General features: G+C 57.5%; 44 protein-coding genes and 4 pseudogenes (2 of these 48 running past the window's edge). 21 read left to right on the forward strand and 27 right to left on the reverse strand.

All coding sequences use genetic code 11. The features are described 5' to 3' along the window. Positions 1–263, forward strand: partial view of a hypothetical protein gene (locus ACVWZM_RS09245; protein ID WP_456852794.1) — the 3' portion only. 82 nt of this gene lie to the left of the window's left edge; the window shows 263 of its 345 coding nt (coding positions 83–345); its start codon lies off the left edge, out of view; its stop codon occupies positions 261–263. A gap of 151 nt (positions 264–414) precedes the next feature. On the opposite strand, the pseudogene ACVWZM_RS09250 reads toward ACVWZM_RS09245, so the two are convergent. Further along, positions 415–570: pseudogene (locus ACVWZM_RS09250) on the reverse strand (IS1595 family transposase); the annotation flags it as partial. 20 nt (positions 571–590) lie between these two features. Between ACVWZM_RS09250 and ACVWZM_RS09255 the strand changes: the two are divergent. Beyond that, entirely contained in the window at positions 591–782 is a 192-nt protein-coding gene (locus ACVWZM_RS09255) for a type II toxin-antitoxin system HigB family toxin (protein ID WP_456852796.1), read from the forward strand. A 10-nt stretch (positions 783–792) separates the two neighbouring features. Then, positions 793–1173, forward strand: coding sequence for a helix-turn-helix domain-containing protein (locus ACVWZM_RS09260; RefSeq protein ID WP_456852798.1), 381 nt, complete (start codon positions 793–795; stop codon positions 1171–1173). A gap of 1070 nt (positions 1174–2243) precedes the next feature. Here ACVWZM_RS09260 and ACVWZM_RS09265 read toward each other — a convergent pair. The 3 genes from ACVWZM_RS09265 to ACVWZM_RS09275 all read right to left on the reverse strand — a co-directional run bounded on the left by ACVWZM_RS09265 (position 2244) and on the right by ACVWZM_RS09275 (position 6365). After that, a complete protein-coding gene (locus ACVWZM_RS09265) occupies positions 2244–3194 on the reverse strand; it encodes a sensor histidine kinase (RefSeq protein WP_456852800.1) in 951 nt (316 codons plus the stop codon). A 1903-nt stretch (positions 3195–5097) separates the two neighbouring features. Beyond that, positions 5098–5343, reverse strand: a complete 246-nt coding sequence (locus ACVWZM_RS09270) for a hypothetical protein (protein WP_456852802.1) — start codon at positions 5341–5343, stop codon at positions 5098–5100. A 386-nt stretch (positions 5344–5729) separates the two neighbouring features. After that, complete coding sequence (locus ACVWZM_RS09275; RefSeq protein WP_456852804.1) at positions 5730–6365, reverse strand: dethiobiotin synthase; 636 nt, start codon at positions 6363–6365, stop codon at positions 5730–5732. Positions 6366–7345: 980 nt separating this feature from the next. Here ACVWZM_RS09275 and ACVWZM_RS09280 point away from each other — a divergent pair. Genes ACVWZM_RS09280 through ACVWZM_RS09290 form a run of 3 tightly spaced genes read left to right on the forward strand, consistent with a single transcriptional unit; the run spans position 7346 to position 9736 of the window. After that, positions 7346–7705 carry a Dabb family protein gene (locus ACVWZM_RS09280; RefSeq protein ID WP_456852806.1) on the forward strand — a complete coding sequence of 120 codons (360 nt, stop codon included), beginning with the start codon at positions 7346–7348 and terminating at the stop codon, positions 7703–7705. Positions 7706–7760: 55 nt separating this feature from the next. Beyond that, positions 7761–9155, forward strand: coding sequence for an aminodeoxychorismate synthase component I (pabB, locus tag ACVWZM_RS09285; protein WP_456856662.1), 1395 nt, complete (start codon positions 7761–7763; stop codon positions 9153–9155). Beyond that, entirely contained in the window at positions 9152–9736 is a 585-nt protein-coding gene (locus tag ACVWZM_RS09290) for an anthranilate synthase component II (protein ID WP_456852808.1), read from the forward strand. Before pabB ends, ACVWZM_RS09290 begins: the two co-directional genes overlap by 4 nt. Positions 9737–10153: 417 nt before the next feature. Here ACVWZM_RS09290 and ACVWZM_RS09295 read toward each other — a convergent pair whose 3' ends face one another. Further along, complete coding sequence (locus tag ACVWZM_RS09295) at positions 10154–10507, reverse strand: hypothetical protein (RefSeq protein WP_456852810.1); 354 nt, start codon at positions 10505–10507, stop codon at positions 10154–10156. A gap of 222 nt (positions 10508–10729) precedes the next feature. Here ACVWZM_RS09295 and ACVWZM_RS09300 point away from each other — a divergent pair, with 222 nt between their 5' ends. The 3 genes from ACVWZM_RS09300 to ACVWZM_RS09310 all read left to right on the forward strand — a co-directional run bounded on the left by ACVWZM_RS09300 (position 10730) and on the right by ACVWZM_RS09310 (position 13055). Then, entirely contained in the window at positions 10730–11677 is a 948-nt protein-coding gene (locus tag ACVWZM_RS09300; RefSeq protein WP_456852811.1) for a S1/P1 nuclease, read from the forward strand. Positions 11678–11894: 217 nt separating this feature from the next. Further along, the gene (locus tag ACVWZM_RS09305; protein ID WP_253624636.1) at positions 11895–12179 is read left to right on the forward strand and encodes a hypothetical protein; all 285 of its coding nucleotides are present in this window, start codon (positions 11895–11897) and stop codon (positions 12177–12179) included. A 309-nt stretch (positions 12180–12488) separates the two neighbouring features. Further along, on the forward strand, positions 12489–13055 hold the full coding sequence (locus ACVWZM_RS09310; RefSeq protein WP_456852813.1) for a hypothetical protein: 567 nt from the start codon (positions 12489–12491) through the stop codon (positions 13053–13055). Positions 13056–13250: 195 nt separating this feature from the next. Here the strand turns inward: ACVWZM_RS09310 and ACVWZM_RS09315 are convergent. From ACVWZM_RS09315 to ACVWZM_RS09355, 9 genes and pseudogenes are all read right to left on the reverse strand, one after another. Continuing rightward, a pseudogene (locus ACVWZM_RS09315) lies at positions 13251–13996 on the reverse strand (IS3 family transposase); the annotation flags it as partial. A gap of 373 nt (positions 13997–14369) precedes the next feature. Then, positions 14370–14861, reverse strand: coding sequence for an Lrp/AsnC family transcriptional regulator (locus ACVWZM_RS09320; RefSeq protein ID WP_253624639.1), 492 nt, complete (start codon positions 14859–14861; stop codon positions 14370–14372). Between the two features lie 589 nt (positions 14862–15450). Further along, positions 15451–16803 carry an amidohydrolase family protein gene (locus tag ACVWZM_RS09325; RefSeq protein ID WP_456852815.1) on the reverse strand — a complete coding sequence of 451 codons (1353 nt, stop codon included), beginning with the start codon at positions 16801–16803 and terminating at the stop codon, positions 15451–15453. Between the two features lie 125 nt (positions 16804–16928). Next, positions 16929–17822, reverse strand: a complete 894-nt coding sequence (locus ACVWZM_RS09330; RefSeq protein ID WP_456852817.1) for an amino acid ABC transporter substrate-binding protein — start codon at positions 17820–17822, stop codon at positions 16929–16931. A 1108-nt stretch (positions 17823–18930) separates the two neighbouring features. Continuing rightward, positions 18931–20355 carry an aspartate ammonia-lyase gene (locus tag ACVWZM_RS09335; RefSeq protein WP_456852819.1) on the reverse strand — a complete coding sequence of 475 codons (1425 nt, stop codon included), beginning with the start codon at positions 20353–20355 and terminating at the stop codon, positions 18931–18933. A 56-nt stretch (positions 20356–20411) separates the two neighbouring features. Next, entirely contained in the window at positions 20412–21179 is a 768-nt protein-coding gene (locus ACVWZM_RS09340) for an amino acid ABC transporter ATP-binding protein (RefSeq protein WP_305884409.1), read from the reverse strand. A 54-nt stretch (positions 21180–21233) separates the two neighbouring features. Continuing rightward, entirely contained in the window at positions 21234–21929 is a 696-nt protein-coding gene (locus tag ACVWZM_RS09345; RefSeq protein WP_456852821.1) for an amino acid ABC transporter permease, read from the reverse strand. Beyond that, the gene (locus tag ACVWZM_RS09350; RefSeq protein WP_456852823.1) at positions 21926–22717 is read right to left on the reverse strand and encodes an amino acid ABC transporter permease; all 792 of its coding nucleotides are present in this window, start codon (positions 22715–22717) and stop codon (positions 21926–21928) included. The genes ACVWZM_RS09345 and ACVWZM_RS09350 overlap by 4 nt, the downstream gene beginning before the upstream one ends. 211 nt (positions 22718–22928) lie before the next feature. Beyond that, positions 22929–24089, reverse strand: coding sequence for an aminotransferase class V-fold PLP-dependent enzyme (locus tag ACVWZM_RS09355; RefSeq protein WP_456852825.1), 1161 nt, complete (start codon positions 24087–24089; stop codon positions 22929–22931). A gap of 208 nt (positions 24090–24297) precedes the next feature. Here ACVWZM_RS09355 and ACVWZM_RS09360 point away from each other — a divergent pair, with 208 nt between their 5' ends. Together ACVWZM_RS09360 and ACVWZM_RS09365 are read left to right on the forward strand one after the other, a co-directional pair. After that, the gene (locus tag ACVWZM_RS09360; protein WP_456828234.1) at positions 24298–25095 is read left to right on the forward strand and encodes an IclR family transcriptional regulator; all 798 of its coding nucleotides are present in this window, start codon (positions 24298–24300) and stop codon (positions 25093–25095) included. Positions 25096–25622: 527 nt separating this feature from the next. Then, positions 25623–26591 (forward strand): DMT family transporter, encoded by a 969-nt coding sequence (locus tag ACVWZM_RS09365; protein WP_456852827.1) that lies wholly within the window; start codon positions 25623–25625, stop codon positions 26589–26591. A gap of 105 nt (positions 26592–26696) precedes the next feature. Here ACVWZM_RS09365 and ACVWZM_RS09370 read toward each other — a convergent pair whose 3' ends face one another. From ACVWZM_RS09370 to ACVWZM_RS09380, 3 genes are read right to left on the reverse strand one after another with little or no spacing between them, the layout of a single operon-like run. Beyond that, positions 26697–28022, reverse strand: coding sequence for a serine hydroxymethyltransferase (locus tag ACVWZM_RS09370; RefSeq protein WP_456852829.1), 1326 nt, complete (start codon positions 28020–28022; stop codon positions 26697–26699). Continuing rightward, positions 27988–29331: a preATP grasp domain-containing protein gene (locus ACVWZM_RS09375; protein WP_456852831.1), complete on the reverse strand. Its 1344-nt coding sequence runs from the start codon at positions 29329–29331 to the stop codon at positions 27988–27990. Before ACVWZM_RS09375 ends, ACVWZM_RS09370 begins: the two co-directional genes overlap by 35 nt. Beyond that, positions 29328–30116, reverse strand: a complete 789-nt coding sequence (locus tag ACVWZM_RS09380) for an aspartate/glutamate racemase family protein (RefSeq protein WP_456852833.1) — start codon at positions 30114–30116, stop codon at positions 29328–29330. Before ACVWZM_RS09380 ends, ACVWZM_RS09375 begins: the two co-directional genes overlap by 4 nt. A gap of 509 nt (positions 30117–30625) precedes the next feature. Between ACVWZM_RS09380 and ACVWZM_RS09385 the strand changes: the two genes are divergently transcribed. The 4 genes from ACVWZM_RS09385 to ACVWZM_RS09400 all read left to right on the forward strand — a co-directional run bounded on the left by ACVWZM_RS09385 (position 30626) and on the right by ACVWZM_RS09400 (position 36159). Continuing rightward, the gene (locus ACVWZM_RS09385; protein WP_456852835.1) at positions 30626–32071 is read left to right on the forward strand and encodes a M20/M25/M40 family metallo-hydrolase; all 1446 of its coding nucleotides are present in this window, start codon (positions 30626–30628) and stop codon (positions 32069–32071) included. A 309-nt stretch (positions 32072–32380) separates the two neighbouring features. Beyond that, the gene (gene nodU, locus ACVWZM_RS09390) at positions 32381–34039 is read left to right on the forward strand and encodes a nodulation protein NodU (protein ID WP_456852837.1); all 1659 of its coding nucleotides are present in this window, start codon (positions 32381–32383) and stop codon (positions 34037–34039) included. A 545-nt stretch (positions 34040–34584) separates the two neighbouring features. Next, on the forward strand, positions 34585–35811 hold the full coding sequence (locus ACVWZM_RS09395; protein ID WP_456852839.1) for a Fic family protein: 1227 nt from the start codon (positions 34585–34587) through the stop codon (positions 35809–35811). A 186-nt stretch (positions 35812–35997) separates the two neighbouring features. Then, positions 35998–36159 carry a DUF2934 domain-containing protein gene (locus tag ACVWZM_RS09400; RefSeq protein ID WP_456828227.1) on the forward strand — a complete coding sequence of 54 codons (162 nt, stop codon included), beginning with the start codon at positions 35998–36000 and terminating at the stop codon, positions 36157–36159. A 95-nt stretch (positions 36160–36254) separates the two neighbouring features. On the opposite strand, the gene ACVWZM_RS09405 is transcribed toward ACVWZM_RS09400, so the two are convergent. Together ACVWZM_RS09405 and ACVWZM_RS09410 are read right to left on the reverse strand one after the other, a co-directional pair. Further along, positions 36255–36437 carry a hypothetical protein gene (locus tag ACVWZM_RS09405; protein ID WP_456852841.1) on the reverse strand — a complete coding sequence of 61 codons (183 nt, stop codon included), beginning with the start codon at positions 36435–36437 and terminating at the stop codon, positions 36255–36257. A gap of 467 nt (positions 36438–36904) precedes the next feature. Next, complete coding sequence (locus tag ACVWZM_RS09410; RefSeq protein WP_456852843.1) at positions 36905–37978, reverse strand: hypothetical protein; 1074 nt, start codon at positions 37976–37978, stop codon at positions 36905–36907. Between the two features lie 1193 nt (positions 37979–39171). Here ACVWZM_RS09410 and ACVWZM_RS09415 point away from each other — a divergent pair. The 4 genes and pseudogenes from ACVWZM_RS09415 (at position 39172) to ACVWZM_RS09430 (ending at position 43436) form a co-directional block, all read left to right on the forward strand. Next, positions 39172–40551 carry a hypothetical protein gene (locus ACVWZM_RS09415; RefSeq protein WP_456852845.1) on the forward strand — a complete coding sequence of 460 codons (1380 nt, stop codon included), beginning with the start codon at positions 39172–39174 and terminating at the stop codon, positions 40549–40551. A 915-nt stretch (positions 40552–41466) separates the two neighbouring features. Continuing rightward, positions 41467–41901, forward strand: a complete 435-nt coding sequence (locus tag ACVWZM_RS09420) for an SET domain-containing protein (RefSeq protein WP_456852847.1) — start codon at positions 41467–41469, stop codon at positions 41899–41901. A gap of 366 nt (positions 41902–42267) precedes the next feature. Then, positions 42268–42677 (forward strand): annotated as a pseudogene (locus tag ACVWZM_RS09425) (transposase); the annotation flags it as partial. A gap of 519 nt (positions 42678–43196) precedes the next feature. Beyond that, on the forward strand, positions 43197–43436 hold the full coding sequence (locus ACVWZM_RS09430) for a hypothetical protein (protein WP_456852849.1): 240 nt from the start codon (positions 43197–43199) through the stop codon (positions 43434–43436). A gap of 1257 nt (positions 43437–44693) precedes the next feature. Here the strand turns inward: ACVWZM_RS09430 and ACVWZM_RS09435 are convergent. Beyond that, a complete protein-coding gene (locus ACVWZM_RS09435) occupies positions 44694–44969 on the reverse strand; it encodes a hypothetical protein (protein ID WP_253624663.1) in 276 nt (91 codons plus the stop codon). Positions 44970–45307: 338 nt separating this feature from the next. Here ACVWZM_RS09435 and ACVWZM_RS09440 point away from each other — a divergent pair, with 338 nt between their 5' ends. Together ACVWZM_RS09440 and ACVWZM_RS09445 are read left to right on the forward strand one after the other, a co-directional pair. Next, a complete protein-coding gene (locus ACVWZM_RS09440; RefSeq protein WP_253624664.1) occupies positions 45308–45532 on the forward strand; it encodes a hypothetical protein in 225 nt (74 codons plus the stop codon). 279 nt (positions 45533–45811) lie between these two features. Next, a complete protein-coding gene (locus tag ACVWZM_RS09445; RefSeq protein WP_456852851.1) occupies positions 45812–46387 on the forward strand; it encodes a hypothetical protein in 576 nt (191 codons plus the stop codon). Between the two features lie 164 nt (positions 46388–46551). Here the strand turns inward: ACVWZM_RS09445 and ACVWZM_RS09450 are convergent. The 7 genes and pseudogenes from ACVWZM_RS09450 to ACVWZM_RS09480 form a co-directional block, all read right to left on the reverse strand. After that, positions 46552–47161, reverse strand: a pseudogene (locus ACVWZM_RS09450) (type IV toxin-antitoxin system AbiEi family antitoxin domain-containing protein). Between the two features lie 285 nt (positions 47162–47446). Further along, positions 47447–47968 carry a hypothetical protein gene (locus ACVWZM_RS09455; protein ID WP_456852853.1) on the reverse strand — a complete coding sequence of 174 codons (522 nt, stop codon included), beginning with the start codon at positions 47966–47968 and terminating at the stop codon, positions 47447–47449. Between the two features lie 1168 nt (positions 47969–49136). Beyond that, the gene (locus tag ACVWZM_RS09460) at positions 49137–52382 is read right to left on the reverse strand and encodes an autotransporter outer membrane beta-barrel domain-containing protein (protein ID WP_456852855.1); all 3246 of its coding nucleotides are present in this window, start codon (positions 52380–52382) and stop codon (positions 49137–49139) included. Positions 52383–53858: 1476 nt separating this feature from the next. Continuing rightward, on the reverse strand, positions 53859–55166 hold the full coding sequence (locus ACVWZM_RS09465; RefSeq protein WP_456852857.1) for a type II toxin-antitoxin system HipA family toxin: 1308 nt from the start codon (positions 55164–55166) through the stop codon (positions 53859–53861). Next, on the reverse strand, positions 55166–55420 hold the full coding sequence (locus tag ACVWZM_RS09470; protein WP_050399954.1) for a helix-turn-helix domain-containing protein: 255 nt from the start codon (positions 55418–55420) through the stop codon (positions 55166–55168). Before ACVWZM_RS09470 ends, ACVWZM_RS09465 begins: the two co-directional genes overlap by 1 nt. Positions 55421–55648: 228 nt before the next feature. Further along, positions 55649–55849 carry a ParB N-terminal domain-containing protein gene (locus tag ACVWZM_RS09475; RefSeq protein WP_253624669.1) on the reverse strand — a complete coding sequence of 67 codons (201 nt, stop codon included), beginning with the start codon at positions 55847–55849 and terminating at the stop codon, positions 55649–55651. A 1000-nt stretch (positions 55850–56849) separates the two neighbouring features. Next, positions 56850–57671, reverse strand: partial view of an autotransporter domain-containing protein gene (locus ACVWZM_RS09480; RefSeq protein ID WP_456852859.1) — the 3' portion only. Its footprint extends 2526 nt past the window's final position; only the last 822 of its 3348 coding nucleotides appear in the window; its start codon lies off the right edge, out of view; the stop codon is at positions 56850–56852.

The following is a 57671-nucleotide window of genomic DNA, read 5'->3' on the forward strand; positions in this document are numbered from 1 at the left end:
TCGATCTTGTCGGAGAGGCGCATCTCACCTTCGGCGGCAAGTCCGATGGCGAGATCGCCTTTGGGGCTCTGAAGGGCTTCCTGGACGTGCGCTACGGCAGCCGCGACGGATCGGCCTGCGCCGAGTTCTCGTGGGAGGGGCACGACGAGAATGATCCGTCCTGTGGTCGCGGATGGGCCATGATCGGCACCGCGGGCAGGCTCGTTGGCCACTTCTACATCCACAATGGCGACGACTCAGCCTTCGTTTGCGAACGCGGCTGAGTTCTTCAACAGCCTGCTAGATATTTGCGCTCAGCTTGCGCCAAGGCAGAGAGAAGCTTGCGGAGCTTATCCACGAGGGCATGTGCGAGCACGTTCCCCCTTTGACCAGGATGGCCCTCCATGTGTAGCGTTAGGTCTTTGTGGGGCATCTTTATTCGCCTTCCACGACCGAAGACGAGTCCCGGTAGGTCAACCTCTTTCCAACAATACCACAAAGCACCTTGGTTGTGCGAGCCTCGTCGGACACGCCCAGAGCCATCCTTTTATACCTAAAATCGAACTCAGCCAGATAGCGCTTCAAATGCTGTCAAGTATATAATTCCCGCGATGGATGAGGTCCGGCAGGCTGCGCCCCATGCGGTGATCTTGAATGCTCAGCGTGCAAGGTTTGAGATCGCGGGCGGTAACTATCGGCTGATCGTGATGATCCATTTCCGAAGACAAATCGCCTACGTGAATTTCATCGGGACCCATGCCGAATACGACAAAATCGACGCTTTGACGGTTTCGATGTTTTAGAGGACGCAACATGGAAATTCGCCTGATCAAGAACGATGAGGACCATGCCGCAGCGCTCGCGGAGATCGCGAAGCTTTGGAATGCTGTCGAAGGTTCGGAGGATGACGACAAGCTCGATCTTCTCGCGACACTGGTCAGCCGCTACGAGGCGACACGCTGGCCGATCGATAGTAACATGGATCCCATCGAGCTTATCCAATTTGCCATCGATGAACTCGGACGCACCCAAGCCGAACTCGCGGAGCTGCTCGGATCGCGATCGCGTGCATCAGAGGTTTTGAATCGGAAGCGCGCTCTCTCGATCGATATGATCCGGAGGATCAACGAAGCTTGGAAGCTTCCTCTTGAGCTTCTGATCAAGCCGTACTCATTGCAGCCGGCCGCCGCCTGAGCGACGACGCGCTCGCACGGCCTGGATGGGCGCGCTTGTGCCTTGTCCAATCGCTATCTGGAACTGCCCCCGTCGTGAAGAACTGCCCCTAGCAACAGTTGAGTCGTCGGATTTTATGGACCGACTGCTGCGCTTCCGGCACAGGATCGCTCGTTTCGGACAAAGCGGCCCGTTGAAATAATCGGCGCGGTTCGCATCGCTCGCGGATCCAGTGACGGGCGCGACGCGCCCTGACGCCAGAAGCCGCATCATAGATGCTGCTGCAGCCATTTTCTCGCGGCGCTGCCGGCGTATTGTAACCAATCCTGATTCGTACTTCTCCGGCGATGGATCAGTCGGGGTCATTTCGATCGGCGTCATTCGAGCGGTACCGATAAAGCGCCGGAGACGACCTCCTGTCGTGCTCACAGACCGTCCGGCCCTTGAGCGGCAGGCTCGGAGCAGGGCCAACCGCGACCACATCAGTCCGCTCATGAATTCGGCCAAATTCGCGACCGCGGACCACCAAATAGCGGAAGACCACAAAGGCGAGCGCTACTACGATGAGGATTCGGCGTGTTCGAGGCGGTAGCTGCTCCTAAGCTGCCCAGGCGCGCGGAACCGTTCTGGCTCTGGCGCCGTGGCCTTTCCGCGGACCGGAGACTCCGCCCAAAGGCAGATTCGGTGCACACCAAGCTGATCCGGAAGCTCGCGGAGCTGCCGGACGATTTCAGCGCATCCGGAGGTCAATCGTCCTCTCCACGCAGGACGTTCGCGGCGCTCGAACTCACAGAGTGGCCGCTTCGTGTAGGGAGAAGCCGATGCGCGTAACGAGGTCGTCGCAGCCGCGCGCCTTTCGTTGGCGGATGATTGACGACTCTATGACTCTGGTCGAACTACTCGTCCTTCGGGAAGTCGTCGGCATCGAAAAGCGTCAGCGCTGTCTGAGCGCCTGATTTCGCGCAACGAGCTTTGCGACCGTCGACATCTGGGTTTCCGCTGTGCACGGCAAACAGTTTTCGCTATGCATCCGAGTACGCCGACGACCGGATTGCTTCAGGTGACCATTTGCCAACAACCAACAACAAAGACTACCGAGGATGGGCTCGCACCCGAACGAGCAAACCCGGATTCAGCTGTTCGTATGTGATTTCGCCTTCGAGCTGCTCGGTGAGCAGAAGCACGATTCGGGAGCCCAGCCCGCCCGACTGCGCTCCCTCTCGGAGGCCGACGCCATTGTCTGAGGTCGACAACTCGATGCCGTCCCCTTTAGATAACGAGACCACGATATGGCCCGGACTGTCGGCGGGAAAGGCGTATTTCAGTGAGTTCGTGACGAGCTCGTTCGTAATCATGCCTATCGCGAGCGCGTGATTGTTCGGCAGGTCGATATCGTCGCAAACCACCTGGAAGGCGACCGGCCCGGACGGAGCCAAGGAATGGAAGACCTTTTCGACAACGTCATTCAGGAAGTCGCGCATGTTCACCGAGCGCGAGTCCTCCTTCAGCAAGAGATGATCGTAGACCTCGGCCATCACTTGCACTCTGCGCGCTGTGGCCTCTAGCGCAGCTGCGACCTCCGGCCCGCCGTGCCTTGCCTCAAGCCGGATCATGCCGCCGAGAATAGCAAGATTGTTTTTCGTCCGGTGCGCCATCTCCTGCAGCAGCACAGTCTTCGTCTTGTCCGCCAGCATGACCCGCCGGAGTTCGGCTCGCTGGAATTCGGCTATGGTGGCTGTCCCGGCGGCCGTGATAACAAAGAGCGCATTCGGTGCAAGGAAATCAATGGCGAAGTGGCCCGCGTAGGTGACGTAGGCGCCCACGGCGATCGCGATGATCGCCGCGAATATTCCGGACCCGCGATCAAAAATTAGGCCCGACAAAAACACGCCGGGGAGTAGCAGGAAGTATCCCGGCGCCCCGGTCTCCATCTGAAGCGCGATCTGCAGGACCGCGCACACCACCATAATGCACGCCGAGATACAGTACCGAACCAGGCTCGGAAGCCGGTGCTCCAGAACTAGCGGGTAGAGCCTGTTCATGGAATTCAAGCCGCGCGATTAAAATTCAGTAGCCATTAATTTGCCCACCCGCCCCACAACATGGCAAGGGCAATCGGAGCCTCACCCATGCGAGGACTTCGTCCTACCACTTTGTAACTCAACAGCGCTCGTCGGAGCGCAGGAGCATGCGCCGGCCGCGCGCTCGATTGCGGATCCGGAGCCTGGTCCCATATGGCTGAGTGAGCTCCTCCTCATCGCCCGGAGCTCGGTTCAGGACGAGCGGCGCTTTTCGCAAATCGCGGTCCCGAGCTAGCCCGCTTACTTTCTCGTTGGCAGCTCGGGCGGTCGACCGAGTTCGCCGACGTCCGTCAGCATCAGAGCCGCGCACGCAGCACGACGATAAGCCCGGTTCCGCGGCTCCCTTTCCATAGTATCCTGCGGCCTTTAGTCGTCCGCGGATAGGCAATCGTGCCGCCGGCACGCTGTATTTGAGCCCGAAGACGTGCCTTCTTGACGGTTGATTGGCGCAGGTCGCTTCGACGGCTTCATTCGAGAGGTACGGAAAGTACCCAAGGCGACTTCTTGCCGTGCTCGCAAGCCGTTTGTCGGTTGAGCGGTAGGATCGGAGTTGAGGTAGCCGCCGCGACCTCGGTCTGGTTGATGAATTCCGTCAGATTAGTGTTCGAGGACCACTCCAAATAACGAACGAGCGCAAAGACAAGCGCTACGACAATGAGAACGCCGAGCCCCGACGCTATGGCTGTTCCCGACCAGCTTTCGCCACTGAATAATGACATCATGGTGTCCGAGACCGGAGCTGCTAGGTCCATCTAGGTCATCTCTCGATCATCACGTGTGAACGGCCTCACATCTCACGCGCACTTGATGTCGATACAAGTCATACCAAGGCTCGCTGACGCCAACGGGCAAGGCGTTTCAAACCTCCTGCCGATCTAAGTTGAGGATCGGAGCGATAATCCTCGCCTAGCTGATCGTGCAAACCTTCCGTGCCGATCCGGTCAACACCGGGCCGCCTCTGTCGACCTAGCATAGCGACGGCGACCGGAGTTGGGCTGGCTGGAATCGGACGAGGTGATCAATTTTGCGAGTGTTTGCATGCCCACCGCATCGATTCGGATGCCACGGACGCGCTTTCGAAAGATGACTCGGCCACTGGCACGGGCCGTGCAGTACGTTCGTTGCGGGGAATTTCAGTGTCCCGGTTCTGGAATAAAGCGCGGATCGTGTTTTCTTGACACGAGTATCGTTTTTCCCTGGAACAGAGATTTGCAGGTGGCAGGCCAATAAAGGAGGAAGTATTGAACCGGGAATTACCACCGCAACAGCCCAGGTTCCTCGTTCGAATGGGGACCGCTGGCTGGATGGTTTACGATCGAGAACGCAAGGGGCCGGCTCTTTTAAAGGATCATAGCTTGGCCGAGAAGCTGTCCAAGGAACGGGCCGAACAAATAAGGCAGGCATTGATCGATGGTTCGATCAAGTGTCGACTCTGAGCCCTTGGGGTTGAGCGTTCGATTGAGGGGAATGAACGACGCGATAGGCCCGCGCACCAGCCGTGCAATGTTCTTCAGCTGAGCAGCCGAAGGACGAGCCCCCACTTGACTGGTTTCCTTGTTCCTTGCCGTTCTCGATGTCGACGATAAACCGCACGCCGACGTTCGCCGCGAGCGCTAGGTCCTGTTGCCGTAGCCCAAGCGATCTGCGTCGGTTCCTAATGGCTTCGCCCAGTTCCGATGCTGTTGTGATAGCCATATCAATTTCCAAGCGGGAATATCTCGCAAGCAAGCCAAGCTTTTCAATGCGTATTTCCCGAGCGGGAAAATCTAAGTGGGAACCAGTTGGCCAGGGCCAAAATTTTACTGAGCGGTAAATCCATCCACCATCAGGACTGGTCACGGGGCTTATTTTCCCGATCGGGAATCTATAAATGCGCTGAGCATTGCCGGTACAAATCGCGCCGCACGCACGAGACCGAGTGACGTCGCCCGCAGCGGCCGACGGCCTCATGATTGCGGACCTTCACGGCACCGATCTCGCTGATGCTGTCGCCGTTCGACCAGGCGCCGGTTGTCTCGATGCCAATCACGAAGCAACCCTGCTCGGGGTCGAAGTGGTAGCGCAAGCGCAACAATCCGCCACCACGTGAGTGGACGTCGACCAGGGTCAAGCTGCCTTCTGCAAAGCCGCCTGCGAGCTTCGAGCGGGCCGCCTCCCGCGGGGAGGGCAACCTCTGGGAAGCGAGCGCGTCAAACGCGGCAAGACCGCCGGGATCTTCGCATCCGTTCAATAGAGCTTTGAGAGCCCTTAACCGTCTCTCCCTGGCGGAGTGCTCGGAGCGATGGAAGTCGCAAAGGCACGATTGGATAAAGTCCGGGAGATCGCCAAAACCCTTCACGGCTTCAACCGAAAGCCGACCCGATGCTAGCCGTCAGCGTGACCTTAGACATTCGGCTCGAGACCTATACCTGATGCATTAGGTCACGTGCCCCTAGCAAGATGTGTCTCGATTCCGACCTTTGCCTGATCACCCCCTTAACGCCTTCTTCTTTAGCGTCATGGCTTGAAATCATCCGGCCAAAAGGATGCTTTGAATGCGGCTTGCAGCGTGTCTGCCGACAGAGGCGCAATCCAGGGCAATCGCCCTAACCACCGCACCCGTCCGATTTCGCAAATTGCTCTCACAGCATCCGAATTCTTTTCGCCAACGAAAGCGATTCCAAGAATGTCGATCTGGCGTCGCCGGAGCGCGTCTATGGACAGCAGTGAACAATTGATCGCGCCCAAAGTTGTGCTCGCGCAGAGCACGACAGGAAGGCGCCATTTCTCCAAGACATCAATATAGAGCGAGCCGCAATTGAGCGGCTCCATGAGCCCGCCGGTCCCCTCGATCACGAGCGGCTGTCCTCCAGTGTCGGGCACATCAAGCGAGTCCGCGCTGATGTGAACCTCGTCAGTCTCCACGGAACAGTGGGGCCAAGCGGCCGTCTGCAGTCGGTAACGCTCAGGCACGATGCGATCCGACGCAAGATTGGCAAGCCGAGCGACGCGCTCGGTGTCCGTTTCTCCTTCAAGGCCAGCTTGAATTGGTTTCCAGTATTTCGCCCCGAGGAGACCGACGAGTCCTGCGCAGAACACCGTTTTTCCGACGCCGGCGCCTGTACCTGTCACCACTACCTGCTGCTGGCTCATCAAGCTTGTCCTCTTGCCCAGCATTGTACGCACCAACCTCCATTATATGCAGTAACGGCGCAAAACCGGCTCCAGCCGACGGAACCGCCTTGCTCTTGCGAGAATGATTGACGCTCAGTGCCCTCGCCTCCCGGTTCGAGGCAAACGCTGCTCAGCAATTCAAACGGGCCGTGTATCCACAATTCATGCCAGATAGCTGCACAATTCATGCAAGATACCTGTCGCGATCACGGCTCATCGCTCCAAACTTAAAACGGCTACGGGATGCCAATGTTGTGTTGAATGCTAGAAGGTCGCCGCGGATGACTGCCGCTTCCCAGAGTTGCGCTTTGTGCCTTGTGACAGGTTAAGATTGCTATCGGCGCACAAATACGGTCCGGATCGGACAGCCGCGTTCAGCTGCGGCAGGATGTATCCTAATCGATACAGAACGGTACGCTTCGAACGGAAGCTGTACGATTGGTGACTGACTTCGCTTGATTCTTCGCATTGAAATAGCACGCTAAATCGCCTTGCCGGAAAGTAGCCTCGACGCTTATCAGCTGCGATCAGGGCAATCTTCGCGTTTGGACTTGCGCGCGGGGAGTGTCTACCGAGGTACGAACCGGTGGGCCGATTTCGCTTCATCGATCACTGTGATCGCCAAATAACACGCCGACTTCAGTCGTCTGGCAAGCATTGCCCCCAATCGAAGAAGACAAGCCCGGTAAGATCCCGAATTTTTTGTCGTAGGCAGGGCTTTTAAAAGCGATCAGAGCACGCCACGTCGATCACGCCTTAACCTTTTGTGCGCCACATTCGGACCATCGGGAAACGGACAACTCTCACATCCGCTCAAGCAAATTGTACGAATTCGTACTGCAACGTCGCGGCATCGTGCAATTTCGGGCCGCTCGGATGGCGGGACTGTCCAGCATTGCGTCGAGCTACATCCCGATATAAGAACGCGGCCAAGTTGCGGCGTCACGTTTACGGTCACCATGATCCGTCACATCGTCTTCTTCACAGCGAAGGATAGAGCCGATATGGACCAAATCATCGAAGGTCTCTCGGTTCTCACCTCGATTCCATGTGCACGCCGGCTCGAGATTGCCCGCAACCGCAAGAGCGATCAACTTGGCAACGACATCGATGTCGTGGTGTATGGTGAATTCGACAGTGAGGCGGACCTCGCTGCGTACAAAACGCACAATCTTTATCGAGAAGCGATCCAGCGCGTCAGGCCACTCCGGGAGCTAAGGTTTGCAGCTGACTACGAGCTGTCAACAGATGTGCATTTCGCTGGAACAAGGGGGCTAAGGCAGGTCGCTCGGAGCCATGGACCAGTTGGCCGCGAGTAGCTTAATGATCAGCTGCAGGCGCGGGCAACTGCCGGTCGCCAGTAGCGGAAAGCCTATGCACGTCCGCGAGCTGCCGTGGATCGAGCCTGTCACGGCCTTGCGATGCGTTGCGCAGCAGCCGCAGCTTACCTTTCTCGATAGCGCGGCAGAGCATGAGTTGCTTGGACGTTACTCATATTTGACCTGCGAGCCGTTCGGCACCTATTTGGTCGCCGACGGACAGGCAAGTTGGAATGGAAAGGCTCTCATAGGCGCCCCCTGGCAAGCCCTCCGCGACCTCCTTGCCAGATACAAACAAGACCATTGCTCCGATCTACCCCCATTCCAGGGCGGCGCAGCAGGCTTCCTTGCTTACGATCTCAACCGCACACTGGAGCGGCTGCCATCGCCGTCGGATCTTGGTCTCGGAGTGCCCCAGTCAATACTGCATTTTTACGATGTGGTGGTCAGCTTCGATCATCGAAACCATAGGTGCTGGATTGTCTCGACCGGATGGCCGGAGCAGGACTCCACGCGACGAGCCGAACACGCGCGTCGTCGCGCCGACGAGTTTGCAGCACTGCTTGCCAGGCCAAGGCCAGCGCGGATCATAATCCCTGGCACCGCGGGGCGATGGCATTCGAACTTTAGCCGTGAAGGCTTCATGGCGGCGGTCCAGCGGGTCATCGATTTGATCCTGGCTGGAGATATATTCCAGGCGAACATCGCGCAACGGTTCGGTGCCAAATTGTCGCCCCTGTTCGATCCGCTCACCTTTTATTGCCAGCTCCGTTCATTAAACCCAGCCCCGTTTGCAGCCCTCCTGCGTTATGACAGGCTGACGATCGCCTCGAGCTCTCCTGAGCGATTTCTGAGACTTGACGGACGCCAGGTCGAAACACGCCCGATCAAGGGCACAATCGCGCGCTCAGCTGATTGTTCGGAAGATGTGCGCCGCGCTGAACTCCTCCTTGCCTCCGAAAAGAATCGCGCCGAGAACATTATGGTCGTCGACCTGCTGCGCAACGATCTGTCACGCGTTTGTACAGACAATTCGGTCGACGTTTCAGCCCTATGCAATCTCGAGACCTACGCCTCAGTGCACCATCTCGTGTCGGCAGTCAGCGGCGCACTTGCCGCAGATCAAGATGCCGTCAGTCTACTTCGCGCCTGCTTTCCCGGCGGTTCCGTCACTGGCGTTCCAAAGGTGCGAGCAATGCAGATCATTGCGGACATCGAAAAAGTGACGCGAGAGATCTATTGCGGGGCCATCGGCTTCATCGGATTCAATGGACACATGGACACGAACATTGCGATCCGCACCGTCGTGATCGAGGGTGATCTGGCTGTATTTCACGCAGGCGGCGGAATAACAGCGATGTCGAATCCTGAAGCCGAGTATGAGGAGACACTTACCAAGGCAAAACGGCTGTTTGAGGCCTTTGGGTCCGATCCATCTGGTGCATCTTGATTGTCATCATCGATAATTACGATTCCTTCGTGTTTAACATTGCGCGCTATTTCCGCAAGATTGGTGCAGAGACGAAAGTCGTTCGCAATGACGCGATCGGCGTGACCGATCTTGTTGGGCTGCAGCCGCGTGCAATCGTCATATCTCCCGGACCCTGCACGCCGATGGAGGCTGGTATATCCACTGCCGTTGTCCGCGAGCTTTCGGGTCGCATCCCGATTCTTGGCATCTGTCTTGGGCACCAGTGTATCGGAAGCGTTTTCGGCGGGCGCGTGGTGCGTGCACGTCGCCCCATGCACGGCCGCGCATCACGCATAACGCATGACGGTCGTGGGTTGTTTTTGGCACTTCCGTCACCACTTTGGGTCGGGCGCTACCATTCTCTTGCGGTCGAACTCGATCTGTCAGATGCACCTGATCTCATGGCGACGGCCCATTCAGATGAAGGCGAGATCATGGCCTTGACACATCGGCATCAACCTACCTACGGCGTACAATTTCACCCGGAGTCGGTCCTTACTGAGCAAGGTCACTCGCTCCTTATGAACTTCTTGCGATTGGCGGAGAGTTTCCAATCGTGAAGCTGAGACGTCCTCGCGCTCCTGGCAATCTTGTCCGCAGACGGAAATGACAAGCTGCGGCGCGACTCCAGCTCAGCGCAACGTGGTGCGCGAGAGCTCCGGCCTGATCAAGATTGTAACAGACAGCAGGAAACAGCTCGCTTTGTACGCTGCGTACTCAATTTTTTCTTTTAGTGCCGCCTCCATTGAATTACTTCAAGCCCGCAACGCGTAGTTCTCTTCGCATCAGCTGCATTGGGTCAATAGGCGGAAAACACCCTCTGGCCTAAACGCAAAGATGCTTTCTTGAGATCCGCCAAGAGCTTGGCGGTGCCTTGCGGTAGTCTCGCTACCGCTGCCCTTACGGGCGTTTCCTCCCTTGACTTGGCCGCCGGTCCCATCAGGATCGGCGGCTCTCTTACAGGTGGGTCAGCGTCATTATGCTCGAGGAATCAAGATCAATCTGCACCCGGGCCGACGCGGTAACGAACTGGCGCAAACGGCGGTGATGAGGCTGAAAGAACGATGCAACACAGAGGCGTGCAGTTCAGCATTCGAGAAGCGTCGGCAGGCGAATGGCGCTACAGTTTCGAGATGGGCGGCAAGACGATCAGCGGCAAAACCCGAACGCGATTGCAGCTTCTTGCAATCCGTCGGGCCAAGGATCGCATTAATCGTGAACTGAATCGCAGTGCGGAAAATCAGAGTTGATATCGGCATGAATGCTTCTGCGGGCTGTGCTAGCTCAATCTTTGCCGCCTTGGAACGCAGCGGGGCGAAGTTGGCTCGCATATCGCACTTCCTGTGCACGCTCCACACTGGGCGCGATTCGCCATTGGACATCGCCCACCTGACAACGAGCGGTACCTCTGCGTCCCGCCCGGCGTCGACATTACGGAGCCTTCTTCACCAGGTCCCTATCCATAGGTACGCATCCATCGGCGCGTCACAGAGCACTGGTAAACTTACCCGAGTTGGTGCAACCTCAGGTAACAACGAGCTGGAGACCCACCTATGCGCCGCATGGTTTTGAACAGCGTTCTGGCCTTGGCTCTCGGCGTCGCGGCATCCCCGGCCCGCGCGTGGTGGGACGAAGGGCACATGCAGATCGCTTATTTGGCGTATAAGCGCCTCTCCGATCCTGTCCGCGACAAGGCCGACGCCTTGCTGAAGCTCAACAAGGATTATGCGAAGTGGACCTCCGGCACCGCCGACGATAAAACGGCGAAGATGTACGCTTTCATCCATGCCGCGACTTGGGCTGACGACATCAAGACCAAGGAGTACGGCTATACGCGCGATGCGGTCACCAGCCCAACGGCCGGCCAGAACATCGGCTACTCGGATCACAACCAACATGCCTATTGGCATTTCAAGGACATCGACTTCACACCCGACGGCACGCCATTGGCCGCCGCGGCCCCAGTCGATTTCGTCACCCAGCTCAAGCTGATGATCGCTGCGCTGCCGGCGTCCTCGGGCGCACCCGACGATGTGCGCTCATATGACCTTGTCTGGATCCTTCATCTCGTCGGCGATGCCCATCAGCCGTTGCACGCGAGCGCCCGCTACACGCATGAGATCCCCGACGGAGATTCCGGCGGCAATGCGGAATCTGTGATACCGGCGAGTGGATCCAGCATGGCGCTGCACGCCTACTGGGACGCGATCTTCGGCGGTTACTCCTCGCCCCATGGCGCCATTTTCGACGCCGACGATAAGGACGGGCTATCGAGCGTCGGTGTCAACCAGGTTGAGGCGCAGATTGACGATCCCGCCGTCTGGGCTCAGGAAAGCGCGGACCTCGCCAAGCAATACGCCTACGCTCCGCCGATCAGCACTGGAAAGAATCCTGTCCTTCTGACACGCGACTATGAGACGAGCGCCAAAAACCTGGCCCGCGCGAGGGCTGCACTTGCCGCGGCCCGACTAGCCAACCTGATCGAAACGGCGCTCAAGTAGATTTTTTGCCAAATTGCTGCAGACGATAATTTGGAGGAGGAGATCAGCCCAGATTTTTCGCGTCCGCAGCCTTTTCCTTGCCTCTGCATGACCCGCAGGCCTTGGCAGGGCGGCCGGATCGAAGGCCAAGCTCTGAATACCGCTTTCCAGCACCCCTTACCTTAGTAGTGGCGCGGCGCCCCCGTAATAACCCCCAGTTGCATCACAGGACCCTGTCATGCTCTATGGCGGCGTCAATAAAATCCAGGGACTCAAAATGAAGCAGATCGTACTTGCCACGGCCTTGCTGCTGGCAACCACAGCCGCCCAAGCGCAGTACCTCGGCGGCACCGGTTCAAATCCAAACAGCCATGGTGTGTCGGGCTATACGCGCAGCAATGGCACGTACGTGCAGCCCTACCAAGCGACGAACCCCAACGGCACCCAGCGCGACAACTACGGCACCAGCGGCAACGTCAACCCCTACACCGGCGCCACTGGCCATCGCACGCCGCGCTATTGAGCCCGTGTCACCTCCTGCTTAGGCAATGAAGCGCGGGCACATCTGCATCCCACGAGATTCAGTAAGCAGAAGTCTACTTGCTATTTGCGATGATCATTTTTGTCTCACCAGCTGAGCGTTCGGGATAGAGAAAGGGCTAGTGGAATGAACAAAGAAAACGAAGGCACCAGGCACCAGGGAGTTGCGCCAGCTCCAAGCAGGCCATCTCCTTCCCCATCGCGGCCAAGTCCTGACGTTCATGCGCCGGTTCGCCCTGCTCCGTCCGTGCCTTCGCCAAGCCCGCCGCCAAAGCGGGATTGAGCCGCGAGCATGGTCGAGGAAATCAGTGCCCCGAAATTTGATGCGCTACGGAACTCGATCTACCACGCTTCGCGTCGCGAATATTATGACACTCTCAATCGCATACTGAACTTTCTAGTCATCGTCTTCGGAGCCGGCGTCGCAGGAAAAGTCTCGGAGCTCTTTCATTTCAGGGAGCTTTGGCTTGAATTCGGCGTTTTGGTTTTCGCCACCTCGCAGCTTACGTTCGATTTCGGCTCGAAAGCACGAACCCACGAGTTTCTGCGGCGCAAGTATCAAGAGATTCTTGCAGAAATTGAGCTTGAACCTACGCCAGAGGCGGCGAGATGGAGGTCTAAGCTTCAGACGATCGCTGGCGAAGAGCCTATGCCTATGCGAGCGTTAGACGCTCTCGCCTATAATGCTGCGCTGGATGCCACTTATAGCGATCCTGAAATTCGGAATGGAAACAGACTTTACGTGCCGTTCTGCCACCGCTTGCTCAGACACCTGATCGCGCGCGAGGGCTATGAATATCGACTTGAAAGTGAGCCACGTAGTTGGTGGCAAAGGTCTTTGAGCTGCTTCAAATCTTAATCAGGAGTTGGCATTGGCGAAGAAAGCCAAGAAAGCAAAGAAGGCCAAAAAGTCGGCAATAAAGAAGACCGCCAAAAAGACCAGGAACATTGCAAAGCATCATGGTGTTCGCCCTCCTCCGAAATGAGGAAAGCCCCACGCAACCCCAACGCAGGACCTTGGCGCCGCGCTATGATTGACCTGCCCCTGAATTTTTCATCCAGCGGCAGTTAGAGTCTCGGGGGGTTGTACGCCTTGCGGCGCGGTGGAAGCAACGGGCGATCGGCGGAGCTGGTCGGGGTTGCGCAGCGAGCGCCCGTTGCGGTGAGAGAGGCGGCGTAGGCCGCGGGCGTGAGGTATTGCAGCGAGGAATGGGGGCGTTCGCCATTGTAGTCGGCGACCCATGCCGCGAGTTTGGCCCTGGCATCGTCGAGACCGAAGAACAGCGTCTCGTTCAGGAGCTCGTCGCGCATCCGGCCGTTAAAGCTCTCGACGAAGCCGTTCTGCATTGGTTTGCCCGGTGCGATGAAGTGCCAGTCGATGCCGGTTTCCTTGCACCAGGCCAGCATGGCGTTACAGGTGAGTTCGGTGATCGGAGACGATCAGGCCGGGTTTGCCGCGCCGCGCGACAACCGTCGTCAGTTCCCGCGCCACACGCCGGCCCGAGATCGATGTGTCAGGAATGGCGCCCAGACATTCCTTGGTGACATCGTCGACGATGTTGAGGATGCGGAAGCGAGCCCGTCGGCGAACTGGTCGTGGACGAAGTCCAGCGACCAGCGCGCATTCGGCTTCGCCTCCACCAGGATCGGCGCCCGGCACCCCAAGGCCTTGCGGCGAGCCCGCCGCTTGCGGACTGTCAGTCCTTCTTCCCGATAGATCCGGTGAATGCGGTTGAGCCCTGATGGCTCGCCCTCTCGTCGCAGCAGAATGAACAGCCGACGGTAGCCGAACCGCCGGCGAGGTGACGGAGGAGGCGGAGCCGACCGGATGATCATCAGCGGCGGGCTCCCGATGAGGCTGTTCTTTGGTTTGGCGCAGAGCCGGTCGCTGTCGCCGCGGACAATCAGCGCGTAGCCGTGGTGCAACAGCTGCTTCAGGATCACCCGAATGCAAATGACGACCTCGGATCAGTGGACATGGTGCCGGATTCGTCAACGCTGCGGTTCACGCGATCAGCATTGCGCCGGTTTCATGACGCCGGCTGACCAGCTGGAACAACAGATGCGCCTGCGTCAGGCTCCGGCTTCACTCAAGTATAAGTCAGTTGACTAGAGAATGGCCGGCGCACTTCAGTGCGCAGCACCTAGTGGATCTGCTGGTCGAGATACCAGATCAACGATTGGTTAGTGTATCACAGGGAGGCACCTCAACGGGAACAGCGAAGCCAGCCTTTACCCGATCCAAGACGACCAGCGTCTTGAAGCATTTGATGTCCGGCATCTCGTAAAAGAACCGTCTGGTGAATTGCTCGTAGTCCTCCATGGTACGTGCGGTAACGTATAGGATAAAGTCAGCATCACCGGTGACGTAGAAGCCATTGACGACTTCGACTGAAGACTTGATGGCCTTCTTGAACCTGTCAATGATATCAGAACGCTCCCGCTCCATAGTCACCAGTACAAGCATTTGGATGGGTCTACCAATGGCCTTCGGCGAAACGATCGAGATATCCGCCTCAATGATGCCTTCCGAGCGCAGCCTCTTCAAGCGGCGTTGGCACGCTGTAGCAGAAAGCCCCGCTATTTCGCCGATCACCTCGGAGGTCAGGCGATTGTTCTTCTGCACGAGTTCGAGGATGCGAGCGTCTATCCGATCATATCGCATTGCATACCAGCTCCAAGCCTAAGATGAAATTCTCCGACAGATCCACGCGCGGGCGACGAGAAGCGCCCAAAGGCATGAGGATATAGAAGATGTTCAGCGCTCCCTTGATCGATCAAGCTCGGGAAACTACCGGCTTTCGGCGGGCACTCGTCAAAACACGCCCGCGTTTCGATCGTCTCGGCTATTCGAGCCCCATTTCCGCTCGAGCTCGAACTGATTTCTATGCACATGCAGGACTTCCCCGATGCCGTTCGCACGGTGCACTGCGACTCCTTTCGGGCACTGCTGCACCCACTTCGCCAGAAATGAGCCAGGCCAAGTTCGCGGTTGACGGATTCGCCATCGATTAACGATCGCCGGGTCGTGGCACTTTGAAGTCGAGCGGCAGCGCTTCAATTGGTCGCCGCGCATGATCGATGAGTGTCGGCTCCGCCCTCTTTACTCGCCCAATTAGCCGCGCATTGACACGCCAATCACGAGAGAGTGGCACAGGCCAGTTGATCATGCTCGATATCCGGGTGCACCAATCACCTTCGATCATTGACGTTCATGCACGTCGACAAGCTTTTTCAAAGCGGTTGGCCGCCGCTCACCGCTGCGTGGTATCCTCCCGATGCGCATTCTGAAAGAACTGAAGCGCGTTGCCGCGCATGATCCGGTCAATGAGGCCACGGGTGTCCTCGAGCGCGATCCAGCCTTCGGCGACCAATTGCGAGATGGCTTGTGCGATTCCACGGCGCGCAACGCACGCATGGCCATAAATTGGCTCGACAGCGACATAGTCGCCGCCGAAGGTGAAGATCTTGTTGGACGGAACCGCCATCAAGAACTCCTTCAAGAAACGAACGCCCGCCACCGGATTGATGATCCATGCCCAGCACATGTCGATCGCCGCATTAGGATAATGTTTGGCCAGCGCGATAAACTCGTGCTCGTATGGGTAGCCAATATGCATGAGCACGAATCGGGTTTCAGGAAAATCCTGCAGCAGACGGCAGACATCTGCGGCATTGCTGCGAGTACGGGCGAGTTGCATCACGCCGTAGCCAGCCAAAACGCCGGTGTGGAGTTTGACAGGCAAGCCGTACTCGCCAGCCTTGCCGACGCAATAGCGGAATAGATAGTCTTGCAGCGCCTTGAGGTCCTCAGGACCCAGAGCGTGCAAAGCGCCTACCCTGTCGGCATGGTGGGGGAATAGTCTTGCGGCATGCGCCTTGGTGACCGGCTCGAAATCGAGGGCGCGCGAATAGGCGATTTGCGATTTTACGGCCACGGCTTTGGCGCCGTATGTTGCAAAATAAAAGTCAATAACATCGAGCCATTCATCGAGCGTGGTCGGGCGCCTGCCCGTTTCGGCTTCCACCCACGCAAAATCAGCAGCACTACATCGGCACATTTGAAGAATGCTTATGTCGTGGTCGAGCAGTCCTGGCTGCTCGGTCTCCATAAAGATACGCTGGAGCGAATTGACGTGACAGCCTTTGATGTTTGCCAGCTCCAGAATCCGTGCGTAGAAACCCGGCTGTACGGTTTGATGGTATTTCTCGGCGATGCGGGGGAGGCTTTCATCCGTCAGGTCCTCTTCACCGTAAACGCCACGAAACGTATGGCGCAGCGCCTGGGCGTAGCCGGTGTGGCGGATCCTTTCCCAATAGGGCGCGATCAATCGATATTTTTCTTCGCTCGTAAGGTCCGGCCCGAGAAACCCTCGAAGGTCGCTCGCTGGCAGGCCTGCAACTACCAGATCCTCGGCAGCATAGGATCTGAACAGATAGGCCCAGTCGTTGCATGGCAATGTTCGTTGATGGATCGCTCCGGAAAGGCGCTGACTTTCCTCGATCAGGTGTTCATGGGTGTCGACAAATGGCGTCTGCTCGACCCATTGTGCGATTTGTCGATCCACGTCTGTCATCGACTTCCAGTCAGCCGCTCCGCTTGTCATTTCGCGCTCCCTTTAGGTGACGACAGTTGCTTGCGTTCGCATTCGACAACCAGCATTGGACCATGCTGATAGGTCTGACGTTGACGTCCTATCGCCGCGGCGGCTTCGGCTCGCCGCGGTCAAGCTCAGTAATTGACCACATCACTGGGGTGTGCGACGCGCTCCTTGAGCGCATCGGTCATTGGGAAGTTCAGATTGATGTTTTTCGGCGGAATCGCAGCCACGAACCATTTGTCGTAGATTTTGGTGAACTCGCCGGAAGCCATGAGTTTGGAGAGAACGTCGTCGACTAACTTTTTGAAGTCGGGATCATCCTTCGAGAACATCAGGCCATAATAATAAATGGTACCATAGTTAGCATTTAGAAAGATGAGGTCGGCCGGTTTCGCATAATCCGCCTTCATGCCGGCCAAGAGAATGTCAGCTTCCACCCACGCTGCCACACGACCGGTCGTGAGTAGCAACAATGATTCCGCATGGTCTTTGGCTTGCGCGATGGTCAGGTTGAGATCGTCCTGCTGCGAAATGCCTTTGGCAATGCCGAGAGCATCGGAACCCTGAGTTACGACAACGGTCTTCCCTTTCAGATCTTTCGGCGTCTTGAGCCCGCTCGACACCTTTGCGAGCCAGGCCGTTTGACTGGCGAAGGTGGCAACACTGAATGAGACCTGTTCTAGACGCTGCTTACTGCTGGCGGTGCCGCCGCACTCGATGTCGATCGTGCCGTTCTGGATAAGTGGAATCCGGTTGGACGAGTTGACGGGCGTCAGCTTTGTCTGAATGTCCGGAGTACCAAGATCAACTTTCAGACGATCGACGACGTGCGCGCACAGGTCGAGCGAAAAACCAACAGGCTTCTGATCAGCGCCGAGATAGGAAAAGGGAATCGAGGCCTCGCGATAACCAATGGTGATCACCTTTTTCGATCTGATGTTGTCAAGCGTTGGACCCGCGTGCGCCGTGGAAATCGCAGTTGCGGTGATCGCGATCGCTGAAAGCAGTGCAAACATTTTAGCCATGGGAATTCCTCTGATTCATATGAAACGCGCTTTTTGCGCTTTTGATCTTGGGCAGCGCGTGCGCTCCCAGGCGATCCGTGCGCGATCCGGCGTCGCTAAGATGACCGCTTCCAACCGCCGGCAGACGCCTAGTTCCCGAAGCTGGGGCAGCGTACGATCCGCGCATTCCGCACCGCACATTAACCGGGCAGCGTTCAGCCATGGCTAAATGATAGGCCTCTCGAGCCTTTTGGCACTACAAAATGTCAGTTTGCGAACATTTAGATTTCGAAATATGAGAATTTATTGGAGCAGTGTCGTGAACCCGACGGGCCGCCCTCCCCGCTTGTGTAAGGCGCTCCCGCCCATCGGCGATCCATGCGCAATCGGAAAACACGAAATCCGGGCGATATGCATTTTTTAGAGTTTGGTTGCCCGAAGTTTTTCATGGTTCGCAATCTGCTCCATCGCCGGGGCGTCAGAGCGTCTTTCCCCAGCACAAAGCTTGTGGTTTTAGAGCAAGGCGGCGCCGACTAAGGCTACGGGATGGTCGGGACCGAGCCGAATGGGACACCGGTCCAGGTCGAACCGGGAGTAGAACTGGCAATGCTTTCATTGGTGTTGTCGGCACTTTCGGGACCCCGATCGCACGGCATCTCGCCTCGTCGTGTGCTGGCGAGACAACCGGTCGAGTTTTGCAACTCAGTCTCCACCCAAACGCCAAGTCGAACGGCTCGAGAGAAAGAGCGGCCACAGCCTACGCGGTGACTAAGTCAGCAAGGACGTCAACATGCTGATCGCCGAGCTTGATGGTCAGACGACGAGCGTGTCACGCGGCCGGCTCGTACCGAACTGCCCCGCTTGCATGCTTCGAGGTCTTTGAATTGCCCGGCATCAATCTTCATTTTGGCTACGTCTTGGCGGAACACGCACCGCCGGTAGGCGTGTCGCTTAAGCGTTTCCTCCGACTCTGGAGCAGAATGATCTGACGAGCGCGTCGTCGAGGGTAGCCGAGGTCGATCAATTCTAAGGATCGATCCGGCTTGCTGCTCTGCTCTTTTGAAAGATTTCTGAAAAAGCGACGATCTATATCGTCGTCTCTACTTGTCCTTTGAGCCTTGATCGGAACCTATGATGCCAGTCGCGTCCGCGTTGGCCTGGTAAGTCGATGCGGATCGGCCGTCTGGGCAATCAAATCCGGGGAAAGACCCGGCTCCTCGTCAAATACTTCGCGGATTGTCTTGCCCGAGATGAGCACCTTTTTCGCCAGCTCCGCCGCACGCTCATAACCAATCGCCGGCGCGAGGGCTGTCGCAACCGCAGCGCTGGCCTCGAGGTGTCCAAGGCATACTTGCACGTTTGGCGTGATCCCGGCGACGCACTTCGTGCGTAATACCTCGATCGCATTCATCAGCAGTTCGAGAGAGTGGAGAATATTGTATGCTATCACCGGCTCCATGGCGTTCAATTGGAGCTGCCCGGCTTCCGCAGCAAGCGTGATCGTTAGATCGTAGCCGATGATTTGGAATGCGACCTGATTGACGACTTCCGGAACCACCGGATTGACCTTCCCAGGCATGATGGACGAGCCGGGCTGAAGCGGTGGCAGATTGATTTCGTTCAGTCCTCCGCGTGGGCCACTAGAAAGTAGCCTCAGGTCGTTGCAGATCTTCGACAGCTTAGTCGCGGTGCGCTTGAGCATCCCGGAGAACAAAACGAAGGCTCCGGTATCCCAACATGCTTCTATCAGATTGCCGGCGGCAACGAGCGGGAGACCCGATATCTCGCAAAGCTCCGAAATGGCAAGTGCCTGATAGTCAGGGTTAGTGTTGATGCCGGTACCGATCGCCGTGCCTCCAAGATTGATCTCCTGGAAGAATGAGGCGATCTCTCCAAGTCGAGCGACGTCCTCGCGAAGGGTCGTCGCAAAGGCTTGGAATTCCTGCCCCAAAGTCATGGGGACGGCATCCTGCAATTGCGTTCGGCCGAGCTTTATCACCTCGCTGAAGCTAGTTGCCTTCTCCTCAAAGCCAGTCGCCAGACGCTCAAGGGCAGCCTGGAGTTGCCCATGGGACAGCAATATCGCAAGCCGGATTGCCGTCGGATAGACGTCATTCGTGGATTGCGACAAGTTGACGTCGTTGTTGGGGTGGACGACGTCGTATCGCCCCCGCGGCAGTCCCATGATTTCGAGAGCGCGATTTGCAATCACCTCGTTTATGTTCATGTTGGTCGACGTTCCCGCCCCTCCCTGGAAGACGTCCAGCGGAAATTCTCTCCACAACACTCCTCGCGCTATTTCGCCGCAAACCGCGCAGATTACATCGGCCTTATCTTTCTCAAGGTCCCCGAGGCGCGCATTTGCCCTGGCTGCGGCCATCTTCACGAATGCCAGCGCCTTTATGAAGATGGGAAAGTGACTAATCGGAATACCTGAGATCGGAAAATTTGCGATCCCGCGCGCGGTCTGCGGACCATAGTAGGCTTTGAGCGGGATCTTCGCCGGGCCGAGGGAATCGCTTTCGATGCGCTCTGTTGGCGATGCGCTGGTCATATCAAGCTCTCATTTTCTGTGCTGGCATTTCAGGGAAGACCGCGCGGGCCGCGGTTTCAGTGAATGATCTGATTGAGGAAGGCCTTCGCGCGTTCCGTCTTGGGCGCGCGAAAGAAGGTGCTCGGATCGCCCTCTTCCACGATTGAGCCGCGATCCATGAAGACCACTCGATCCGCAACTTCGCGCGCAAAACCCATTTCGTGCGTGACGCAGACCATCGTCATCCCATCCTGCGCGAGCTCAACTATGGTTTCGAGCACCTCCTTGACCATTTCCGGATCGAGGGCAGAGGTCGGCTCGTCGAAGAGCATGATCTTGGGCTGCATGCACAGGGCACGGGCTATCGCGACACGTTGCTGCTGGCCGCCCGACAATTGCGCGGGATATTTGTTGGCCTGATCATGGATCCGGACTTTCCTCAACAGCGCCATCGACCGCTGATGCGCCTCGGACTCAGCAAGGCCCCTGACCTTCATCGGAGCTAGCATGCAGTTTTCGAGCACCGACAGATGCGGAAACAGGTTAAAGCTCTGAAAGACCATGCCGACTTCAGAGCGAACGTTGTTGATGTCGCCAATCCGGTCTGTCAGTTCGATCCCATCGACGACTATACGTCCGGAATCGTGCTTTTCGATATGATTGATGCAGCGAATGAGAGTCGACTTTCCGGAACCCGATGGTCCGCAGAGTACGATCTTTTCTCCTTTTGCGACTTTGAGGTTGACGTCGCTCAAGGCATTGAAGCTACCGAACCGCTTGACGAGGTGCTCGACGACAACCATCGGGAACGGGTCAGCTGGGCTAACTGTGCGCTCTTGCTGCATGCTGATCTCCAGGTTGTAGCCCCAGGGAATGACGGGCCATCAGATTGTGATTGACTATCGGCGGGCGCCCGCGATCGCGTACTTCCTGCGGAGCGAGGCAACGAATTGGGACGCGGCGCTGCCTATGATGAGATAAACAACGGCCACTGCGAGGTACATCTCGACGAGACGACCATTGAGCTGTGCAAGCTTGGAAGCCGCACCAAGGAGATCAGTGAGCGATAGAACGTAAACAAGGGACGTATCCTGAAACAGTATAATGGTCTGGCTCAGTATGATGGGGCTTGCGACCCGAAACACCTGCGGAAGGACGACATGGCGATACGTATCGAACGTCGACAGGGCGAGAGCCTGGCACGCCTCGAATTGTCCTTTGTTCACGGCGCGCAATCCGACACGGATGATTTCCGAATAGTAGGCGGCTTCAAACAGGCCGAAGGTGATGAACGCTGTATAGGTGGCACCGACTGGAACCGGGCGACCGTTGCCTGACAGGTGCCCCAGAACGAGGGGCACCAAGAAGAAGAACCAAAACAGGACCAGAATGAGCGGAATCGATCGCATCAGCGCGACATAGCTACGGACGAGCTGGCTCAGAATGCGGAGCTCAAAGTGCTGCACGAGGGCGAAGAGCGTTCCAAGAAGCATCCCAACCAAGAAGGCGGCTGCCGTCAAGGAAAGCGAGAACAGCAATCCTGACCACAGATAGGGCCATGCCTGTACGACAATCGAGAAATCGAGACTGTTCATTTCACGACCTCCATACCGTTAGGGAGGGAGCTTTCCAGCTTCACATCGTCGAAATCTGACCCGCCGGCCTCCCTACCGGGTGCGGTACCGGGTATGCGCACGGCTTTGTCGATAAGCATCATCGTCTGGTAGGCGATCAAAGCCAAAGCGAGATAGATGAGCGTGGCGGCACCGAATGCCGCGAAGGTTTGGAACGTCGCATCGCTGATTTGGCGCGCCTGGGCGGTCAGTTCCATCAAACCGATGGTTAGAGCGACGGATGTGTTCTTGTAGATGCCCATCACCTCGCTTGTCAGGCTTGGCACGATCAGGCGAAGTGCCTGCGGCAAGATGATATGGCGATACGTTAGATAACCGCTCAGGCCGAGTGCGGCAGCGGCTTCGTCCTGCCCCCTGGGCAAGGCTTCGATGCCTGCGCGAACCTGTTCTGCGATGCGCGCGGCGGTGTAGAGGCCCAGGCACCACAGCGCCGGAAAGAAAGTTCCCCAAGGCGGAGGTATCTGCTTTATCCAGTCGCCTATGGTCGTTGGAAGAAGCTCGGGCAGGACGAAGTACCAGAGAAACATCTGCACGAGAACGGGGATGTTTCGGAAGATCTCAACGTACAATCGAGCTAGGGCCCGGAAGAAGGGATTCTGCACAGTTCGACCTATGCCGACAACGACTCCGATTGCGAATGCAATCCACCAGCCGAAGAAGGCAAGCGCCAACGTCCAACCGAGACCCGAAACAAGCCAGTCGATGTAACGCTGGCCATCCACGGTCTTTTCAAGAAGAACTGTGAACATCGCGAACCTCACGATTGCGGGTGTGCACGACGACCACGCTCGGCATGGTCGCTCATCGTACGCGTTGTGCCGGTACTAGTCGACCGCGTCAGCTGAATGCACGATCCTCTCCTTCAGCGTATCGACAAGCGGAAGGCCATGATCTTCGCGCTTTGGCTCGATCAGGCCGTCCGCTTCGAGCGCTTTTTCTCGAACTGCTCCATGCCTAATCCTATGCAGCCTTGAATGACTTTTTTGACAGCCGTCCGCGGATAAGATGCACTAAGCGATCCACATCGTCGATCGTGTTGAACATGCCGAACGATATACGGATGCCGTCACGCTCTGGGGAAACACGCACGCCATTCTCTTCGAAGTAGCTGAGCCATTCTGTCGCAGGAAGAGCGACGACGTAGATGTGAGGCGATCGATGTTGCCGCTGACGTGGACCGATGAGACTGACGCCGAGATCGTCCAGCTGGGCAAGCAGATGATCACCTAAATCGAAGCAATGGTTCTGAATGTTCTTCACCCCGATCTGCTCGATCATGTCGAGCGAGGCCCCGAGCGCATGAATTGCAGGAAGGTTGAAGTTGCCTAACTCGAAGCGTCGCGCGGTAGGAGACGACGCCAAGCGATCGGGACGAGCGATAAGATCGTCAGGAATTTCCGCCAAACTGGCAGCGGCAAGATAGGCGGGCTCCAGCTCCTTCAGAGTCTGGTCCCAATAGAGCAATCCGAGACCTTGAGGGACGAGCAATCCCTTGTGACTTCCGCAGCCCACGAAGGTTGCCTGGATGGCCTTCACATCGATCGGAACGACCCCGATTGCCTGCATGACGTCGACGACGAAGTAGAGCTTCTTATCCGCGCAAAGAGCGCCGATACTCTCGATATCGAAGCGATGGCCTGCGTGGAAGGTCACGTGCGACAACGAAATCGCGCGAGTCGTGTCGTCGATGTAGGGAAGAAAAGCCTCGGCGTTTACGACATCCGTCATGGGAAGGAAGTCGATCCGGACCCCCTTCTTCTTCAAATTGAGGAAAGCATAGGTGTTGTTTGGATGATCGCCATGGATCATCAAAACGCTATCGCCAGCTCGCAGAGGCAACGCGTTTGCCGCGATGTTCATGCTTTCCGATGTGTTCTTGGTGAAGGCAATTTCGTCGGCCGATACCCTAAGGAAACGGGCTACTTTGGCACGCGTTTGCTCAACCCGATCGAGCCACACGCTTTTCGGCCCGGCGCTCTCCAAGCCTTCACGAAGAAAGATTTCGATGGCGGCCATTACGGGACGGGCGAGCGGCGCCTGAAAACCGGAGTCGAGGTAGACCATCCTTTCGGCTGCAGGGAACTCCTTGCGCACAGCTTCCACGTCGTAGTGACGAGACATTCCCACTCCCCTTTCAAAACGTGTCGCCCGTACTGCCAAATTTCCTTGGCTTGATGGGCCATACCGAGCCTGTGCAGTGCACAAAAACCGATCAACGACCGACGACGCCAACGATATGAGCAAACCGGAGCTCGATCCAGGTCATTTTTCATATTTCAGTAGCAATAGTTCCGAAAAATGATAATTTACTTCGGCTAGGGAGATTGCGATGGCTGACCAAAAAAAGACTGCCGGGCCCCTCGACCGAGCGTTCGCGATAGTTGGCCATGTCGCTCATCAGACAAAGGCCGTCTCGGTCGTTGAGATCGCGAGCGCCCTTTCGTTACCCGTTCCGACGGCGCATCGACTCGTCGGAAATCTGGAAGAACGCGGCCTTCTTCAGAAAGCGCTTGGATCGAAGCGCTACGTGGTAGGCAATCAGTTGGTGATGCTGTCCGCCAGAGTCATCGGCGCGGCTTTTCGCACGGCTCGGCGCCATGCGGTGCTGCGCGCGGTTGCTGGCGAGATCGGCGAACAGTGCGAGATCGGCGTCGTGCGCGACAATCTCGTCACTTACGTTGACAGCGTACGCGTGTCCCAGCCACAGGGGCTTCAATTCAATCCCGGCGAGGCGGCTCCCCTTCACTGCACCTCGACCGGAAAGATCTACATGAGCCGACTGCCCAAGAGGCCGCGTGAAAAGTTATGCCGCTCACTCGCTCTGACCCAGTACACTGACAATACCATCGTCGATTGCGAGACGCTTCTGAAGGTTCTCGAGGAGACGCGCCATCATGGGTGGGCCAAGACCAATGAGGAATACGTGAAAGGCGTGGTCGGCTGCGCGGTCCCTATCGTTTCTCCGGACCGGGAGCTGATAGCCTGTCTCGGCGTCTCGGTGCCCGCGGCGCGAGTGAGCTTCGCAGAGCTTGACCGGTTCATTCCTCCACTCCAAAGAGCCGCCGTGCTCCTATCGCAAACCATCCTTCAAACCGACAGCGAGGATGAAACGCTTGAGGATAGTTGAGGAAAAGGATCCCTCGACTTCGCCGCTTCTGGTCGGGAGAAAGCACGGATATCTTCGGAAACGATCACCGTCTGCTTCGGTATAAGTCATTGCGGCAAGCACTTCTAGTCTCCGCAAGATCCGAGCCATCAGAGCTCGAACTGCGCCGCAGCGCCATCGTCAACTAGCATGTCTAGTGGTTGATTGAGATGGAGGGCACCTGGCAAGGTAGAAGCCAGATCAGAGTTCGAATGGGGCTGATAGTTCCAGTACACCCACCTTTCACGCATGATCGTTTTCGGCTCCGCCATCCCTGAAAACGGCAGGCGTACCTTTGCCGATCCGGCTCACGCCCAATCCTTGGCATGTACCGCTCGCATGTTGCTGCTTGCTGCCATGCACGGCTCGCGCCTCGATGCCGGACGGCATACCGATATCGTCCCGCATCCGCTTTTTGCGTGACCGGCTCAAAGCGCGAGGCTCCCCGTTTGACGTATATAGATTGACCGCCGGTGACCGCATGACATGTCTTCAGACAATCTCACCCGATGACCATCCTCTCTATGAGCGATCGCGGCCAATGCATTGCTGTCTATGCCTACGATTTGAGGCGTAAGACCATCATGCCTTTACCTTCCAGGTCCCCAAGGAGAGTGTGGATAAAGCGCGATGCCGAACTAAGCGGCATGGCTCATATTGTTTTCGCCGGCCTGATCTTCGTTACTATGTCATCGGCTATCAAGGTTGTAACGCAGACAGTTTCTCCCTTGCAGGTGACTGTTCTGCGCAGCATGCTGGCGATCCCAATACTCTTCTTTATTATTCCTAAACATGACCGCTGCGACTTTCGCCTCCTGTTCTCGAAGGAGCAGTTCTTCAGATCCGTCTTCGGTTATACGGGATTTCTGGCATTCGTCGCCTGTGCGTCGAAGCTCCCCCTAACGGTAGCTGCGTCAATATTGTACACCTCCCCCATCTGGTCCTTACTATTGTCGGCGCTAGTACTGAAGGAACGACAGAACATTGCGCCGGCCTTCGGACTGATTATCGGGTTCTTCGGCATGCTTGTCGTAGTTCAACCCACCCTCAGCAGCGCAGACGGCTGGATTGTCATTGGCTTGATTGGCGCAGCGCTCGACAGTCTCGCTGTTATGATGATACGGCGCATAGCAAGCATCGATGCTCCGGAACGGACGGCGCTGTGCTTTATGCTTTGGAGCTCTGCGATCGGCCTGCCTTTTGCAATCCCTGTGTGGGTATGGCCGGCACCCGCTGATTGGCCGTTGTTGTTGCTTATTGCGGTGCTGGCCGCGCTGTCACAGATCGCGCTGGGACGAGGCTACGCTCTCGTCCGCCTCGCACGCGCCGCTCCTCTCGACTTTGTCCGTCTGCCAGCAAGTTTACTGGTTGATCTGGTGTGCTTTGGTACCACTCCCACGCCCATGATGTGGCTTGGCACCGGACTTATCCTCGTCGGATCTTCGGCCTGTCTGGCAGGGCGAGTGATGCGCGAGTGATTATGAGCCTGTTCACGTTCAACTTCATTCTCGCGGATCGCGCGGACAGGATAGAAAAACCGTAAGCGTCGACGCTTACGAAAGATCGACCTGAACTGAATCCTTCTACGTCAGCCACTTCTCATTGAATAACGGCAGCCCCTCTGTGTTGTCCCTGACAAACGCGCTCAAGCTTGCAATGCCGCGATGCTTGTCGGTCGATGTGACCACATCTCCGATCAACTTTCCAAGCTGAACGAATTGCGCTTCGCCAAACCCTCTCGTCGTGAGAGCGGCGCTACCGATTCTCAGTCCACCGGCTTCTGATGGCGGACGCCTGTCGAACGGAATCGGATTCCTGTTGGCGATGACCTGCGCCCCTGACAAGGCGACTTCAAGTTGACGACCGCTCATATCCGAGCTCATCAAATTAAGAAGCAGCAAGTGCGACGAAGTGCCTCCGGAAACGAGCGTAGCGCCCGCCTCAAGTAAGCCATTTTCCAGCGCCTTCGCGTTTTTCAGTACCTCCCTGGCATATCTCTGAAAGCAAGGCGTTTGCACTTCAGCGAACAATGCTGCTCTTGCTGCAATCAAGTCCATTTTCGGCGCCCCTTGCAATCCGGGAAATATGGCCCGATCAATCGCCTTCCCCAAACTGCTTTTGCATAAGATAAGCCCGCCGCCCCTGGGACCCCGGAGTGTCTTGTGTGTGGAAGTTGTTACAATGTCGGCGTGAGGGAACGGAGACGGAACGGCACGGCCAGCAACCAGGCCTGCGGTATGAGCCAGATCCACCCAGAGAAGCGCGTCAATCTCACGTGCGATCTCATGCATCTTCTCATACTCAATCAAGCGTGGATATGACGACCCGCCACAGATGATTGCTAAGGGTCTGTTCTCGAGGGCTATCGAACGCACCTCATCATAATTCAGTTGCTCGTCGCTCTTTGACACTCCGTAGAAGCACCACCGAAAGTTTTGGCCGCTCGCATGAAATGAGGCACCGTGGCTCAAATGACCACCATCTTGAAGACGCATTGCCATCAGCCTGTCTTGAGGCTGAAAAAGCCCGTTCATTACTGCGAAATTTGCGATGGTGGCACTCATCGCTTGCACATTCGCATGTTCGCATCCGAATACGGATTTTGCTCTCTCTATTGCCAAACGTTCCAATTTGTCGGCATGCTCGCAGCCTGATACACAACGGCTTCCTGGGTAACCCTCCGCATTCTTGTCGGCAAATATGCTGCCTTCAAACTCCCTGACTCTGGGAGAGGAATAGTTTTCAGAAGCCACTAAGCTCAGCTGGCTTAATTGGCGCTGCTCCTCCAAGCGCAGTAAATCCCCTATTTCTTTGTCGAATGTTTCGCATCGATTACCCATTACCGCCCTATTCTCAGCGATGCCGCCATCGTGGTCAGTTTGTTGTATGCGACAGTTGAGCCAACTCACGCTCAATAGCCTGAAGCTCTTCGAGATCTTTTCCGAAAATGACAAAGTCATAGGGGCCTGCATCTTGATGGCCCTCCACCATCACAACGACGCCCCGTCTATCAGCAGGCCTATAGTGAAGTTGCTTTCGCTGCAGCAGATCGATGAGATCGGGAAATCGACGCGCGATCGAGATGCAGTTTCGGGAGAGAGCAACACGTGATCCACTTTTGATATCGAACTCCAGTCCAAGCGCTTTTGATACGGCCCTGATGGAAGAGAATCCGCCGTGGCGTCCATTCACTTCACATGCAAAGAACCCAATCCCCTTGGCTCTAACGATGTCGACACTAAGCGGCCCGAAATACCCGATCTCTTGAGCATAGTTGCCAAGACTTTTGCACCAGGACAGAACATCGCCCGGCAATTGATCGAGCAGAGCGCTACTCCAATATGCCCCGCCGTATCCCGGATTGAAGAGGATCGACGCTACGCCCACAAGGTCGACACTATCTCTTCTGACGTCAAAATGGACGCCCATCGACGACTCATTTTCGCTATACACCTCAACAATCACGGGCTCTTCGACCGTCGGAGACAGCCCAAGTTCATGAACGGTCTCGCGCAAAGAAGCGGCGTCGATTTTTGCTGCTGCCACCGACCGCGTCGCGCCTTGGGACGAGCGCGCCGCGCGTTTCGAAACGACGATATTACCGTCCCCACCTGCATGACGCACCATCTTCAGTATGGCACTCTCGCAATCCGCCAGGACTTTACATACGGCGTCGACTAATTGTTGTGTGCTCGCACAATTGCGGCCATTAGCGATAGGCACGCCAAGATCGGGGGCGAACTGGCGGAACTTCTCCTTGTCATTAAGAAGTCGCGTTGCGACAGGGCTTACTCTGACGTTCTCGTCTGAAAACCTTACGGGAAGATGCCCCAAAACACTCGCGATGGAAATTGATACCTCGTCGGCGATATACGGCTCCAGACATGACAATTGAGCACCCGAAGCCATCAGACGTAGCGTGCTAGAAAAGGCGCTGCCGGGCGCGATGTCCTTTTCCGAGATTGGCAAGGGACGTTTCGTTGGCGTCGATGAGGTCGACAGTAACGTGACGTTACTTCCACCTGTTAGGGAATTGACGTAGTTCAAGAACTCCTTCGTGACCGGAGTTGGGGTAATAAGTATGTCGTTGCCGTTGGCAAGCCAGAGTAGCCTCTTGGCGGCGGCTGCATTTGTTCGCAGGAGTTCATCCGAGAGCGTGTGGGCCGAGGGCGCCATTGCGGCGGAGCCGGTGTTCGCAAGTATTACCCGGCTCATCATTCTCCTCCGTTACGCGCCGGGGTTACGAGCTCGCTTTCGCTCTCCCACCAGGCAATGCAGGCGTCGGCAAGAATGCTGATTGGATCAACGATGTCATCGTCGTCTACCAGCCCGCCGGAAATGGCAGACAATTCACTGCAACCAAGAATAATTGCGTCAGGCGCGAAGGATCTGATCTGATGAACAAGCTGCTTCAGCTTTGGTCGTGCTTCTACGGTATTTCCAGACTTGACATCCGCGATGATCTGAATTGCTTCCCGTTGAATATCTGCACGGCAGCGTGCGAATTGTTCGCCGAAACATTTCTCATCCGTTTGCGGATATAGAGAGCGCTGCATAGTTGCGTTCGTCCCCAGCAGGATCAACCGAAGATCCCGAGCTGCAGCATCCCTCATGCCACAGATCACCTTGGCCGTGATTTCGGTTACGTCAATCAAAACGATCGACAGCGCCTGCTTGATCTCGCCAACCCAGAAGTGCGCGGTATTGCAGGGGATGGCTATCGCTCCACATCCCGCTTGCTCTAACCAGCGAGTCCGCTGCAATATTTGCTGCAGCGGCGCGTCGCTCCCCTCTGAGATTGCTTGCGATCGATCGGAGATATCGGGAAGCGATAGGGCGACATACGGGATGTGATCCTGATCTTTCTCCGCTCGGCGTCTTTGAGCGAGCGATTCCAAAAATTTTGCAGTTGCGAAGCTTCCCATTCCGCCCACTACTCCAAGCGGCCTTTGTTGCCCGAACGGTCCAGCAAACGGCATATCGAGCCTCGAGACGAAGTTCATAGTGTGATGACCCTGCCTTCCGCGCTACTTTGACCGCAACGGCACTCTTCGCTCCGCGACCGCCCTTTCGAGAGAAGATGCTCGCGCGGTAGCCGAAACGTTCGCTCCCTCAAGTTGCGACAACCTTCGACGCCGGTTGTGACGTTAGGTGATGAGCCGTGCGAACAGCAAAGCGCATGCCAACTCAACGAAAACGTCTTCCGGGGCTCAATCGAGATTGCGATATCGATATCTCTCGACGCATTGCCTGCGTCACGAAACAGACACGCTGGCCGACGTTATGTGTGCAGCCCTACAAACACGACCAGCGACATCGAGTCCATTCGGACAGGTTGCTCTAACGGCCACCGAAAATGTAGAGATCGCCATCGACGTGCGAATTGAGCGCAATTTATTCTTTGCTGGACAAACTGCTCTCGGAGGCAGGCAGACCATCCGAGCAACGGCTTCCGTAGAGGAAAGGACAAAGAGGCATGTGTTCGAAAATATCCGGCGAGGATCGCCATCACATGCCCAAGCAGACGGTTGAAGAGGCCCTGCGGCAGGCGGACATCAACCTGGATGCCAGCCTCAATCGGCTCTTCCAATTGCTGCGAATCCCCTCCATCTCGTGCGACGCGCATTATGCACGGCAATGCCATGAGGCAGCTTCCTGGTTAGCTAACGAGCTATCTGGCATTGGCTTTGATGCATCCATCAGAGCTACAACTGGAAACCCCGTCGTAGTCGGACACAGCAAGCAGGCCGCCGGTCCACACATCCTGTTCTATGGTCACTACGATGTTCAACCTGCAGAGCCTCTGGATGAATGGGACTCTCAGCCGTTCGAGCCGACGCTTAGGGTGCAGCCCAACGGAGAAACCCACATTGTTGCCCGAGGCGCATCTGACGATAAAGGCCAGCTGCTGACCTTCATTGAGGCGTGCCGTGCCTGGAAGGCGACGACAGGAAGTCTGCCCGTCGGCGTATCGATGTTCTTCGAGGGAGAGGAGGAAAGTGGCAGTCCAAGCATGCCGGCATTCTTGGACGAATTCGAACATGAATTGCTTGCCGATGTCATGCTACTTTGCGACACCGCCTTGTGGAACGACTCGGTACCCGCGATCACCGTTATGTTTCGCGGCCTGTTGGAGGAAGAGATTCGCGTAACGTGCGCCAACCAGGACTTGCATTCGGGTGCTTATGGGAATGCTGCACGCAATCCGATCCAGGTGCTCGCTGAACTCATCGCCAGCCTGAGAGGTCAGGACGGGGAAGTGGCGATTGAAGGCTTCTACGACAACGTGGTGGAGTTGGACAGTACTATCAGAGACGAACTGCTGAAGCTGAATTTCGACGCCGAGCAATTCCTGGCAGCTGCTGGCCTCTCCCAATCGGCTGGAGACGTTTCTTACTCGGTAATGGAGCAGATCTGGACCCGCCCTTCCTGCGAAATCAATGGAATAGCAGGCGGGTATTGCGGAGTAGGCCTGAAGACGATCATTCCGTGCAGTGCCATGGCCAAGGTCTCTTTCAGGTTGGTAGAAGGTCAAGATCCGGAAAGCATACGATCGAAGTTTCGCAACCATATTTGCGCTCGAACACCGCGCGACTGCAAAGTGCAGTTTACCGGGCTTCCAGGCAGCCCCGCATCTGTTATCAGGCCAAGTAGCTCGTATCTGGACTGCGCGCGCGCCGCGCTGAAACAGGAGTGGGGTTGCGAGCCGGTTCTGATAGGAAGTGGCGGGTCGATCCCCATCGTAAGCATTGTCAGGAATCGGCTAGGGCTGGAGTCTCTGCCCATCGGCTTCGCGCGAGCTGATAATCACCATCATAGTGCAAACGAAAAGTACGACCTCTCTACGTTTCGAAAGGGAATTCGCTCGTGGATTCGCATTCTTGCGGAGCTTTCAAGATACACAAGCGATCGGATCGAATCCCAAGCCGGACGCGTTAGGCGGACGAAATGCGAATGATCGATGAAGCCGGCCTACAACGACCCGCTGACGCTTCGACGCCATCTTCTGGAGCTTCCTTCCGTTCCAGTTGAAGCCATTCAAAGTGACACGGGAATACGCTGACCGTCAGTTAGCAATGATCTGGTTTGCGTATGTCGCGCATGCAGTTGCGCCAGACCGACCACGCATCCCTGTACGCTAACGGACAAACTGCTGGTGGAATGACATTCCGGATCTAAAACGTCAGGCGATTCCGCTAGTTGGCCCGCTTTCTGCATTATCGTAACGCGGTGGAACTAGATGTTCGACGTTAGACATGGAGACGCAATGCGGATCTGCGGCATCAAATTGAGGCATGACGGAGCGATTGCTCTCATCGAGGACGAAAGGTTGGTTTTTTGCGTCGAGCAGGAGAAGCGGCACAACAATCTGCGGTATCAGGCCATCGAAACTCTTGACGACGTCGTTACCGTCTTGGCCGAGTACGGACTGGATTCGCATGACGTTGATCAGTTTGTGATCGACGGCGGAGGAGACGGTCAGTCCGAAGTGCTCGCTGGTGCTAGATCTATCATTCTCAAATGGGGACCGTACGTGGAATCCCATGCGGAAGGGCTTCTCACGCCGTACAAAGGCTCCGGCTTGATTCTCGAAGGCAAAGCATTTCCCTATAGAAGTTACTCACACGTCTCGGGCCATGTGGCTTCCGCGTACTGCACAAGTCCATTTGCGCAATCCGGACAGTCGGCTTTGTGCCTTGTGTGGGACGGCTCCGTCCTTCCGCGTCTCTATCACGTTGAACGTCGGGGCGCTCGGTTCCTTGAATGTCTGTTTCCAATTGTAGGCCACGCCTATGCTGTGGCCGGCGATCACTTTGGACCTTATAAAGACCTGGATCGTAAACCCTGGGATTTAGGTGTCGCCGGCAAGCTGATGGCCTACATCGCACTGGGTTGTGTCGATGATACGATCGTGAGTGTGTTTCGGGAGCTCTATGAGGAATGCTTTGCCGGCGACACGCAGCGTGCCCGCAGCTACCGGACGCAGATCGAGAGCGGGGATTGGTTTCCGGCTATGCATGCCTTCTTTGAAGCCAGTGCCTCGCGATTGGATCGCAAGCGAGATGAAGATATACTTGCATCATTTCACTCTTTTCTCGAGCATCTCCTCGTCGAGCAATTGGCTACTGCTGTACAGCGTCATTCACGCCTCCCAGGGCGACACAATCTATGCATAGCAGGTGGCTGTGGTCTTAACATAAAGTGGAACAGCGCAATACGATCCGCCGGACTGTTCGATGCTGTTTGGGTGCCCCCATTTCCGAACGATAGCGGCGCGGCTATAGGTGCAGCTTGTGCCGCATTAGCAGAGCGGAACGGCTTCGTGCCGATCGAATGGTCGGTCTACAGTGGTCCGCGATTGCTGCAGAACGAGGTGCCGTCAGGATGGAAAGCCGTACCATGCAATATGCACGAGCTTGCTAAGATTCTTGCGAGTAACACGCCGATCGTCTTTCTGGCCGGCAGCGCTGAGCTTGGACCGCGGGCGTTAGGCGGACGAAGCATCCTATCGGCTGCGACATCAGCGAGGATGAAAGATCATCTCAATCAGATCAAACGTCGTGAATGCTTTCGGCCGGTGGCACCGATATGCATTGAGGATCGTGCGCCGGATATCTTCTGCCCCGGAACCCCGGATCCTTACATGCTGTTCGATCATCAGACCCGGGCGGAATGGCTCGATAGAGTACCAGCTGTTGTACATCTTGATGGATCTGCACGATTGCAGACTGTCTCCAGAACCTCTGAACACAAGATCGCCGAGCTTCTCGTGGCCTACGAAGAGCTTACCGGCATCCCACTGCTTTGCAATACGAGTGCTAATCTCAACGGACGCGGGTTCTTCCCGGATGCCGCAGGGGCTTGTGAATGGGGAGGCGTTGACCATGTATGGTGCGATGGCCTGCTGTGGACAAAAGCTGCATAGGCATGGTGGTGATCAGCAATGTGATCTGCTTTTAGACCCCGGCTAGAAACAATTCCCTACGGCTCGCGCTGCTGCGAACTCCGTAACCCAACCTGCCGCCGCGAATGGGCTGTCGACAAGAACGCTCTAGCGAACTTTGGTCGAGCAAGACGCAAGAAGGCCCACAGTGGTTGAGAATCTTACTCCTGCGTCAAGCCGAAACCTCTCTTGACATGTGCGCCGTGATCGAAGCCCGGCTCTGAAACATTTCCATGCCGCAGCGCGCGGCCGCGATTCATCGGGCACTGGCGATGGGGAGTCATCTGCAGCAAGTCCGAGTCCGCGCCAGGAAGCCATAAGGCCGCTCCGCCGGCCCACTGACGCGGGACGAACCCAGAGGGTTCTCTTCAGAGAATCGGATGACAGAGCCAGGCACTAGCGCCGTTCCGCCGTATCTTTTGCGGAGAATATGGGCCCTCCGGTGCTCCTAGCGGCCATTTATCCGGCCAGAATCAGGGGCAAATGAGAGCTGGAATCCACTCTAAATTATTGCTATCGTTATAGAAATGAGCGACAACAAACAGGACAAGGAACCGGCCAAATCAGCGGTCCCAGACCGCGGCGAAAGCACCGGCCTGATGGAACCGATGCTCGTCTCGGAAAGCTCGGGACGCCGGACCCAGCTCGCCGACCTGACGGTAGAACTGGCGGCAAAGTCGGCCGCTTTCAGGCACAGCCTGCCCGAGGGAGTTCTGATCTCCCTGGCCAGGCTCGTACGCTCGATGAATTGCTACTACAGCAACCTGATCGAGGGGCACGACACTCACCCGGTCGACATAGAACGCGCGCTCAAGCACGACTACAGCGCCGACCCCGAGAAACGCGACCTGCAAAAGGAAGCTATCGCCCATATCGCCGTACAGAAGTGGATCGATGAGGGAGGCCTCAACGGTCGCGCGACGACGCAAGACGGCATCATCGAAGTCCATCGCCGCTTCTGCGAACTGCTCCCGGCAGAACTGCTTTGGGTCGAGAATCCGGACACCAAGGAACGGATCAAGGTCGTCCCCGGCAAGCTGCGCGACCGCGACGTTGCGGTAGGCCGCCATGTGCCGGTCAGCCCGGGTGCCTTGCCGCGCTTCCTCACCCGCTTCGAGGAAGCCTATGCAAAGCTCGGCAGGACCGACGCAATCATCGCCTCGGCCTGCGCCCACCACCGCCTGCTCTGGATTCACCCGTTTCTGGATGGGAATGGCCGCGTTGCGCGGCTCATGTCCTATGCTATGCAGCGGGAAACGCTCGACACCGGCGGCATATGGTCGATCGCGCGCGGCCTTGCCCGTAACGAGGCGGCCTACAAGCAACATCTTACCGCCTGCGACATGCAGCGCCGCAACGATGTCGACGGGCGCGGCACGCTGAGTGAAGAAGCATTGGCGGAATTCTCAATCTTTTTTCTGCAGACCTGCATCGATCAGGTCGCCTTCATGCAAGCTCTCGTGCAACCCGATCAGCTCCGCAACCGCATCCTGATCTGGGCCGAAGAAGAAACACGGGCCGACCGCCTGCCCCAAAAATCAGGAGCCGTTCTGGAAGCGATCCTCTTCCGTGGTGAACTTCCGCGCGGCGATGTCACCGCTTTACTGCAAACAAGCGAGCGCAGCGCCCGCAGGGTTACATCGGCCCTGCTTGAAGCGGAAATTCTAACCTCCGAAAGTCCGCGAGCGCCGCTACACCTCGCCTTCCCGGCAAGGCTCGCGTCCCGTTGGATGCCGGGACTGTTTCCCGGGTAGGATTGCGCGGCAATGACAGCGATAGAAATCAGTTACCCCGCATGGACCGACTACCGCAAGAAAAACGGGCTCGACCCGCTCGGCATGCAGAACAGCAGCCTCGCTGACGCGCCAGTTCGTTCGAGGGCCTGCCCAGGACGTAGGAACGCATGAAGCTCCCGTCCGTTGAAGCTCCGGAGAAATCCTATGAACAGACGGATTGACGAAACAGTCGCAGTGCGCGCCTATCAGCTCTGGGAAAAGGCCGGCAAGCCGGAAGGACGCGACGAGGAATTCTGGCGTCTGGCCGAACAACAGTTGCTCAACGAGGATAAGAGCTCGCCTCTACGCACTCCCGACACTCTCTGAGGACGCCAGCTGCTCATTTGCCGGGGCTTCGGATGGATGTCGCGCCTCGCCTCGATGTGAGCGGAGTGCTCAGTGAGATTTCGGCCCGGCAAGGCTTAGCGTCGACCTTGTTTGGGCATCTTCTCGGCCGTTACCTTGATGCCCGTGAGCTTCTCGAACTCCGGCAATTGGGCCGCGACCGCGTCGGCATAGGGATGAATGTCGTAGGCCCAGACGATCGATGCGCCTTCAAACTGGCGCCAATTGATGTCGTCCGCCTTGGCTTGGGTGAAGACCACGGCCGTTCCAGCAAAAAGCGTGGAACAGATGAGAACGTTTCGGGCAACCAATAACCGCGAGAAGCGGCGAGCTTTCTTGTCATCATTCCCTTCTAGGCTCTTTGGCCCGTGAACCCACGCGCCCTCCTCTTCCGGGGCCGCGGGGCAGGGATGCTAATCCGTCATTTTTTGCGCCTTGAGGCGGTTTTCAAATCAATGTTGGGTAACATTGGGTAAGATCCAAATTCACGCTTGGTGCCGACGACGCACCTGGTGGGTAAGACAGCATCACGGTCGGGTTCCGTAAAACAGGTCCTTCTCGGCGAAGCATGATCGCTTTCGCTGACTTGGCTATCGACCTGACGAGGGCCCCGGCCTTCGGACCGGACGCGCATGCTTCTCGGCACGCTTGACTTGCAAACAGCTGAAAACAGGGGCGCCAGTCCCGCCCGATGACCCCAGTCGATAGCTCGTCAGGACTGAGAGGATCAGTTGCCGGAATCCGAGGGGCAATGAGCTCGAGAGTCCGTCATTTTCTCGGGCGTATCGAAGGTGATCCTCGCTTTCTTGATCGGCGCACGATCTTGCGGTGTGCCAGTAATGTTCGAATTATCCACGCTGGCTGTCCGATAATCAGCTAGGTTGCCGCCCAGAAACAAGACCTCGGTCTCCTCGCGCGGTATTCCCCCTAACCAATCTCGCAGCTCCTCATCTCCGGGAGCATGCCCACGCTCTAGAATATCGTTGATCTTCTTGATCGGCCAGGCGGTGACGCTTGGTACCGTATAAGTGTGCAGCTTCTTAGCGTTCCTTGCAATCGCGTTCGCGCCATTCTCGCTGTGGTCCTTTGAAAGGAGCAGTCGCGAGGGGGTCTGGCACAATGACACAAAAGCACTCTCTGTAACGCCTTTCGTGTGCCATGCCGCGAGACGCGCCATATCAATTTCGTCCTCCCTTTCGTCGTCCGAGCAGATAGCAGCCTTATAAACATGCGGGCTAGCCTGAGCACGCAAACCGGCTAGGGAACGCACATGCGCGATGGCACTCACCTCCTTGTCTAGAATGGGCTCACAATCGATGTCCTCGTTCTGAAAGCGGTGCAGCGACAGATACGATGATGCCAGCACATCGTCGAAAATGCGGTCGCCGTCGATACTGCCGGCAGAAGATCCGGCGGTTTGTTGCCACTGTGCGGCTCGCTGTGCAGCGAGTTTGATCTCGTTCTTCAGCGCCTTAACGCTCGCTCCGGCTAGCGATGCGGCAAGTTCGGCGCGCCCCCTGACGAAGGATGCGGCCGGGCACCGCTCGCTTTCCTGGATGGCGCCCGCTCTCCGATTGCCCCTCGTCATGGTCGAGGGTGATCCAATCCGGGAATCCGTCGAAGCGGCAGTTGAATATGATGTTCGGTGTGACCGCAGTTCGCTCAGCTGCTGCTCAAAGTCCGCTTGATCCGGCGACGGATGTGCTGGTGAGCTGGTTTGTGCGCTTAGGCCGCCCGGCTGTTGCTGCGTCCGCTGCTGCTGGGTCAAGGGTTCTAATGTGTTTGGTGGATCGATGTTCATCTGTTCCCCTCGCGCATGGGACGTTCAGTTTGATCTTGGCAGGTGCGGCTTTCGAGAAGCTGACAAGTGAGGAAAGGAATGGGACCGACCGCCAACTTTTCGGGAGCTTCCCGCTCGGCTACCGACGCCACGGTGCGTACGCCGGGTAATCCCGCGTCTTCGGCGCGCATGAAGGGTTATCGGGTAACGCTGCGGCTGTGTAGCTCCCTGCCAATAGTTGAACAGCCGCTGTTAGTGTGCTCGCAGCCGTGCTGTCCCACATCCTTTTACGCGGCTGGAAGTCGCGCAGAGCCTCGGAACGAAGCCACACTTAGCAAAGTATCGCGGCAGAGAAGTAAAGGAAGGGAAGAATTCTGCGCACAATCTGCACATCGAATGTGCCAAGCATCTGCGCGCTTTGTGTCCCCCAGCTACTTCCAGCAGGAGCGAGCGTAACCGGCGGACACCGGCCTAGGCTAAGCAGGCGGACGGCTCGTTGGCGTGCAACATCCCAAATGCCCGCGTTCTCGAGCGAAGTCCACCGGTCGGTGCCAAGGCAAAGGAGGAGGAGCTTCTGCGCGAGGCAGCATTCCTCTTTCTATGCGAATATATGCTCTCCACCTATAAGATGTCCGGGTGCGAGTCCTTCGCCGCGCGATGAACCAACGGTTTTCAATGGATGACGCCTTGCGAGTGCAATGATTCAAGCTTCCTCCTGGCGACACGCAACATGTCGCACGTCGGTCCTCCTTCACATCGGTCGCGGCTGCAAGAATTCCTGCACCGTCCGCACCGCGACACGTGCCAAGATTGCTGGATCCGATTTCCCCTTTGCGGCCAGAGTCCAGACCTTCTCGGCAAAGCATGCCTTCAACGAAGAAGTCCGCCTCAGTTAGGGCACCATCCGGACAGCATCGTCAGAGCACATCCCAGCTCAGTACACACTTTATTCGGGACGATTTTGTAGGTCTCATGATGCTACTCAAAATAGAATCTGTTCGTGCCGGCTCCGACTCAGCCCAGCCAGTGTTTTTCGAAAAATGCAATCCGGCATCCCTGGCGCGTCCCTCGGGTGAGTGTGGCAGTCGGGCTAGCCAATTTGGCTCTCTTAAGTCTCTAAGTGCGTCAGCTTGTCGACAGCTGAACCCAATAGAGCGAGAACAGAGAGCGACACTATCTGCTCGGGATTGCGACCGACTCAAACGGGAGGTGACATGGACCCATTTAACAGCATCAACCCATTCAACCAAGATCGCGCTGCTCACAACGCCGCGGAGCCACAACCGCAACAGCAGCAAGCGGCGTTTGAGCCGTATTTGGATGAAGTGCCGCGGCTTGATACCAGTGCCGTCGCTGGGGTTCCTGTTTCTCCAGGTCACTACTATCCTCGTTTATCCGACGAAGACCGTAGACTCACCGAGGCGTTGGAACTTGTGCACCATAGGGCCCGCGGTCCTCATCCCGAAGACGCAGGACGCCTCGGGGGCGCCGCCGCGCAGCACAGCGCGCCGCGAGAAGCTTTAAGTTGGCCGAACGAGCTGACTGCGGAACATCACGATCAGGATCCGCTGCGAGGGATGATGGGCGCAGCCATCCCAGCACCGTCTCTCAACCCAACCGCGCGCGATCACCAGGCATCGGATCCCGGAGAAGCCGTTCGTCACTTCAACTGGAGCGACAGTTACCAGCCGGCTGCGAATGAACGGACGGGGAGCGCCTCCCTTTCAAGTCACGCGGCCCTCATGGGTGAGGATTTCAGCGGGCAGTTGAGTCCTGCGAAGAGGCAGAGGACGCTAAGCCATGCGGAACTGGATGCTATTGAGCGCCAGCTGAGCGAGCCGGGCAATTCAATGGCTCGTGTGCTGATGGAAAGCGCCGGCGCACCGTCGCCTTTCGGGCCAGCGGTCGGTTCGCCATTGGTCCTTCCTGAGGAAGGTTACGATCAGGATCAGCTGTGGGCGATGGCGGAAGACGCCGGCCCATCATCGTCTCTCGAGCCAACCGCGCGCCATCAGCAGACCCTGGATTTAGGAGCGGTCGTTCGTCCCTTCAACTTCCGGCAGGGCGACCAGCACGCGTCGGCTGCGCTTGACGGTAGCAGCATCCCGCCGATCCAGGACAGCCGACCCAACAGTTTCGTGGTCCACACTGACCGCTACACCGCGCTGTTCGTGCCCGCGGCGACGATGAGGCGAAGCAGCCCACTCAATCCGCCAAGCGCTGCCATGCGTCCCGGCTTTCGACCGGAAGGCGTTCCGAACCCCAGTGCGCAGCCGGCGAATCGGGCCTCGCAAGCGCAGCTTGGACGGTCGACGGAAAAAGCCGCTCCGGCGTCCGCCAGGGCTGAGACGCCGTCCCCCGCGGCCCGCGAGATTTATGCTGCATCATGGGCCGTTCCCGAGGGCTTTTCGCACGGCACCCAACCCGCCCCGGACACGATGCTCTCGAAGCTCGGCCGCTGGGGCCTCTTGCCGGACGCGGCGCAGCCGGCAAAACAGTACGACATTCGTGGCGAGCGCTACACCGCCCTCTTGGGCCCGGGAGGGCCCAATGACGTTCGGCTCATCCATCACCCACGAATGGAGGCCGACTGACACTCCCGACGCTAGGAGCCCGTCCAGATAGCTCTGGTATCGGGCTTGTTAATGGACGATAGCTTGCTCCAGCGACTCTTGCGAGCTTGGCGACCTTATGGGCGGTGCAGATGAGCGCTCCCCGATGAACTTGCGCGCATCATCGCTCAGTGACTTCTCGTTCAACCGAACGGCCACCGCCTCTTGTTAGCAGGCCGCCAAAGCTGCGAAGAAACACCTACGGTGTTCTTGACGGCACGCTTGGCGGCATTGCCCTTCGTAAGGCCCTGCTCAAGCCCCGAAATAAAGGAAGCATCCTCGGAGTAAAGAGGCTGCTTCCTGCCTCCCATTGAAACCCCGGTCGACTGAACTGGTGCCAACTGATGACGACGGGTCTGGTGGTCCATCAGCCCCAGATGCATATCCTGGTCGTGGCCTTCCGCAGCTCCTCTGGCCGACGGCGTCTGCGGCGTCGTCCATCCGCCTCGAGCCTATCAGTCCCGTATCTTCGGGATCAGCAATGGTCGGGATACCGGGCGCGATCGCCATCGCTTGAGCGCCCACCGATGACTTCGCAGCTGAGCCAGTGCTGCGCCGACGTTGCCGCCAACGCCAGTGGCCTGGTTATAGCTCTTGACATCAGCATCCAGCGCCTCCGCGGAAAGCCGGCCAGCACAATGCCTTTCCTATTTTTTTGAGACGGATAGTCGCTGAAACCTCTGAGAGCATAGATCCTCCCAACTACGCCACCGATGCACGCTCAGTTCGCTGAGATCCTGATCCGACAGTAGCAGCACCGAAAACAATGCAGACATCGAAGGAAAATCGAACTTGTGGCGGAGGCGCGATTAAACGACCCTGCCAATTCTTGCAGGAGATTTGCGGGACTTAGGTCAGTTAGCTTGCTGGGTGTTAGTCACGTTTGGAGATATTTCAGTGTTGATTGTTGAAACCATTTTGAAGCCAGACCGCTTTGGCGGCATCGGACTTTTCTCTGCTACTCTTTTACCTAAAGGCACATTAGTTTGGATTCATAATCCAATCGTTGACATTGCCGTGACGCCTGAACAGTACGAAGCCCTACCTCCAACATTTCAAGCTTTACTTGACAAGCATGCCTATCCGAGAGACCGCGATGTTGATGATGGTGTTCTAGAGTACAATGCTGACAATGCCCGTTTCATGAATCACAGCAGTCAGCCAAACACATATCAAGACGATCATTGCCGAATTTTCACAGCCCGTGACGTACAACCCGGTGAAGAACTGACTTGCGATTACTTGTCTTTCGATCCACGGTGTGACTTATCGTGGGTTAAAGAGCTAGCGCCGAATCCTGAAGCCGGAAGGCGCCAGGCGGCGTTGGATTGAGTTTGCGGTCTGGCGACGTTGATTCCGTCGGCAAATTTACACCGGGGAGAGTTTCGGCGGCGGTGTCCCCATCGAGACGACGCGAGTTGAAGATCATCGTGAGCGCGGTCTTGTTCGACGTCCCTCGGCCGCGCACGAACGCGGGAGTTCACTACATCTGTAGTACCAACCTAAGGCTTCGTTACTGACTCGTTTTCTTACTAGCTAATGTCCGCAACGCGTCCCGGCAGCGAAAACACTGGGCTGCTGTTACGATTCCCCCGCGAGTCTTTAAGGGAATTGGTGCGGCGTTCATGCAGAAGCAGACCGTGGGAGCGGACGCAGCTGCCCCGAATGCCTCGACGAGTTGAGTGACGAGAGCAGCCGGTTCGCGTGATCGACGTATTTGTCGATGCGCTCGGTTTGGCTGCGATAGGCTTTGAGGTTGCGGAGCCGGCGGCGGTTGGCCTTCGTACCATCCCTCTGTGCTCCTCGAGTTTTACATTTGCGGCTATCTAAACCGGGTGCAGTCGAGCCGGCGGCTGGAACGAGAGGCCGGGCGCAATGTCGACGTGATGTGGCTGCTGGCTCGGCTCGCTCCCGATCACAGACGATTGCGGACTTCCGCAAGGACGACGGCCTGGCGCTGCGCAAGGTGTGTGCGAGCTTCGTCGAACTCTGCCAAGAAACGGGCCTTCTGGCGGCGGCCAGCCGTCGCCATCGACGGTAGCAAGTTCAAGGCCGCGAACAACCCGGACAGGAACGTCACGCGCGCGAAGATGGAGCGACGGCGTGCTCTGTCGGAGGAGAGCGGCACGCTATCAGCCAAATTGACACGGCCGAAGCCAAGAGCCGACGAGCCGCCGACCACGAAGGTGACGAGGCTTACCCACAAGCTGACAAAGCCGAAGGAAGGAAATGGACATGCTTGCTTTCTGCGAGAAGCAAATGCTTGCTTCACCAAGTGACCTGCCACTGAAGTTTCATCCAGCAGCAGTTAGGTACGCCAAGTGACTTGCAGTGAGACTGAAGTTTGGACCACCGAGAACTAGAGTTTTGCGCCTTGGTCACGTCGGCGGGCTGGTTGCGCCGATACGCAACAGCCCCCTGAGACTACGATTTGCGGTGTAAATAGAAACCCTTAGAAGCCATTTGGAGAGTCGCTGAGCGGCCTCCCCGGATGGCCGGTGTTCTTGCCCTGCCCGCCCGGAATAACGCATGGGCGACTCGCTTCCGCCGACTGTGAAGCGTCGGAACTTCTCTGAACCATGCCTCGTCAAGATCGTTAATCCGAGCATCGTGCGAAGGAGGGCAACATGCAGGACATGGCGGCCAGACTGGAAAAACTCCGCAAGGACGCTGCGGAATGCGCACTCATCCGAGACTTGGCAACCGATCCAGCAAAGCGCGAACTGTTCAAGCAACTGGCGGAGCAATACGGAGCGCTCGCAGATGCCGTCGAGCAAACGATGAACCGCTTCGGCAGCGGCTCAAACACGTTTCTCGCCACAAATCCCATTGTAGCGCACGGAACCGGCTCGTTAAAAGTTGAATGATCTTGCCAAAAATATCTTAGAGGTTGCACCGGATATCTAGCGCACCTAGCGTATTCTCCCTGACTTTTAGGGATGATTTTGCCATGCGAAGTAGTGTGCTTTCTAGCATTTGCATTGTGTTGATCGGACTGACCCCTCTGGTCGTCATCGGAATAGCTATGTTGATCTGGTGAAAGTCTCGGCGCGGATGCATGTGAAGTACACCTGATGACGAAGGCCCCGTCGCCCGACGACCGGATCGAGCAACGGGGACAGCGCGGTCCAAGCGCGTTGGCAAGTCTGGGCGCCATGAATTTAGAACCCGCCGCGCTTGGACACAGCAACACCGTTTCTGGCTGTTCGTTCCGCTTTCTCGCACCTGCTATTCGCCGTAGCTGCGCTCCGGAGGTTTGGCGGCGTACTGACGAGTCGGGAGGGCCGGAACCATTTCCGCTTTTCACGACTTAGTGAGTCCGCCCCCTGATGGTTCATCCGCCAGCCCCGGATATCAGGGACCGCCTTACTGCACTGCGGCGAGGGCCATGACTGGTTTGTCCAATGACCGAAGCGACATTGTTCATGTTGGGCGTGGCAGGTTTGGCTGTGTGGTCCGCTATCGTCGCGGTGTTTGAAATCAATGCGGCATGGCGACGAAGCCAGCTACGACGGCGAGGCTCTACACGATCTCGATAGCTTGGACGATCGCCGGGCCGCTCAGCACCGCCCCTGCTTCCAGAGACCGGGCGGGCACCCGTGTCCGCGCCAGCCGACCTTGCGACCGCGACTCCACCCAAATGGTCGATAACCGTAGCCACGACCCCAGCCGTGACCGTGACCCCAGCCGCCACCGCCTCTTACTTGAATTAGCTCAGTGCTGTTCGTGGTACCCGCCGCGAGCGGATAAGCAGGCGATCGGGGCAACGCCGTCACCGGCGAAATCATGAAGGCGATCGGCAGTGCGAGCGTCACTCCAAGAAACAATTTGCGCATGGCGCGGTCTCCTTCCGCATTTCGATACCTTGATAGCCTGAACGGGAAAAATGGGGGCGAAACCTTTCACCCCGTCCGGTTCGTCCCCAGAGGAAAGAAACAGGCGGTCCTGACCGTGGGGTAGTCCATTGGGTGGCAGGACCGCCTGACGGCGCAGCTTCAGCCGTGCCTGATTGAGTAATTCCAATTCGGGCAGCATCAGGGCGGTGCGAATGTTGGGCGATCGGTGAGCGGTCGAGGCGATTGCGGATCGGCACGATACGCCGGACGAGAAAAAGTCATCGATTTCTAGTTCAACCGAGCACCTGAGGTGATTGGGTCCGTCTTGTTGTCGAACAGGACTAGGACCTCACCTGTATCAAGGCCAAGGTCCCGCAACTCTTCTTCGCTGAGTTGCGAAGCCGCCGTTGCCGCTTCGCCGGAGCAGTCGTTCATAGCAGCCGTGATGGCGTCGGCTGCATTAGGGATCGCCACCGCGTAGGTGATGTGCCCGAAATTGCCGCCCTCATCGAAGACGGCGACCATGATCACCCATCCCGCCGCAGCGACGCCCTCGTTTGTCATCCAAAGAACCACCAATAGGTGAGATATCCGATCGCCCAAAATATGACGATCAGCACGCCAGCTTCAAAGAGGCGGCGTGACAGGCGATCGTCATACGGCATCGGGCGGTTACCTTGTGCGGGCGAGACGGTCCCGGCCGTGGGGTAGCTATGGGATGGCCGGGACCGCCCGCCCCAGCACCGCAGAACCGCCGCTGGCGCGCGTTTAATCTCTCGTGGCCCTGGCAGTCGCAGAAGTGTCTAAAGTCATGAACCAGAGCTGTCCGTAGGATACCGGAAACCTCTTCCACGCGCGTCGCGTGTTGCGCTAGGCTTACAACTTCAAGAGGAGCATCCGGGATGACGAGCGAGAAACGGGCCGGTGTTTTTGAGGAGCGTCCACCGATCCTGCCGCGCCTCCGTCGCGTGCAGGCATGGCGCAGGGCGCGGCTGCAACGCCTTTTAGCTGATCCTGATATTGCCAAGAACGACCCGAGGCGGTTGAAGTCCATCAAGGCCGCGAAGCACTACATGGCCGTCTCTGCGCGCGCGGAAGCCATCCTGCGGGGTCTGATCGACCGCTAGCGACGAGCCATCTGCGCTGCCCCGTGCGTTTGGTAGTGGGTAGACCTTCGCACAGCTTGCACGGGTCTGTTACTTCCGGTCAGTCAGGGCCTGCTTTGAACGGGCGAGGTTAATCTTTCCATGAAATTGTTCGCAACCGATGTTTTCACACCGAACCAATTCCCTGAGTACACGTATATCGAACGTCCGAAGGAGGACCTCGAAGGCAAATTGAAGAGGCTCTCGCGACGCCCAATGTAGTGACGTCACTATCCGGCCTCGAAATCGGGAAAGACCGTTTTGGCGAAAAGGCTGGTCGGGGAGGACAATCTGATCCACGTTTTTAGGGCCGAGGTCAGAAGCGGATCGGAGCTTTGGGAGCGTGTTCTTTCGTGGATGGATGCACCGAGCACTGTCGCTGAACAATCTAGTGAGAGCCGCGCCAACAAGTTAGGGATAGAGGCTGGCGGCAAAGGCTCGTTGTTCGTCGCTGAGGCTAGTGGTAAAGGTTCGTTTGACACCACAGGCACCAAATCCAGCAGCGTCACGACGACGAGAGCCGACGCCTCGCTCTCTCGCATCGTGCGGGATATCGGAAACAGCGAGTACGTCGTATCCTTGGACGATTTTCACTACATTCCGACCGCTGAGGCGCAGGAGGACGTTGCTCGCCAGATCAAAGCGGCGAGCGAGCGCCGCATCAAGATTTGCACCGCTACGGTGCCGCACCGCGCCGACAACGTTGTGAGGAACAATCCAGAGCTGGGGCGAGGCTCGCGCAAGTTGACACAACCTTTTGGGCCGCATCCGATCTGGTCGAGATTGCGAAGTCCGGTTTTGCGAGGCTGCAAGTCAATCTGCCTATATCCAAGATGATGGACCTCGCACGAGAGGCTTGCGGGTCGCCGCAACTCATGCAGCGCATCTGCTTGGATGTTTGCTTCACGTAGCGGGTGAGGAGAAGATCGAAGGGCTGATTGCGTTCCTTGGAGAGCGCAAGCAGCCGTGCACAGACCGAGGCGCCGACATTTTTGGGTTGGTTAGCCATTGGCGGTCATCGCCTCGATGTAGGGTTGCATTGCTTTCCAAACCCCGGCCTTGCGCGCAAAATCCGCAATCTCGGAAGGCTTGGCCTTGCGTGTACGCAGGGCCTCGCGCAGTCCTTCGAGCGCGAGATTGAGGCCGGTGCTGTGACGATAGCGCGTCCCGGCGCTCCGCCGGCAGCGGAAAAGATCGACGACGGTCTTGGCCGGGCTGAAGATCTTCACCGGGCAACCTTCGATGATGTGCGTCTCGACACCCTCCAGAAGCCGTTCCGGGCTGAAACGAACGAATTGCATAGGCGGGTTTGCCGGGAGCGGTTGCCGGTCTTTGGGACCGATGGCGATCCAGACCATCGAGGGGATGGTGTCGGTCAGGTCATGGAAGGAGAGTGCCGAGGTCAGCGCGACGACCCCTTTTGGGCACGCGCTTGGCGGCCTCGGCGAGGGAGTGATGGGTGTCGATAGGCGCGTCGGGTAGTTGGTAGAGCCCGCGTCCGAGTTGGACAACGAGGCCCTTCTGTTTCATGCGGGCGATGGTCGCCGCCGTAACGCCCGCCGTGGCAAGCTCAGAGAGGCGCGCGATACCGCGTTCCTTGAGGAACTCAATAGCGCGGTCTTGTTGCGAAGCGGCTTGGTCATGGCGCGATTTAATTTGTCGGATATAGGATATCTATATCCGACATTTCATATCATAGACGGCTTGGCTGTTTATCTTCACGCGTCTCCAGACAGGCCAAGCTTGGCGTAGCACACTCGGCGCGGGTGGCTCCTCCAGACACCCGCGCGTCTTTTTCCGCTAACCCCAGGCCGCGGCCTGTCCAAAGACCTGTGGAGACCATTCCATGAACGTGAAGCCTTCTAAACGTGGCGAGTGTCTGCGCCCGTTGCCAGACTAGCGCCTTGACTTCGGTTTCCACCCGCGCCTCGCGCTGCAGCTGACGGCATAACGATTCGGTCGCGACCCGGGCAGTATTTGTATTCTATCGGCCTTCAGCTCGACACTTTTTGCAACCTCGCCGCCAAACCATTCGCTAAACTGAGCTGGAATGATCCGAATGTTCTTTCGGCAGGCAGCCGACTGCAGCATCGCCTGAAGAGTCGTGCAGTTGTTTTTTAAGACCGCCCGCTCGCCCCACGGAATGACAGACTTTGCAAAAACCGTAACTGTTTTTGCAGAGGCTGTAATCTTGCGTGGAAATGCAACGCAGCGGAAACCGTCCATGCCGTAGACGCATCTCATCTTTCGAAGCTCGATAGGCTGCCCAATGAACTTGGCGGGGTCGGCACAAATGTCGTTCCACCCAACAAGCCGAAAATCGTTCACAGTGGAAGTCATAACGAACCTGTTAGTGATCTCTGTTTCCGGCGAGCGAGGTACGTCGGCGGTGAGCGCGGGTCGCGCCGAACAGAGCATGATTGCAGCTCCAAACGAATACCATAGCAATCTGGAACTGAATCGCACATTCGCCATCGAAGCTAGCCTCGTTTTGAATTGTGAATTCGCATCGTCGGCACCATAACCGAATTTTTCGACTGAGCAGCTTGTGCACGAGCAAGAACCGCACCAACGTGCTACGGCAAAGGCGACGAAGCGGCACGCCGCAGATGCGCGGTACAATCTATTATGTCTGACGAGCTCACATCGCGCTGCGTTCCCTACACTCAACCTCTTTCGACACTTAATGTAAGCGGTTTAACGTGCGAGCTGCTCGATGAACCAGCAGTGTTTTCGTGCAAGATCGCGGGACCAAACCGGCTCGGAAGCGCAATGCATAGCCACCCCCTAAGACTAGCGAAGCGGCCGACCGCGTTGAGCGACACCTCACTTCGCGTGGACAGTGGGAAAAGAGTCACTTCGAGGTCACGGCCCAATGGTTGACTTCGAAGTTTAATCCGCCTGGAAACGAGGTTATCTCAACGCCGTATTGGACGATGGTTCGCATGGTCCCGCCGGCCTATTCCCGGGGCACGCCGCAAAGGGGCTCCAGCCGCTGCCGCTGCTTTCCAGAGTTCGTCCGCAGCGCGCAAGCGTTTCTCCAGAGCCTCGACCTCGGCCAGGATGGCCGAACCCGTTGCGCGTACTCGCTCCCGGCTTTGTCCAGCGCTGCCTGCCCCGAAGCCATTAATTGTCGCGCCGGTCGCGACCCGTTGCGTCGAGGTTTCCTTCCCGCAGGCGCTCGGTCCCTCGGCCCCAATGTACCGTTGGAATTCAGCTGCGACCTCCGCCTCACGCTCGGTGATGCGAGCGCTTCACTTCACCGGCTTTACGGGAGACTTTGCCCGCCGACGCCTGTTTGCGCCTGCCCCGAGTCGGACGGAAAATCGCACTGCCGGCGGAGCGGCCGCTCGATCCCACCCGACGCTTGAGGCGCTCAAGACGATGTCGGAAGATCGTCAGCGTTGATAAAAATGCTGCTTGCCCTCAATAGAGTTCGCTCCGATATCCCGCGCGGACGTCAGCCACCGGCGTTCAGGCAGGCTAGCCTCGATCGTAAGCGCCACCCCTTGTCGAGGAAACCTGGATTGAAATAGCCTGATCTCATTGCTGTGCACCACGCGAGCCAAAATGCATTGCGTGCGTATTAGAACTTCACGTTGAAGGTGGCATTCAGTCCATTCTGGGTGATGCCTGAACCGAACTGACCCTGGTAGGCGATGCCAAGGGTGCTGTTGCTCGAAAGCTGGAAATCCAGACCGGATTCGACGAGTGCCACGTCTTTGCCAATGGATAGGCCTGAAGCTGCAAAAGGGCTGGATCCAGCAGCAAAGCTGGCGGTCGACAGCGGAATGAGGTCGCCTACGGCATGACGCCAGCCAATATCGGCTCGCGCAGTCGTGGCGATCTCGCCAAGTTGAAAACGGGTGGTCGCGTAGACGCCGAGCGTGGAGAGCGTCGTATCCATCGTGTCAGCGCGAACACTAAGCGCCGCTCCGTTCAATCCCCTCTCGCTAAAGCTATCCGTCGCCGCGCGAACATGGGCGAGACTGGCATAGGGCTCGATGACGGAAGACTTGCCGAGAGCGACTTTGTACCCCAGTTCTCCAAAAATCTGGAAAGTGCTGGCATCGTAATCCGAGATCAAGTTGTCGTTGAAGCCCGGGAACCTCACGTTGCGGCTCATCTCGAGATCGTGCCATGTATAGGCAAGGCCTGAGCGGAAGGCGATGGCCCCTTCTGGCACGGTCCACTCGGTGCCGGCATAGGTCCCGAACGTGTAATTGTCGCTGCGGCCTGACGAGGAAGCAGCGCCAACCTTGAAAGTGGAACGGCTATAGCCCGCAAGGACACCGACGCGCCAGTCATCAAATACCGGCGTGTCGATCCCGGTCATGAGGCCGCTGATAGAGGATCTGGTGCTTGCACCATTGCTATCACCTGATTGGGTCGTCCATCCGCCAAAGGCAGAAGCCCACGCTGCATACCCCCGCAGGTCATAAGAGGGCAGGCCAGAAGAAGCCGGGCCGACCAGGCCGGTGGCAGAGGCAGAATTGTCGCGCGACCTCTTCTGCTCAGGACCATAACCCATCACCGCCATCGCCGAGGTTGGCGCGCCGCCAAACGCCTGGTCGAGACGGTTGTAGACTGCCGAACGCGCATAGAAACTATCATTGACACGTCTGCCCTGCTCCGATGCATAGATGGACGGCGAAAGCTGACGCAGCCCAGATGTCACCGCCGTGCCGTCCGGCGCGGAAAAGTCGAGCGCCGCGAGAAGCGGGTGCAGCCCTGTAGCCGCGTTGCCAGCTACTCGATCGAGCGCCGCGCCCACCTGGCGGCTGTTGGCATCGGCTCCATAACGCGAATAGGCATCGGATGGGCGGGAGAGTGTCAAGGCGTAGGTGTTATCACCTTGAGCCGAGGCACTCGCCAGCAAGGTGGGCGATTGCAGGGCTGTCGTCACGTTCGCGAACGAGCCCGTAAGATTTGTTGCATTCAGCCACTGATCGGAGGAGACGTTAAAGCCGCTGCCATACCAGCCGCGCTGCGGGGTGATCGTGAGCGTACCGTCGAGCGTTGCATTGCCATTGACCACGAGATGGCTGAACGCGCCAGCATCGTTTACGGCGACCTGCAAGCGACCGGTCGAGGTTTGCAGATAGTCGCCATTCACCTTGATGCTGTTGCCCAGACCGTTGATGAGGGGCGCGACAACACCGCTATTGGCGAAGCGGCCGTTGGCATTGAGGAGATAACTGCCGCTACCGGCCAAGATCGCGTCTTGTGCGACACTTGCCTCGTACAGCTCGTGATTGCCAGTCAATGTCGTGGCGCCACCTGCGAACTGCAGCGAAAGATTGTTGCGTCCAACGATATTACCGTCGTAGCGGGTTGCAAAATTTGCGTCGGGCTCCTGCGTTGAGTGACCGGTCGCATCAGGCTTCAACCCGAACGTTAATTTGGTCAGACGCGGAGCACCGTTCTCGTCAACCTGGTTGTAATCAGACAGGATATCCCCTGACAGGATTGCGCCACGCATCACATTGATCTCGCCGACGTAACCATTGTTCGACATGTACATCGCTGCATGATTGCCGACCAGGCGCCCGGTCAGATCGAACTTGCTGACAAGCGGACCTGCGATCTCGTTCAGCATGGGGGCCGCGTTATCGCCAATCGTTCGGATATACGAGCCACGATATTCATAGTCATTGCCCATCGCATTGTTACCAAAATCGAAACTTGCCGCGATGCCATGCTCACCGAGAGCCTGCACATCCCCACGCTGAGTCAGTATGTGATCCCTGCCATAGGCGAACATGACGCCGCGCCCATAGGCGCCGTCGGCGTACACGCGGGTTCCGGGCGGGACCGTGATGTGATTGTTTTCGCCGTCGACGCGGATGCCGGCGCCCCCTGCTCCTTTCGAAAGCAGGTCGGCGCGCTGGACCACAGTGTTGCCGCTGCCATAGACGTGCAGTCCCAGTCCGAGCGTAGCTGTATTGTATGTATTTGGCAGATAGGCGGCACCCTCAGCACTGCGAGCGAAGAAGGGATTGTCGTTGACCAGATTCTGGCCGTTTCCGTAGATGGAGTACCCGAACAAATTGCGCCGATCGATACTGTAACCTATATCTTGAAACGCGGCGATCTCCGCCTCCATCAGGGCGGTGTAGTTCCGGTACCCCTGATGGCTCATCAAACTGTTCTTCAGTTCGCTGTGCGAGACAAAGGGGACATCCAGCCCACCGTACTCGCCCTTCACTCGCACCGGAATACCTGGCATGGCACCGGCCAGCACTTCGCTCACATGCTTTCCGGCGAAGTAGCCACGATCACGGCGCAGGTCAAAGACGTCATCAGCCGCAGGATTCAGGCAGGTGGAGCAATAGATCACCTGCCCCGGCCTGGCTTGTTTGCCGTTGTCGTCATACAAATGGTTAGTCCAGGCATTTATCGCCTTAGGGAAGTACGGTGATATCGGCTCGGTGCGCCAACCATCATAACCGTCAATGGTAGCGGCCATTCCCAGCTGATGAGCTAACTCATGAATCATAACAGGTGCCAGGCCGATCTTCGGCGTCATTGGCAATTGCGAAGGAATGTATGCTTCGGATGAAAATCCCATTTCGCCGATCGCAATCATACCATGTGCGCCATGGTTCAACTTGCCCGGATTCTGACCGGTGACTGCCGCCTGCACCTTGTTCTCGCCATCAGGCGACGTCTGGACTGAGGCCCATGCCGTATTGCCCTGAATTCCGCCGATGTTGACGACGGCCGGCGACTGCCCGGGTTTGACCCTTATGATTTCGGCCCAATAGCGGATCGCTGCGAGCGAATGGTCCTTTTCCCATTGCGGCAGATTCCGAACTGAATACGCCGGCACGCCACCTCCGCCACAACAGAAAGGGCCATCTCCGGGACCGAATATTCGTGCTCGGATGAAGGACACGCCGTTCGAATCCCTAACATTGTAAGTTTCAACCGCTCTACTGGTAGAATCCAGCAAGGCACTAGCCGCAAGCACGATGGTCGTAATTGTCTTCGTCTTCATTTACAGATTCTGTCCGAGGTCTTGATTGCCGGCATGCTTCGCCGTCCAACTTGGAGCGCGCGTGCACGCAGATGCGCCAGCGAAGCGCAGCCGTCATTGATCGGACATCGGCCTTGCGCCTTCGTAGCCCGAGTCTGACGGTAGAACTTCAATTCAAAAGGACTGCTAGTTCTCTGCAGGGAAGTCAGCCTTGATGAAGTCAAGTCAACTCACAAGTATGTCCCTCATTGCTGGTGGCTTTGATTTCAACTTCCTCAAGCTCAAGCTCTGGCGCTTCACGCGTGCCATTTGCGATCCGCCGAGCCGCGGCTCCCCTGAGCGAAGATGACCGCCCGATGCTTCGCGGCCGTGGCCGATGTCGAGCGTTTTCATGGGCCCCGTTAACAATGCGAGCTCCTATTGTCTTTTGATCGCTGACAGATCCTGCATTCTGCAGCGCCAATCCCGACAAAGCAGGCGACTGCACGCAACTAACAAGCAGCGGAGCAAAAGCCGGGCCAAATCGCCTGATGCCTTCGCCGTGCGCAAACAGATGAATGCAACGCCGCGCGGCGGGCCCTTCTGCGTGAAAACGGGCGATGCCTGTTCGTCGCCTGCCAATGTTGTCGCAAACTCGCCATTGCACAGGAGCAAAACGACTGCCCCGCCCGACAATTGCGGCGCGCCCTGTTCATCTTTGCTGGCGATCGCCGTGATCGCTTCAAGGTTTGAATGGGGCGCAAGAGGCAGGCATTTTTGTTGCACTCATCGTCGTGAGCTTCGCCCCGGCATGCGTCAGGCAGATGTAGAGCACCGGGACGTAAGCCCGGCCACCTCAAGCTAGCTCGGCGATGTTTACAGAGAGGAAGTACAGCCTGCTGCATCGCAGCTACCTATTCAACGCTTACGCCGTTTGCTCTCAGCCTGTTCGCGGCCTTAAGCGGGTCTGCGATGTGATCGGAGATGTCGCCGATTTAGCTTGCAAGTCGGCCTGGATGTTCGAAAACCGAGCCCGTAATAGCGAGACTCAGCCCGCTCGTTGAATATCTCAAGTACGGCCCGAATCGAGCTCCTCTGGAGCGATCGGGCCATCATAGCGGGAACACCCTGGAGCGCGCGGGGCTGGCGTTGCTGATGACCATGATCATCATCGGCGCGCCGATCATCGCGTTCCGGCAATTCTGGCGCCGGCGCCGCCGACGGCGATCATGGGCGCGATGATCGCGCTGTCGACATTGATACCGACGCCGACGATCCTCATCCTGCTGGTGCCGGTGTTGGTGCCGCCAGCGCTGGCCCGCTCGCACGCAGCCCCTTAGGCTGAAAGTGTCAACGGTCGTTTATAAGACCGATGCGGCGAATAGCGGCGACTCTTATCGAGTCTGCCAATTCTTTGGGAAAGCCCTTGGGGAGGTCCTTTATCACTTTCGCAAAGGCTGCCTCGAAGTTTTCGACGAGATCCTCAAAGATTGCGTGGACTACGGCCGGCCCAACGCCGGAGATTTCGGCGGTCTGTAGGAAATGACGCGGCAAAATATCAGTCATTCCATAGTGGCGATTTTTGCCGACCGACATTGCAAGTTTAAAAGCTTTGCGCTGAATTTGTCCGGCGTCGAGGCTTGGTTGCGCGCTCAAGACATCATAAAGCGGCGTGAGCCGGAAGCGCCCGCCGGGGCTCAGGAATAGGCTAAAATTCTTGGCGTGTCCGTCGGTTGCACCGATGAGCCAGAACACGATGCTGGCCCGCAAAAATGTCGCGATGTCTTCGGTCGGTTCATCGCTACCCTTGAGCAGTTGCAGGATGTCTTTCATGCCGGGGCCGCCATCCGATTGATATTTCCGGGTGGTGGGTACGGATAGAGCCTGGCAGCAATCTTCCTGAGGAAGGCGCAGCAACCTTTTATCATTGGTCCAGCGCCTATCGAAGCGCTCGACAATCAACGTGCGGCGACCACCAAAATCGGCGATCTCGACGTTGGCCGTTGGTACGCCAAGCGCGGCCAGCAGCTTAAGGCAGAAATATTCGTTCTCGACGCTGTTCGAGAGATCGATCCCGTTCGGCAAACGACCGATTTGCGGTTTGAGAATGTGCGTCGTCGCCGTGGTACCAGTCGGCTTGTACCATTTGCCATCTCGCCGCAGCAGGGCGGTCTTCTCCTGGGCACCAGCGATGGAAATTCGGAAATCGTCGTCTTCCCCCATCCCAAGTGGAGCGCTCGCAAGGTTCTTGATGATGGCGGCGACATCGCGGTCGGTGACAGCCTTCCCTTCGATCGTACCGGCAGGTCCAGGATCGACACGCTGTGGAAGAAACTGGAGTGCACCAACGCAATCATGCCCGAGTGCAGAGAGCATGCTGTAGGCATCAGTACCTTTTGCCCCCACCCGCTCCGCGACTCGTTTGCGCATCTGTTCGCTATCGGGCAACAGGTTGTCAAACACGGCGATTACAGGTGCGCCGATATAGCGGTCTTCGCGCAAGGGCAGCGATAGCGAGATTGGGAAGGTCGATTCCCAGGAGAGCCATTGCGGAGTGTAACGAAAGTCGATCGCACCGCTGGACTCGCGCCGGAGCATGCCTGCCAGGCGTGCGTTGACGAACACATTCAGGGGCGCGTTTGCTGGAGGCCGGCCCATCAGAAAATGTCCTCGATGTCAGTCGAGGTGGCCTTGCTGCGGGTACGGACCACCAGTTCAAGATTGAGCGCGGCCAGCGCCTCCATGAGGGTGTGGAGCTGAATGGCAGGCTCGCCCGCTTCCAGTCGGGATACGGTGCCCTGACGCAGATGGATCTGCTTTCCTAAGCCTGACTGGGTAAGTCCGGCCTGTCGGCGGGCCCGCCGTAGAATGGCGCCGAGTTGCTTTTCCGTACGAGCAATATGCTGCGTCATGTGAATCTCCGCGTTCAATATACGCGAATCCGTATAGATCGTCAATATACGCAAATGCGTATATTATAGTAATATACGCGTATGCGTATATAAGCAGATATACGCGATCGCGTATCGGCTATTCTCGATTGCGGGCAGTGCGGGTGGTGCTTGGCAAGTCAGTGTTCGGCAACATTCCAAAATGTCATCGATCGCCGCCATCAATGCTGCCGTACTCGAGAGGCGTGCTTATCCGTCGTGCCAGATGGTCGCAAAGACGCATCCGCTGTTGGGATCGAAAAATGCGGCTTGCTCGTCCTTCTTGATCTCCTTGCGCTTGGCCCGAAGCAACTGAGCGAGACAGCGTCCCTCACCCGCATTGACCAGAAAGTGGCCGGTCGGTTTGTCCTTGGGGCCGCGTTCGGGTTCGACGACAGGAAATTGCAGCATGCCGAGGATGCGATACTGGCGGCGAGAGCTTCGACTTCAGCCTTTCGAATTTGGCATCTTACGAGCATTCTTGGGCGACTTCTTCAGTTTGCCGCGCGGCACCATCACGACGGGCTGCGGCGGAGGTCTTGGTTCTGTTGTTTTTCTCCTTAAGGCTGAGGTTGTGCGCGGCAAAAAGCCGCCATAACCCCTGCCTCGCAGCGCGTAGCGAGGTGTGCAAGGCGCAAGGGCTGAAGGAAGTTGGAACAACTTTTTTGGGGCACCGCCGACCGTGGGGGGAGCCAAAACCGAAGGCCTGTCCTTGCGCCGCGCCGAGGGGCGACGCCCCTAAGCTGCTGCCGCGGCAGCGGCGATACAATGCTTTGTAGAACTAAAGGCGCGCAAGGCTTGGGAATAGAGGCATTTCCAAAGCCTCGGGGAGAGTGGTGCTCCGGCGGCACCAGCCTTTGAGCGGCACCCGTCTGACGCGGCAGCGATAGCGACGGCGGCTGACCGCCGGACCGCTTCAGCGAGTGCCCCCGGCGAGGAGAACCTTATGTCTTGCGCGAGAGTCGTGACCCGAGGCCGAGACAGCATGCTCGGTGAGCTGGCGCATAGACGAGGTCGTCACCGCGTGTAATAGCGATCTGCGCAGCGCCCTCAAGGTCCTCTTGCTCGGTTTGAGCACACTCTAAACTGTTTGAACGCCAAATTGAACGAGCATATGCGGCGGCATCATCGACAGCAGGCGTTGCATTAGCCGGCAAAGTTCTAGTTTGGACCCCCGATCTCCCTAAGCTTTTCGGCGGCAAATGAATCTTACTTCGCGCCACCTCAGGCGGGCGCGGCGCCGCGACGTCGTGGCATGTCTTCGGCTGATGGCGACGGCAAGACCGCTGTGAGGCGCCGGTGGCGGCATTCAGGTGAGCTCGATGGCCGGCCAAGCTTTTGCCGACGAGATGTGGACGGAAATCAACATGGCTCACTGCACAGCGGCGCCGGAGCCACGCATCCCCATTCATCAGAACTTCACGTTGAAGGTGGCATTCAGTCCATTCTGGGTGATGCCTGAACCGAACTGACCCTGGTAGGCGATGCCAAGGGTGCTGTTGCTCGAAAGCTGGAAGTCCAAACCGGATTCGACGAGTGCCACGTCCTTGCCAATGGATAGGCCTGAAGCTGCAAAAGCGCTGGATCCAGCAGCAAAGCTGGCGGTCGACAGCGGAATCAGGTCACCTATGGCATGACGCCAACCAATATCGGCTCGCGCAGTCGTGGCGATTTGGCCAAGTTGAAAACGGGTGGTCGCGTAGACGCCGAGCGTGGAGAGCGTCGTATCCATCGTGTCAGCGCGAATATTAAGCGCCGCTCCGTTCAATCCCCTCTCGCTAAAGCGGTCCGTCGCCGCACGAACATGGGCGAGACTGGCATAGGGCTCGATGGCGGAAGACTTGCCGAGAGCGACTTTGTAACCCAGTTCTCCAAAGATCTGGAAAGTGCCTGCATCGTAATCCGAGATCAAGTTGTCGTTGAACCCTGGGAACCTCACGTTGCGGCTCATCTCGAGATCGTGCCATGTATAGGCAAGGCCTGAACGGAAGGCGATGGCCCCTTCTGGCACGGTCCACTCGGTGCCGGCATAGGTCCCGAACGTGTAATTGTCGCTGCGGCCTGACGACGAGGCCGCGCCAACCTTGAAACTGGAACGGCTATAGCCCGCAAGCACACCGACGCGCCAGTCGTCAAATACCGGCGTGTCGATCCCGGTCATGAGGCCGCTAATGGTGGATCTGGTGCTTGCACCATTGCTATCACCTGATTGAGTCGTCCATCCGCCAAAGGC

Source organism: Bradyrhizobium sp. USDA 4501, assembly GCF_054062115.1.

Excerpts from the sequence above, each read along its gene's own strand:
- ACVWZM_RS09255 (WP_456852796.1), top strand. The coding sequence starts at position 591 with ATGGATGAGGTCCGGCAGGCTGCGCCCCATGCGGTGATCTTGAATGCT.
- ACVWZM_RS09260 (WP_456852798.1), top strand. The coding sequence starts at position 793 with ATGGAAATTCGCCTGATCAAGAACGATGAGGACCATGCCGCAGCGCTC.
- ACVWZM_RS09265 (WP_456852800.1), bottom strand. The coding sequence starts at position 3,194 with ATGAACAGGCTCTACCCGCTAGTTCTGGAGCACCGGCTTCCGAGCCTG.
- ACVWZM_RS09275 (WP_456852804.1), bottom strand. The coding sequence starts at position 6,365 with ATGAGCCAGCAGCAGGTAGTGGTGACAGGTACAGGCGCCGGCGTCGGA.
- ACVWZM_RS09280 (WP_456852806.1), top strand. The coding sequence starts at position 7,346 with ATGATCCGTCACATCGTCTTCTTCACAGCGAAGGATAGAGCCGATATG.
- pabB (WP_456856662.1), top strand. The coding sequence starts at position 7,761 with ATGCACGTCCGCGAGCTGCCGTGGATCGAGCCTGTCACGGCCTTGCGA.
- ACVWZM_RS09295 (WP_456852810.1), bottom strand. The coding sequence starts at position 10,507 with ATGCGAGCCAACTTCGCCCCGCTGCGTTCCAAGGCGGCAAAGATTGAG.
- ACVWZM_RS09300 (WP_456852811.1), top strand. The coding sequence starts at position 10,730 with ATGCGCCGCATGGTTTTGAACAGCGTTCTGGCCTTGGCTCTCGGCGTC.
- ACVWZM_RS09305 (WP_253624636.1), top strand. The coding sequence starts at position 11,895 with ATGCTCTATGGCGGCGTCAATAAAATCCAGGGACTCAAAATGAAGCAG.
- ACVWZM_RS09310 (WP_456852813.1), top strand. The coding sequence starts at position 12,489 with ATGGTCGAGGAAATCAGTGCCCCGAAATTTGATGCGCTACGGAACTCG.
- ACVWZM_RS09320 (WP_253624639.1), bottom strand. The coding sequence starts at position 14,861 with ATGCGATATGATCGGATAGACGCTCGCATCCTCGAACTCGTGCAGAAG.
- ACVWZM_RS09325 (WP_456852815.1), bottom strand. The coding sequence starts at position 16,803 with ATGACAAGCGGAGCGGCTGACTGGAAGTCGATGACAGACGTGGATCGA.
- ACVWZM_RS09330 (WP_456852817.1), bottom strand. The coding sequence starts at position 17,822 with ATGGCTAAAATGTTTGCACTGCTTTCAGCGATCGCGATCACCGCAACT.
- ACVWZM_RS09335 (WP_456852819.1), bottom strand. The coding sequence starts at position 20,355 with ATGACCAGCGCATCGCCAACAGAGCGCATCGAAAGCGATTCCCTCGGC.
- ACVWZM_RS09340 (WP_305884409.1), bottom strand. The coding sequence starts at position 21,179 with ATGCAGCAAGAGCGCACAGTTAGCCCAGCTGACCCGTTCCCGATGGTT.
- ACVWZM_RS09345 (WP_456852821.1), bottom strand. The coding sequence starts at position 21,929 with ATGAACAGTCTCGATTTCTCGATTGTCGTACAGGCATGGCCCTATCTG.
- ACVWZM_RS09350 (WP_456852823.1), bottom strand. The coding sequence starts at position 22,717 with ATGTTCACAGTTCTTCTTGAAAAGACCGTGGATGGCCAGCGTTACATC.
- ACVWZM_RS09355 (WP_456852825.1), bottom strand. The coding sequence starts at position 24,089 with ATGTCTCGTCACTACGACGTGGAAGCTGTGCGCAAGGAGTTCCCTGCA.
- ACVWZM_RS09360 (WP_456828234.1), top strand. The coding sequence starts at position 24,298 with ATGGCTGACCAAAAAAAGACTGCCGGGCCCCTCGACCGAGCGTTCGCG.
- ACVWZM_RS09365 (WP_456852827.1), top strand. The coding sequence starts at position 25,623 with ATGACCATCCTCTCTATGAGCGATCGCGGCCAATGCATTGCTGTCTAT.
- ACVWZM_RS09375 (WP_456852831.1), bottom strand. The coding sequence starts at position 29,331 with ATGATGAGCCGGGTAATACTTGCGAACACCGGCTCCGCCGCAATGGCG.
- ACVWZM_RS09380 (WP_456852833.1), bottom strand. The coding sequence starts at position 30,116 with ATGAACTTCGTCTCGAGGCTCGATATGCCGTTTGCTGGACCGTTCGGG.
- ACVWZM_RS09385 (WP_456852835.1), top strand. The coding sequence starts at position 30,626 with ATGCCCAAGCAGACGGTTGAAGAGGCCCTGCGGCAGGCGGACATCAAC.
- nodU (WP_456852837.1), top strand. The coding sequence starts at position 32,381 with ATGCGGATCTGCGGCATCAAATTGAGGCATGACGGAGCGATTGCTCTC.
- ACVWZM_RS09395 (WP_456852839.1), top strand. The coding sequence starts at position 34,585 with ATGAGCGACAACAAACAGGACAAGGAACCGGCCAAATCAGCGGTCCCA.
- ACVWZM_RS09400 (WP_456828227.1), top strand. The coding sequence starts at position 35,998 with ATGAACAGACGGATTGACGAAACAGTCGCAGTGCGCGCCTATCAGCTC.
- ACVWZM_RS09410 (WP_456852843.1), bottom strand. The coding sequence starts at position 37,978 with ATGAACATCGATCCACCAAACACATTAGAACCCTTGACCCAGCAGCAG.
- ACVWZM_RS09415 (WP_456852845.1), top strand. The coding sequence starts at position 39,172 with ATGGACCCATTTAACAGCATCAACCCATTCAACCAAGATCGCGCTGCT.
- ACVWZM_RS09430 (WP_456852849.1), top strand. The coding sequence starts at position 43,197 with ATGCAGGACATGGCGGCCAGACTGGAAAAACTCCGCAAGGACGCTGCG.
- ACVWZM_RS09435 (WP_253624663.1), bottom strand. The coding sequence starts at position 44,969 with ATGACAAACGAGGGCGTCGCTGCGGCGGGATGGGTGATCATGGTCGCC.
- ACVWZM_RS09440 (WP_253624664.1), top strand. The coding sequence starts at position 45,308 with ATGACGAGCGAGAAACGGGCCGGTGTTTTTGAGGAGCGTCCACCGATC.
- ACVWZM_RS09455 (WP_456852853.1), bottom strand. The coding sequence starts at position 47,968 with ATGCTCTGTTCGGCGCGACCCGCGCTCACCGCCGACGTACCTCGCTCG.
- ACVWZM_RS09465 (WP_456852857.1), bottom strand. The coding sequence starts at position 55,166 with ATGGGCCGGCCTCCAGCAAACGCGCCCCTGAATGTGTTCGTCAACGCA.
- ACVWZM_RS09470 (WP_050399954.1), bottom strand. The coding sequence starts at position 55,420 with ATGACGCAGCATATTGCTCGTACGGAAAAGCAACTCGGCGCCATTCTA.
- ACVWZM_RS09475 (WP_253624669.1), bottom strand. The coding sequence starts at position 55,849 with ATGCTGCAATTTCCTGTCGTCGAACCCGAACGCGGCCCCAAGGACAAA.